Source organism: Kineococcus xinjiangensis (assembly GCF_002934625.1).
Lineage (GTDB): Bacteria > Actinomycetota > Actinomycetes > Actinomycetales > Kineococcaceae > Kineococcus_A > Kineococcus_A xinjiangensis.
The window spans coordinates 1-41890 of the sequence record NZ_PTJD01000021.1 but is presented as its reverse complement, the minus strand read 5'-3'; the positions used below and the strand labels follow the sequence as shown (position 1 = coordinate 41890).

Annotated in this window: 39 protein-coding genes and 1 pseudogene; 26 read left to right on the top strand and 14 right to left on the bottom strand. The window is 73.4% G+C overall.

Features of this window, described 5'->3' with window-relative positions:
- Positions 1-973: 973 nt before the first annotated feature.
- Entirely contained in the window at positions 974-1990 is a 1017-nt protein-coding gene (locus CLV92_RS19865) for a tyrosine-type recombinase/integrase (RefSeq protein WP_211291303.1), read from the top strand.
- Positions 1991-2065: 75 nt separating this feature from the next.
- Here CLV92_RS19865 and CLV92_RS19860 read toward each other — a convergent pair whose 3' ends face one another.
- Positions 2066-2281 carry a hypothetical protein gene (locus tag CLV92_RS19860; protein ID WP_104435695.1) on the bottom strand — a complete coding sequence of 72 codons (216 nt, stop codon included), beginning with the start codon at positions 2279-2281 and terminating at the stop codon, positions 2066-2068.
- A gap of 96 nt (positions 2282-2377) precedes the next feature.
- Positions 2378-3874: a glutamate-cysteine ligase family protein gene (locus CLV92_RS19855; RefSeq protein ID WP_104435694.1), complete on the bottom strand. Its 1497-nt coding sequence runs from the start codon at positions 3872-3874 to the stop codon at positions 2378-2380.
- Positions 3875-4072: 198 nt separating this feature from the next.
- On the opposite strand from CLV92_RS19855, the gene sigK reads away from it, so the two are divergent.
- The 3 genes from sigK to CLV92_RS19840 all read left to right on the top strand — a co-directional run bounded on the left by sigK (position 4073) and on the right by CLV92_RS19840 (position 6850).
- Positions 4073-4657: an ECF RNA polymerase sigma factor SigK gene (gene sigK, locus CLV92_RS19850; protein ID WP_211291302.1), complete on the top strand. Its 585-nt coding sequence runs from the start codon at positions 4073-4075 to the stop codon at positions 4655-4657.
- Positions 4654-5580 carry an anti-sigma factor gene (locus CLV92_RS19845; RefSeq protein WP_104435690.1) on the top strand — a complete coding sequence of 309 codons (927 nt, stop codon included), beginning with the start codon at positions 4654-4656 and terminating at the stop codon, positions 5578-5580. The genes sigK and CLV92_RS19845 overlap by 4 nt, the downstream gene beginning before the upstream one ends.
- Before the next feature lie 82 nt (positions 5581-5662).
- Positions 5663-6850, top strand: coding sequence for a lytic transglycosylase domain-containing protein (locus tag CLV92_RS19840; protein WP_211291301.1), 1188 nt, complete (start codon positions 5663-5665; stop codon positions 6848-6850).
- A 139-nt stretch (positions 6851-6989) separates the two neighbouring features.
- On the opposite strand, the gene CLV92_RS19835 is transcribed toward CLV92_RS19840, so the two are convergent.
- Entirely contained in the window at positions 6990-7772 is a 783-nt protein-coding gene (locus tag CLV92_RS19835; RefSeq protein ID WP_104435688.1) for an ABC transporter ATP-binding protein, read from the bottom strand.
- An 83-nt stretch (positions 7773-7855) separates the two neighbouring features.
- On the opposite strand from CLV92_RS19835, the gene CLV92_RS19830 reads away from it, so the two are divergent.
- The gene (locus CLV92_RS19830; protein WP_104435687.1) at positions 7856-8641 is read left to right on the top strand and encodes a hypothetical protein; all 786 of its coding nucleotides are present in this window, start codon (positions 7856-7858) and stop codon (positions 8639-8641) included.
- Positions 8642-8964: 323 nt separating this feature from the next.
- Here CLV92_RS19830 and CLV92_RS19825 read toward each other — a convergent pair whose 3' ends face one another.
- Together CLV92_RS19825 and glgA are read right to left on the bottom strand one after the other, a co-directional pair.
- Positions 8965-10326: a pyridoxal-dependent decarboxylase gene (locus CLV92_RS19825; protein ID WP_104435702.1), complete on the bottom strand. Its 1362-nt coding sequence runs from the start codon at positions 10324-10326 to the stop codon at positions 8965-8967.
- An 80-nt stretch (positions 10327-10406) separates the two neighbouring features.
- Entirely contained in the window at positions 10407-11606 is a 1200-nt protein-coding gene (gene glgA, locus CLV92_RS19820; protein ID WP_104435685.1) for a glycogen synthase, read from the bottom strand.
- 206 nt (positions 11607-11812) lie between these two features.
- On the opposite strand from glgA, the gene glgC reads away from it, so the two are divergent.
- From glgC to serB, 8 genes are all read left to right on the top strand, one after another.
- Positions 11813-13054, top strand: coding sequence for a glucose-1-phosphate adenylyltransferase (gene glgC, locus CLV92_RS19815; RefSeq protein WP_104435683.1), 1242 nt, complete (start codon positions 11813-11815; stop codon positions 13052-13054).
- 155 nt (positions 13055-13209) lie between these two features.
- Positions 13210-14442, top strand: a complete 1233-nt coding sequence (locus tag CLV92_RS19810; RefSeq protein ID WP_104435681.1) for a CAP domain-containing protein — start codon at positions 13210-13212, stop codon at positions 14440-14442.
- Between the two features lie 169 nt (positions 14443-14611).
- Positions 14612-15340, top strand: a complete 729-nt coding sequence (locus CLV92_RS19805) for a GOLPH3/VPS74 family protein (RefSeq protein ID WP_104435680.1) — start codon at positions 14612-14614, stop codon at positions 15338-15340.
- 63 nt (positions 15341-15403) lie between these two features.
- Positions 15404-16030, top strand: coding sequence for a QcrA and Rieske domain-containing protein (locus CLV92_RS19800; protein WP_104435679.1), 627 nt, complete (start codon positions 15404-15406; stop codon positions 16028-16030).
- The gene (locus CLV92_RS19795) at positions 16027-16617 is read left to right on the top strand and encodes a DUF2231 domain-containing protein (protein WP_104435677.1); all 591 of its coding nucleotides are present in this window, start codon (positions 16027-16029) and stop codon (positions 16615-16617) included. Before CLV92_RS19800 ends, CLV92_RS19795 begins: the two co-directional genes overlap by 4 nt.
- A gap of 120 nt (positions 16618-16737) precedes the next feature.
- Positions 16738-17490 carry an Hsp20/alpha crystallin family protein gene (locus tag CLV92_RS19790; protein WP_104435675.1) on the top strand — a complete coding sequence of 251 codons (753 nt, stop codon included), beginning with the start codon at positions 16738-16740 and terminating at the stop codon, positions 17488-17490.
- Positions 17491-17536: 46 nt separating this feature from the next.
- On the top strand, positions 17537-18349 hold the full coding sequence (locus CLV92_RS19785) for an LLM class F420-dependent oxidoreductase (protein WP_104435673.1): 813 nt from the start codon (positions 17537-17539) through the stop codon (positions 18347-18349).
- 83 nt (positions 18350-18432) lie between these two features.
- A complete protein-coding gene (gene serB / locus CLV92_RS19780; RefSeq protein ID WP_104435672.1) occupies positions 18433-19692 on the top strand; it encodes a phosphoserine phosphatase SerB in 1260 nt (419 codons plus the stop codon).
- Between the two features lie 37 nt (positions 19693-19729).
- On the opposite strand, the gene CLV92_RS19775 is transcribed toward serB, so the two are convergent.
- Positions 19730-20197 carry a PPOX class F420-dependent oxidoreductase gene (locus tag CLV92_RS19775; RefSeq protein WP_104435670.1) on the bottom strand — a complete coding sequence of 156 codons (468 nt, stop codon included), beginning with the start codon at positions 20195-20197 and terminating at the stop codon, positions 19730-19732.
- Positions 20198-20359: 162 nt separating this feature from the next.
- On the opposite strand from CLV92_RS19775, the gene CLV92_RS19770 reads away from it, so the two are divergent.
- Entirely contained in the window at positions 20360-20953 is a 594-nt protein-coding gene (locus tag CLV92_RS19770) for a class I SAM-dependent methyltransferase (RefSeq protein WP_104435668.1), read from the top strand.
- 190 nt (positions 20954-21143) lie between these two features.
- Here CLV92_RS19770 and CLV92_RS19765 read toward each other — a convergent pair whose 3' ends face one another.
- Together CLV92_RS19765 and CLV92_RS19760 are read right to left on the bottom strand one after the other, a co-directional pair.
- Positions 21144-22397 (bottom strand): PP2C family protein-serine/threonine phosphatase, encoded by a 1254-nt coding sequence (locus CLV92_RS19765; protein ID WP_211291299.1) that lies wholly within the window; start codon positions 22395-22397, stop codon positions 21144-21146.
- A gap of 355 nt (positions 22398-22752) precedes the next feature.
- Positions 22753-23253, bottom strand: a complete 501-nt coding sequence (locus tag CLV92_RS19760) for a hypothetical protein (protein ID WP_104435664.1) — start codon at positions 23251-23253, stop codon at positions 22753-22755.
- Between the two features lie 566 nt (positions 23254-23819).
- On the opposite strand from CLV92_RS19760, the gene CLV92_RS19755 reads away from it, so the two are divergent.
- On the top strand, positions 23820-25646 hold the full coding sequence (locus CLV92_RS19755; RefSeq protein ID WP_104435663.1) for a putative bifunctional diguanylate cyclase/phosphodiesterase: 1827 nt from the start codon (positions 23820-23822) through the stop codon (positions 25644-25646).
- A 423-nt stretch (positions 25647-26069) separates the two neighbouring features.
- On the top strand, positions 26070-27905 hold the full coding sequence (locus CLV92_RS19750; RefSeq protein WP_158257356.1) for a putative bifunctional diguanylate cyclase/phosphodiesterase: 1836 nt from the start codon (positions 26070-26072) through the stop codon (positions 27903-27905).
- Between the two features lie 313 nt (positions 27906-28218).
- On the opposite strand, the gene CLV92_RS19745 is transcribed toward CLV92_RS19750, so the two are convergent.
- Positions 28219-28920: a class I SAM-dependent DNA methyltransferase gene (locus CLV92_RS19745; protein WP_211291298.1), complete on the bottom strand. Its 702-nt coding sequence runs from the start codon at positions 28918-28920 to the stop codon at positions 28219-28221.
- A gap of 400 nt (positions 28921-29320) precedes the next feature.
- Here CLV92_RS19745 and CLV92_RS22655 point away from each other — a divergent pair, with 400 nt between their 5' ends.
- Positions 29321-30349 carry a hypothetical protein gene (locus CLV92_RS22655; RefSeq protein ID WP_245886992.1) on the top strand — a complete coding sequence of 343 codons (1029 nt, stop codon included), beginning with the start codon at positions 29321-29323 and terminating at the stop codon, positions 30347-30349.
- 213 nt (positions 30350-30562) lie between these two features.
- The gene (locus tag CLV92_RS22650; protein ID WP_245886990.1) at positions 30563-30979 is read left to right on the top strand and encodes a hypothetical protein; all 417 of its coding nucleotides are present in this window, start codon (positions 30563-30565) and stop codon (positions 30977-30979) included.
- A 210-nt stretch (positions 30980-31189) separates the two neighbouring features.
- Here CLV92_RS22650 and CLV92_RS22990 read toward each other — a convergent pair.
- Positions 31190-31828 (bottom strand): annotated as a pseudogene (locus CLV92_RS22990) (RNA polymerase sigma factor); the annotation flags it as partial.
- Positions 31829-31834: 6 nt separating this feature from the next.
- On the opposite strand from CLV92_RS22990, the gene CLV92_RS21190 reads away from it, so the two are divergent.
- The 5 genes from CLV92_RS21190 to CLV92_RS19715 all read left to right on the top strand — a co-directional run bounded on the left by CLV92_RS21190 (position 31835) and on the right by CLV92_RS19715 (position 36608).
- A complete protein-coding gene (locus tag CLV92_RS21190; protein WP_146099692.1) occupies positions 31835-32953 on the top strand; it encodes a hypothetical protein in 1119 nt (372 codons plus the stop codon).
- Positions 32954-33069: 116 nt separating this feature from the next.
- Complete coding sequence (locus tag CLV92_RS19735) at positions 33070-33345, top strand: hypothetical protein (protein WP_146099691.1); 276 nt, start codon at positions 33070-33072, stop codon at positions 33343-33345.
- A 788-nt stretch (positions 33346-34133) separates the two neighbouring features.
- Positions 34134-34658, top strand: coding sequence for a SigE family RNA polymerase sigma factor (locus tag CLV92_RS19725; protein WP_104435654.1), 525 nt, complete (start codon positions 34134-34136; stop codon positions 34656-34658).
- Positions 34655-35737: a hypothetical protein gene (locus tag CLV92_RS19720; protein ID WP_146099690.1), complete on the top strand. Its 1083-nt coding sequence runs from the start codon at positions 34655-34657 to the stop codon at positions 35735-35737. Before CLV92_RS19725 ends, CLV92_RS19720 begins: the two co-directional genes overlap by 4 nt.
- Positions 35738-35945: 208 nt before the next feature.
- Positions 35946-36608, top strand: a complete 663-nt coding sequence (locus tag CLV92_RS19715; protein ID WP_245886989.1) for a uridine kinase family protein — start codon at positions 35946-35948, stop codon at positions 36606-36608.
- A 93-nt stretch (positions 36609-36701) separates the two neighbouring features.
- Here CLV92_RS19715 and CLV92_RS19710 read toward each other — a convergent pair whose 3' ends face one another.
- Positions 36702-37067: a hypothetical protein gene (locus CLV92_RS19710; RefSeq protein ID WP_104435650.1), complete on the bottom strand. Its 366-nt coding sequence runs from the start codon at positions 37065-37067 to the stop codon at positions 36702-36704.
- A gap of 217 nt (positions 37068-37284) precedes the next feature.
- Positions 37285-37878, bottom strand: coding sequence for a hypothetical protein (locus tag CLV92_RS19705; protein WP_104435649.1), 594 nt, complete (start codon positions 37876-37878; stop codon positions 37285-37287).
- Here CLV92_RS19705 and CLV92_RS21700 point away from each other — a divergent pair.
- From CLV92_RS21700 to CLV92_RS19690, 3 genes are all read left to right on the top strand, one after another.
- Positions 37868-38149: a hypothetical protein gene (locus tag CLV92_RS21700; protein WP_158257355.1), complete on the top strand. Its 282-nt coding sequence runs from the start codon at positions 37868-37870 to the stop codon at positions 38147-38149. The genes CLV92_RS19705 and CLV92_RS21700 overlap by 11 nt on opposite strands.
- A 253-nt stretch (positions 38150-38402) precedes the next feature.
- Entirely contained in the window at positions 38403-38918 is a 516-nt protein-coding gene (locus CLV92_RS19695; protein ID WP_104435647.1) for a SigE family RNA polymerase sigma factor, read from the top strand.
- Positions 38919-39031: 113 nt separating this feature from the next.
- A complete protein-coding gene (locus tag CLV92_RS19690) occupies positions 39032-39808 on the top strand; it encodes a hypothetical protein (RefSeq protein ID WP_146099689.1) in 777 nt (258 codons plus the stop codon).
- Between the two features lie 208 nt (positions 39809-40016).
- Here CLV92_RS19690 and CLV92_RS19685 read toward each other — a convergent pair whose 3' ends face one another.
- Positions 40017-40424 (bottom strand): hypothetical protein, encoded by a 408-nt coding sequence (locus CLV92_RS19685; RefSeq protein ID WP_104435644.1) that lies wholly within the window; start codon positions 40422-40424, stop codon positions 40017-40019.
- A 434-nt stretch (positions 40425-40858) separates the two neighbouring features.
- Positions 40859-41890: IS256 family transposase (locus tag CLV92_RS19680; protein WP_104435642.1), on the bottom strand; the 1032-nt coding region annotated here is incomplete at its 5' end.

Genomic DNA, 41890 nt, shown 5'->3' with positions numbered 1-41890 from the left:
GGCCGATTGACCCCTATCGAGTACGAGACCATCATGACCGCACCGGCCAATCAGGCCGCGTGACCTGATCTGACACCGGATCATGCAGCAGACCCCCGGTGACGGTGGTGGTCTCCTCAAGGGAGAGCTGCGGCAGCGCAGAAGCCATGACGCTAAGACCCGTGGAAGGAGTGAGACTCATCGCTCACTCGCCCACGTTTGCCGTGATCGCTCGTCGGCGATGCGCGGATGACCGCCTGAGCCCGCAGACATGAGCGGAAGATCATCCACGCGATCTCAGGCGTCAGAGGTGACGCGGGACCACCGGCGGCGTCCGGGTGCTCGGACTCGTCAACGACGGCGCACGGGTCGGCTGGGTCAGGGCGGGGGAGGCTTCCGTCAGGATGATCTGACATAATGTCGATTATCGGCGTTACAGAGAAGGGGGCGCTCGACGCCTCCGGCCGCTCACATCGCGGTCCATGACCGTGATCCGCTGTTCGTCGACGAATGCGGCACCAAGCTGTCGTTTCCGTCGACGAACAGCGGATCACACGGCGACCGACGCGCCACCAGTGGCCCGGCGCGACGCGGCGGCGCCCACGGACGCCGGGCCGACCCGCAGGCGTCGCGATCCGCAGGTGCCGACGGGCCGGACATCGACGGGCCTTGGCGCCGGCGGCCCGACGGTCACCGCCCGGCCAGCTCGGCCGCCGCCACCTCCGGCAACCGTCCAGCACCCGGGGCACGTCCCGCCCGGGCCGCCACGGCGGACGCCCGGACCCTCGACGGCGACGATCCCGCGGCGGCGGTGGACGTCGGCGGATGCCACGGCGGCGCCTGGACACGCCGCGCGGCGCCCGAGGGGCCACTTCCGGAAGTACGCATAATGGTGAATATGCTTCTCAACTAGCGCTAACGGAACCACCGTGAACCCGTTGCGGCGCAAGGGGTTTGCTCGACGCCACTCCCCCGCGCCTGCTATCCTGGCGTCGTGGTCCTGCCGGCTCTTCCCACCCTCGGGTACCTCTCCCCCGGTTCCGAGCTCGCGGCGGGCTTCACCGCCTACGTCGAAGCGCGCCTGCCCCGCAAGGACTCCCCCCACACCCTCGCCGCCCAGCGCCGGGACTTCACGGTCATCAGCCGTCACCTGGCCGCCCAGCTCGGCTGCTGCCCCGGCGATCTGCGCCTCGCCGACCTGCACGTGCGTCCCCTGCGGTCGGCGTTCGCCGCGTTCTCCGTCGACCACGCCCGCAGCTCCATCGCCCGGGCCTGGTCCACCTGGAACGGCTTCTGCACCTTCCTCGTCGGCGAGGACGTGCTGCCCGGCAACCCCATGGCCGGGATCGAGCGTCCCCGCGCGGAGCGGCAGGAGCCCAAGCCCCTGCGCGGCCAGGACACCCCGGAGGTGCTGCTTCGAGCCGTCGCGGCCGGCATGCGCCGTGCCCGGGACCCGTGGCCCGAGCGGGACTTCGCGGTGCTCGCCACCCTGCTCGTCAGCGGCATCCGCTCCTCGGAGCTGCTCGCCCTGCGCGTCGGCGACCTCGTCGGCGCCCCCGGGGACCAGCGCCTGCACGTCCTGGGCAAAGGCAACGCCGAACGCAGCGTGCCGGTCGAGCCGGCCCTCACCGCAGTCCTCGACTCGTACCTCGACACCCGCGCTGCCCGTTTCGGCGACGGGCGCCGCCCCGGGCCGTCGCAGTGGCTCTTCGTCGACGGCTCCGGTCGGGCGATGACCCGCAACCAGCTGCAGTACCTGGTGCGTTCCTGCTACCGCTGGGCCGGCGTCCACGACCGCGTCCTGCGGGGATCCCTCGTGCACGCGCTGCGGCACACGTTCGCCACCCGTGTCGTGGCCAGCGGTGCCAGCGCCGTGGAGGTGATGCGGCTCCTCGGGCACCAGAGCCTGAACACGTCCCAGAAGTACATCGACGCCGGGGCGCAGGAACTGCGCAGCGCCGCGGCGGGAAACACGTCCTACGAGGTGCTGCGGCAGGTCGGCGACTGCTGAGCTCACCGGACGCGACCGGGGGCTGTGGCGGTGCACCGCACCGCCACAGCCCCCGGGGACCTCAGGCCCGCTGCGTCACTTCTCGTAGCTGCGCAGGGCGTTGCCCAGGCCGAAGAACGTCGGGGCCCACTGACCCACGAAGATCGACCAGCGGTCCGCGCGGTCGGTTCCCTCGCCCTGCTTGTGCTTGGAGGTGTAGTACGCCAGCCAGGACAGGCCGATGCTGGCGAACGCCGCGGCGTAGGCGTGCTCGGACCGGATGCCGGAGTCGTGCAGCTTCTCGATGACCATCTGGGTTCCCCCGGGAGTCGTGCGAACGGTGTGAACTGATGTCACACCACAGGGAGTGACCCCGCCACCCGAGATGAGCTCCACACGGGCAGCGGGTCAGGGCCTCGGGGCGAGCGGCTCCCACTCGTGGACCGGCTGGTCGCTGCGCCTGCGCTGCAGGTACTCCCGCAGCATCCCCGCCAGCGCCTCGCGACGGTCGCAGCCCGACTCCTGCAGCGCGTGGACCGCCTCCACCTGCCACACCGCGCCGTTGCGGCCGCTGCGGGCCCGTCCGGCGATGACCTCGAGGTACCGGTCGCGGATCTCGCGCGGCACACCCCAGTGCTGCAGGCCCTCGTCGGCCAGCGGCAGCAGCACGTCGAGGACGAGTCGACCCACCGGCACCCGCCCCACCCCGGGCCACGACGCCTGCGCACCCAGCCCGAGGCGGGCGCAGTCCAGGAACGAGCGGTGGGCGTCGGTGAACAGCAGCCGCTCCTCCACCGGGTCCGAGGCCTCCGCCAGGGCCCGCACCACACCGTGGAAGAAGGCCGCGTCGGCCACCACGTCCACCGACGTCGGCCCGGCCGGCAGCACCCGGTTCTCCACGCGCAGGTGCGCCTCCTCCCCGGCGACGTCGTAGACGGGCCGGTTCCAGCGGTAGATCGTGCCCGTGTGCAGGCGCAGCGCAGGCAGCTCCGGTGCGCGCCCGGCGTCCAGCGCCTCGAGCGCGTCGTCCTGCTCCAGCACGGGAAGCAGGGAGGGGAAGTAGCGCACATCCTCCTCGAAGAGGTCGAGGACGTTGCCGATCCAGCCGTCACCGAAGAACACCCGCGGGCGCACGCCCTGGTTGCGCAGCTCCGCGCTGCGGGTGTCGGTGGACTGGGTGAACAGCTCGATGCGGGTCTCCGCCCAGAGGTGGCGGCCGAAGAGGAACGGGGAGTTCGCGGCCAGCGCCACCTGCACCCCGGCCACCGCCTGCGCGGCGTTCCAGCGGCGGGGGAACTCCTCCGGCGCCACCTGCTGGTGCAGCTGCACGCTGGTCCCGGCCGACTCCGGCCCGATCGTCGGCAGGTGCAGCTCCAGCCGCTCCCCGGACACCGGGCCCTCGATGCGCAGCTCCATGTCCTCCCCGCGCGCGGCGGCGATGGCCTCGTCGAGCGCGGCGTAGCGGGCCTTGTCGCTGCGCCAGTCGCCCTCGTAGTGCTCCGGCAGCACGGTGGGCAGGATCCCGACCGGCGCCACGCGCGCCCCCACCGCAACCGCCGCCTCCTCGGCCTTGGCCAGCGCGGCGGCGAGGTCCTCGTGCAGCGCCGGCAGCCCGTCGTCGGCGAGACGGTGCGGCTGGCCGTTGAGCTCGATGTTGAAGGCGCCCAGTTCCGTCTGGAACCGCGGGTCGGCCAGGCGCTCGAGCACCTGCTCGTTCACCATCGCCGGCTGCATGTCCTCGTCGACGAGGTGCAGCTCGACCTCGATGCCGGCGCAGGGCTCCGAGCCGGCGAGGCGGCCCGCGACCACCTGCTTGCGCAGCACCTCCAGCTCCAGGTGCAGCATCTCGCGGAAGCGGCGCCTGTCGGCCCCGCTCACAGTGCGCTTCTCGACGTCCTGACCCACGGTGATCAGTGCAGCACACCGGGCCGGGCGCGGCACCTCCAGCGATCTGCTGGGCCGGACGAGTGACATCGTCCGCACGGCAATCCGCCGCCCCCGCCGGTCCGAACCCTCCACGGCAGCACATCAGGGTGCGGCCGCTGGTCCCCCGATCCGCGGGGGGTGCTGACGCCGGGGGAAGGGGGTGGGAGAGTGACCCTCGTGACACTCTCCCGGCAGCAGCAGGGCGAACCCCCAGGGCCCGCCACCGCAGAGGAACTGCTGCAGGCTGCGGGCCACGGAGACGAGCAGGCCTTCGCCGCCCTCTACGACGCCACCAGCGGCGCCGTCTTCGGCACCGTGCTGCGCGTCCTGCGGGACCGCGCCCAGAGCGAAGAGGTCACCCAGGAGGTCTACCTGGAGGCCTGGCGGACCGCCACCCGCTTCGACGCCGGACGCGGCAGCGCCCGCACCTGGCTCATCACGATGGCCCACCGCCGCGCAGTGGACCGCGTCCGCTCCGCCCAGGCCAGCGCCGACCGCGACGAGCGGGTGGGGCTGCGCGACCAGATCCGCCCGTACGACAGCGTCAGCGAAGCCGTCGAGCTGAGCATGGAGCGCGAGGACGTCCGGCGCGCCCTCACCAGCCTCACCCCCGTGCAGCGGCAGGCGGTCGCGCTCGCCTACTACGGCGGGCGCACCCACACCGAGATCTCCCGGGAGCTCAGCCTGCCGCTGGGCACCGTCAAGACCAGGTTGCGGGACGGGATGATCCGTCTGCGCGACGCGTTGGGAGTGGCCAGATGAGCGCCACTCCCCCGCCCGGCGGCCCCTGGGACGAGACCCGGCGGCCCCACGACGACATGCACGACACGCAGCAGGACCCCAGAGGGGAGGAGGTGGACGACGTGCACACGCTGGTGGGGGCCTACGCCCTCGACGCCCTGGAGCCGCACGAGCGGGTGACGTTCGACGGACACCTCGCCGGCTGCGACGACTGCCGCAGCGCCGTGACCGAGTTCAGCGACACCGCTGCCCTCCTCGGCGAGGCCGTCGCCACTGCCGCACCCGCGACCCTGCGCACCTCCGTCCTCGCCGCCGTCGCCCGCACCCCCCAGGACGACAGGCCCGGTGGCGGCACCGCCACGGCCGCCCACGACGCCCCCGTCTCCCTGGCCGAGCGGCGGGAACGGCGCGACGCCCGCCGTGGCGGCGCACCGCGCTGGCCGCTGGCCCTCGCCGCGGCCTGCGCCGCGGTGGCCGTCGGGATCGGCGGCTGGGCGTGGGACGTGCAGCAGGACGCCACCCAGGCGCAGCAGGTCGCGCTCCGGGCGCAGCAGGACGCCACCCAGGCGCAGCGCGCCGCACAGGACGCCGGCCGGCACGTCGCCGTCGTCAACGAGCTCCTCACGGCCCCCGACAGTCGCGTGCAGACGGTGACCGGGCGGGGCGGCGCGACCGCCACGGTCGTCCACGCCGGCCGGGAGGCCGTGGTCGTGGGGGCGGACATGCCGGCCACCGGCCCGGACCGCGGCTACCAGCTGTGGCTGATCGAGGGCGGGGACATCCGCCCCGCCGGGATGCTCGAGCGCGACGGTGCCGGGCACTACGTGGCCTACGTGCCCGACACCGGAGGCGTCCCCACCCTCGGCGTCACCGAGGAACCCGCCGGCGGTTCCCCGCAGCCGACGTCGGAACCGCTGCTGGCGGCGGACATCTCCTCCGTCTGAGGCCCACCGCCTGATCCCGCCGGGTGGGACGTCACCCACCCGGCGGGTCAAGGTGCCTCCTCCGGGTGCCGAAGCCCCCCACGTGAGGACCTCTGCGCAGCACCGGACGACGACCTCCGCGGTCGCCTCCCTGCTCGCCGCCGGAGTCGTCCTCGTCGCCTTCCTCCACGTCCTCCTCGCCGCCCCCGCCGCCGCCACCGCCGCCGGCGGGCAGGTCGCTCGCCAGGGGGCCGTGGAGACCGCCGCCCAGGCCGCCCGGGCCGCTGCGGCCGCCGGCGAGCGGGTGGACGCGCTCGGCGCCCGCCTCACCGAACTGAACGAGGCCGCGCGGCAGCAGCAGGAGGCCGTCAGCAGCGCCGTCAGCGCCACCATCCGCGCCGAGACGAGCGCCACCACCGCACGCAGCACCGCCGAGAACAGCAGGCGCGCGCAGGGCCGGCGGGTCCGCGCCCTCTACATGGCCGGCGGCGCAGCCATGGCCCCGTCCCTCCAGCTGGAGCTGTGGCGCACCGCCATCAGCGGCGGCGACGTGCTCCTCGCCCAGCGAGGACAGCGTCTGGCCGTCGAGGACCTCCTCGAACGCGACGAGCTCGCCGCCGCCGCCACCGCCACCGCGGACGCAGCAGCCGACCGGGCATCCACCGACGCCGACGAGCACGCCTACGAGGCCATCGCGGGGGTGCGCCGTCTCGCCGACGCGGCGGAGGTCCTCGGAACGGACCTCGCCCGCGCCGAGAACGAGCTCGCGGCGCTGTCCTCCCGGGCGCGCGACCTCGCCGCCGCGGAAGAGGCCGCGCGCCGGCTGGCGGAGCTCAAGGCAGCCGCCGAGGTTGCCACCGCGGAAGCCGCGAAGGGCACCGGCAAGGTCCGGGCGCGCCCCGTGGCCGCCGACTGGGCCTCCCTCTACCGGGACGGTGCCGCCACCTGCCCCGGGATGCGCGTCAGCCTCCTCGCCGCCGTCGGCCAGGTCGAGAGCGGCCACGGCCGCAACAACGGCCCCTCCTCGGCCGGTGCGATCGGGCCCATGCAGTTCATGCCGCCCACGTTCGCCGCCTACGGCGTCGACGGGGACGGCGACGGTGCCCGCGACGCGTGGGCACCGTCCGACGCGGTCCACAGCGCCGCGAACTACCTCTGCGCCAACGGCGGCGGCAAGGGACGGGACGCCGAGGCTCGCGCCCTGTACCGCTACAACCGCGCCGACTGGTACGTCACCATGGTCCAGCGGATCGCCGACGAGATGGACACCACCGGCGTCCTCGTGCGCTGAGCTTCGTCCCTGGTGCGTCCTGCTTGTCGGTCGAGAAAATGTTCGTGTTCGATGACGACCGATAACTGTGTTTACCTAGAAAGCTCAACACTAGGACGGCCGTCGGGGAGGCCTGCAGCGCAGGCCCCCAGGGGCCCGTTCAGAGCGCGCGGGCGTAGAACCGCCCCGCACGCCGGCTGACCGACAGCGGCAGGCCGAACGTGACCGACAGCTGCTCCGACGTCAGCACGTCGGCGACCGGCCCCGCGGCCACCACCCTGCCCTTGCGCAGCAGCAGCGCGTGCGTCACCCCGGCGGGGATCTCCTCGACGTGGTGGGTGACGAGCACGGCGGTCGGCGCAGCGGGATCCTCGATCAGTCCGGTGAGCCTGCGCAGCAGGTCCTCGCGCCCCCCCAGGTCGAGCCCTCCGGCCGGCTCGTCCAGCAGGAGCAGCTCCGGGTCCGTCATCAGCGCACGGGCGATCTGCACGCGCTTGCGCTCCCCGTCGCTCAGCGTGCCGTACGGCCGCGCCGCCAGCTTCCCCACGCCCATCTGCCCCAGCAACTCCGCCGCACGCGCGAGGTCGTCCTCGGCGTAGGACTCGTTCCAGCGGCCAGTCACCCCGTAGGCGGCGGTGACGACCACGTCGCGGACCGGCTCGGAGCCGGGGACCTGCTGTGCGAGCGCGTTGCTCGCCAGGCCGATGCGCGGCCGCAGCTCGAAGACGTCGACCCTGCCGAGCGTCTCGCCGAGGATCCGCACCTCGCCGCGGCTGGGGTGCAGGCGGGCGGCCGCGATGGAGAGCAGGGTGGACTTGCCCGCCCCGTTCGCACCGAGGACGACCCACCGCTCCCCCGCCGCGACCTGCCAGTTCACGGACGCCAGGAGCACGGTGCGCCCCCTCGTCACCGTCACGCCGGCCAGGTCGAGGACGTCGCTCATGCGGCGACCCTAACGACGCCCGCGGGTCGCCTCGCAGGCGGTCGGCGCGTCGGCGCGCCCGGGAGCCGACATAGGGTGGAGCGGTGCTGGACCTGCCCCTCTCCGCGCGCCTCGCCGCGTGGGGGAACGCCGCCCTCACCGGCCGCGCGCCGCTCGCCGCGCTGGTCTCCGCGGTCGAGCGCGACGACGAGCCGCACACCCTGCTCTGGGAGGACGAGGCCCCGGACGTGGCCGGGTCGACGCAGACGCCCGCCACTCCGGCCGAGCTGCTGCGGGCCCTCCCCCGCACCGCCCGTCTCGTCGTCGCGCTGCCCGCCCCCGGTGACCCGGTGGGGCTCCCGGGGCCGCCGGCGGTCAACGCCGCGGCGCTGGAGGCCGGTGAGTGCGTGCTGGTCGAACTCGACGGCGGTGAGCGGCGCTGGGCGCTCGTGCCGGAGGTCGTGGAGTTCGGCTCGACGTGGGAGCCAGGTGCACAGGTGGTGTGGCGGGCCCTGGCCGCGCTCCCGCGCCGGGCCCCGGACCCCGTCGCCCTCACGGAGGCGGAACGCAGCCTGCGAACGGCCCTGGCCGGTGCCACGACGGCGCTGGCCGCCCTCGACGTCGCCCGCTGGCGCGAGGACGCGGCCGACCGGATCGCTGCCCTGCGCGCGGGCGCACTGCGGCCCGACGCCCTCCCCCAGGGGGTCGAGCCGCGTGCCGCTCGCGTCGCCGCGAGTGCGGCCCAGGTGCTCGCGATCGCCGAGCTCGCCTCCGAGGACGACGGCGCCGCCATCACCAGCACCGAGGCGGTCTCTCGTGCCCGCCTGCTCCGCGACGTGGGCGGGACGGCCCGGCGGGCGCTGGTGGTCGCCGTCAATGCGGGCTCGTGAGCCCACCGTCTCGGGACGAGTTGATACCGATAACTGGAAGTACATGCTGTCATGCCGTGGGCGGCGGTCTCCTGCGCGACGGTCCTGCCACGGTCGGCTGAGGCGGCTGCTCCGGTCGCGGGCGGGCCGGCCCCCACCTCCTCGTCCCAGCGGACAGACCCGGAAGCGAGGGCAGCACTCCCCCGCCTCCGTCCGGCACGGAGCGCCGGTGCCGGACGGAGGCGACGGCCCCGGCGCCGATGCGCCCGCTCCCCCAGCGGCCGCAGGGCGACGGAGGAGCGGGCGCATCGGGGGGGCGGAGCGGTGCGGGCCCCGCGGCGCCGTCAGTCCAGGGTGTCGAGGATGGCGGCGATGTCGTCCTCGGAGGTGCGGGGGTTGACCACCGCCAGGCGCAGGCAGGTGCGCCCCTCGTGGGAGCTGGGCACCACGAACGCGAACTGCTCGTCGAGCAGGCGCTGGCTCCAGGCCGAGTAGTCGGGGGTGTCCCAGCCCCGGCGGTAGAAGGCGACCACCGACAGCTCCGGCTCGGCGACCAGCTCCAGGTGCGGGCGGTCGCGGACCATCGCGGTGGCGGCGCGCGCCACCTGGAGGGTGCGTTCGACGGCGGCGGTGTAGGCGGCGGTGCCGTGCGCGGCGAGGGAGAACCAGAACGGCAGGCCGCGCGCACGCCGGGTGAGGCCGATGGCGTAGTCGGCCGGGTCCCACTCCCCGCGGTCGGTGAGGACGTCGAGGTAGCTGGCGTACTGGGTGTGCGCCGCGCGCGCCAGGGCGGGCTCGCGGTAGAGCAGCGCGCAGGAGTCGAAGGGGGCGAAGAGCCACTTGTGGGGGTCGACGATGAAGGAGTCGGCGTGCTCGATGCCGTCGAAGAGGTGGCGCACGCTCGGCGCGGCGAGGCCGGCCCCGCCGTAAGCGCCGTCGACGTGCAGCCAGGTGCGCGGCTGGTCCCCCTCGGCGCGGCAGAAGTCGGCGACGGAGGTGAGGTCGTCGACGACGCCGAGGTTGGTGGAGCCGGCGGTGGCGACGACGGCGGCGAGGTCGGAGCGGTCGTCGCCGAAGGCGCGGCGCAGGGCGGCGCCGGTGAGGCGGCCGCGGTCGGAGGGTTCCAGCGGCACGGAGACGAAGTCGAGGTCGAGGACGTCGCAGGCGCCGGAGACGGAGGAGTGGCTGGTGGCGGCGGCGGCCACCTTCAGGGGGCGGCGGGTTCCCTCGCGGCGGCGGACCTCGTTGCGGGCGGCCATCAGGGCGGAGAGGTTGCCGGTGGTGCCGCCGGGGACGAAGACGCCACCGGCGGAGGCGGGCAGGCCGGCGAGGTCGGCGATCCAGCGCAGCGCCTGGTTCTCGGCGTAGACGGCGCCGGAGCCCTCCATCCAGGAGCCGCCGTAGACGGAGGAGGCGCCGACGATGAGGTCGAAGAGGGTGGAGGCCTCCGTCGCCGCGCAGGGGATGAAGGAGAGGTAGCGGGGGTGGTCGGTGGACAGGCAGGCCTCGGCGAGGACGTCGCAGAACAGGTCGAGCGCCTGCTTGCCGCCGAGGCCGGCGGCGGTGACGGTCTGCCCGACGGCGGTGGCGAGGTCGTCGTAGGCGCGGGGGGCGTCCAGCGGCACGGGGTCCAGCTGCAGGCGCTGGCGGGCGCGGTCGAGGACGGCGAGGGCGAGGTCCTCGGTGGCGGCGTCGAAGCGGTGCATCGATTCGCCGGGGTGGCCGCTGCTGCTGGTGCCGGGTGTGGCGTCGGAGCCGGTGGGGCGGCCGGTCGGGGGTGTCGCGCTCACGCGCGGGCCTCCACGACCGCCCGGTAGAGCGCTTCGGTGCGCTCGGCGATGGCGTCCCAGGAGAACTGCGCCACCGCGCGCTCACGGCCGCGGCGGCCGCGTTCGCGGGCGCGGTCGGGGTCGGCGACGGCCTCGGTGAGGGTGGCGGCGAGGTCGGCGACGAAGCGGTCGGGGTCCACGGGCGCGCCGGTGCCGTCGGGAACCTGCTCGATGGGGACGAGCCAGCCGGTCTCGCCGTCGGCGACGACCTCGGGGATGCCGCCGGTGGCGGTGCCGACGACGGCTGCGCCGCAGGCCATGGCCTCGAGGTTGACGATGCCGAGGGGCTCGTAGACGGAGGGGCAGACGAAGGTGGTGGCCGCGGAGAGGACCTGGACGAGTTCCTCGCGGGAGAGGTGGCGCTGCAGCCACACCACGCCGGAGCGGGTCTGCTGCAGCTCGCGGACGAGGTGCTCGACCTCGGCGGCGATCTCGGGGGTGTCGGGGGCGCCGGCGCACAGGACGAGCTGCACGCCCGGGGGCAGCTGGGCGGCGGCGCGCAGGAGGTGCGGCAGGCCCTTCTGGCGGGTGATGCGCCCGACGAAGACGACGCTGGGTGCCTCGGGGTCGATGCCGAGGGCGGGGAGGAGGGAGCGTTCCTCGGTGGGTGCCCAGTCGTCGGCGTCGATGCCGTTGTGCACGACGTGGACGCGGGCGGGGTCGAGGAAGGGGTAGGAGCGCAGGATGTCGGCGCGCATGCCGGCGGAGACGGCGATGACGGCGTCGGCGGAGGCGTAGGCGGTGCGCTCCACCCAGGAGGAGAGGGCGTAGCCGCCGCCGAGCTGCTCCGCCTTCCAGGGGCGCATGGGCTCGAGGCTGTGGGCGGAGAGGACGTGGGGCACGCCGTGCAGCAGGGAGGCCAGGTGCCCGGCGAAGTTGGCGTACCAGGTGTGGGAGTGGACCAGGTCCGCCCCGGCGCAGTCGGCGGCCATGGGCAGGTCGGCACCGAGGGTGCGCAGTGCCGCGTTGGCCGCGGCGAGGTGCTGCGGTTCCGGGTAGGCGGAGGTGCCGGGCTCGTCGCGGGGGTCGCCGAAGCAGCGCACCTGCACGTCGAGGCGGCCGCCGGCGCGCAGGGCGCGCACGAGCTCCGCGACGTGGACGCCCGCACCGCCGTAGACCTGCGGGGGGTACTCCTTGCTCAGCACGTCGACGCGCACATCGGCTCCTCGCCCGCTCCTCGCACCGCCGGCCGCTCCGCCGGTGCCACGACGGGCGCCACGGTAGCGGCCGGGTCGGCGGGTCCGGCCGGGGGCGGGTGGAGCCGCGGGGGGCGTCGCCTGCGGGAGGTCCGGGTCCGCGACACGCCCGGGCGCTGCGCCGTGGCGGAGTGCCGCGCCGCGACGGCTGCCGATACGGTGCGCACGTGGCTGCTCCGAACGTCCTCGCGATCGTCCTCGCCGGTGGGGAGGGCAAGCGGCTGATGCCGCTGACGGCTGACCGCGCCAAGCCCGCCGTGCCCTTCGGGGGCAACTACCGCCTCATCGACTTCGCCCTGAGCAACCTCGTCAACGCCGGGTACCGCAAGATCGTGGTGCTGACGCAGTACAAGTCCCACAGCCTGGACCGGCACGTCTCGCAGGCGTGGCGGATGTCGAACCTCTTCGGCAGCTACATCGCCAGCGTCCCGGCGCAGCAGCGCCTGGGGAAGCGGTGGTACCTGGGCAGTGCCGACGCGATCCTGCAGTCGCTGAACCTCGTGTACGACGAGCGGCCGGACATCGTGGTGGTGGTCGGCGCGGACCACGTGTACCGGATGGACTTCCGGCAGATGGTGGAGGACCACATCCTCTCGGGCGCCCAGTGCACGGTCGCGGCGATCCGCCAGCCGGTGTCGCTGGCCAACCAGTTCGGGGTCATCGAGACTGACCCGGCGGACCCTCGGCGCATCTCCGCGTTCCTGGAGAAGCCGTCCAACCCGCGGCCGCTGGCGGACTCCCCGGAGGAGGTGCTGGCGTCGATGGGCAACTACGTCTTCAACACCGACGCCCTCATCGACGCCGTGACGCGGGACGCGGAGCGGGTGGACTCCGCCCACGACATGGGCGGGGACATCGTCCCCGACTTCGTCGAGCGGGGTCTGGCGGGCGTGTACGACTTCAAGGACAACGACGTGCCGGGGGCCACGGACCGCGACCGTGCCTACTGGCGCGACGTGGGGACGCTGGACTCGTACTACGAAGCGCACCAGGACCTGATCTCGGTGCTGCCGGTGTTCAACCTCTACAACTACGACTGGCCGATCATCACGGCGCAGAACTTCTTCCCGCCGGCGAAGTTCGTCAACGGCTGGCAGGGCACCTACGGCCACGCGGTGAACTCGATCATCTCCGCGGGTGTGGTGGTCTCGGGTGCGCTGGTGGAGAAGTCCATCGTCTCCCCGGGGGCGCGGCTGGACTCGTGGGCGCACGTGAGCGACTCCGTGCTGCTGGACAACGTCCAGGTGGGGCGCAACGCCGTGGTGCAGCGGGCGATCATCGACAAGAACGTGGTGATCCCCGACGACGCGCGGGTCGGGGTGGACGCGGAGGAGGACCGCGCCCGCGGCTTCACCGTCACCAAGTCGGGGATCACGGTCGTGGGCAAGGGGCAGCGCGTCACGGCCTGACGCCGGTCCGGCCCGCCGCCGGAGGGCTGGTGCCGGAGCGGGCTAGCACGCTGCCCGCGACCGGCCGGCATCACCTCACCCGTTCGGCCTAGCGCAGGGGCATTCGGCGCGCGCGAGCGCTCAAGGCGGCCCTGGGGGCCGCCGAGGTCGACGGCATGGCCAAGACTCGCGCCCGCCGTGCCGCACTGACCGCCGCAGCCGCTGCGCTGCTCAGTCTGCTCGGCGCGGGTGCGGTCTCCCCCGCCCCGGCGGAGGCCGGCACGGGTCAGGCGCAGGTCGCCTCGACGGCTTGGGACGGGGTCAGCGGCATCGACGTCTCCGGAGCGGATCTCGGCGCGCTGCGCCAGGGCACCCTGACGGAGCTGAACACCTACCGCCGCAGCCTCGGGCTGGGCACGCTGGTCCGCAACGGGGGCCTGGACGCGAAGGCGCAGGGCTGGGCGGACACGATGGCCCGCACGGGCCGCTTCGTGCACAACCCGGACCTCGGCTACCCCGCGGGCCTGGGCGGCAACTCCGAGATCATCCTCAAGGCCGGCACGGACAACGGCTCTCCCGCCGTGGCGGTGCGTTCCTGGATCGGCAGCGCCCCGCACCAGCGGGTGATGGTGATCCGGGAGATGACGCTGGCCGGGATCGGCGTGGCCCGCATCGGCCGCGACGTCTACTACGTCGTCAACTTCGGCTACCCGGTGGCTCCGCCCGCCCCGGCGTCGATGGAGTTCCGCCGCGGCACCCGCACCCTCACCGTCGGCGGGGCCATCCTCGACACCTACCGCACCCAGGGCCTCGACCGCAGCGCGATCGGCTGGCCGGCCACGAACGAGTTCGGTGTGCACGGCGGGCGCGGGCAGCACTTCGACGCGGGTTCGATCTACTGGAACGCCGCGGCCGGTGCGCACCCGGTGCGCGGCCTGATCCGCGAGCGCTGGGCGTCGATGAGCTGGGAGGCCGGCTGGCTGGGTTACCCCACCGGGGCGGAGTCCGGCGTCCGCGGGGGCGCGCTGCAGCGTTTCCAGGGTGGGCTGGTGTACTGGTCGCCGGGCACCGGCGCGCAGGCGGTGCGGGGCGCGATCCTGGACGCTTACGGGCGCACCGGTTTCGAGAACGGTCGTCTGGGCTACCCCGTGAGCAGCGAGCAGGGGTTGCGCGGCGGCGCGTTCGCCCACTTCCAGGGCGGCTCCGTGTACTGGAGTTCCGCGCACGGGGCGCACGCCGTCGTCGGCGCGATCCGTGAGGCGTGGGCGCGGCAGGGCTGGGAGGCCGGGCGGCTGGGTTACCCCCGCAGCGGCGAGTATCCCGTCGCGGGCGGGGTGCGGCAGGACTTCGCGGGTGGTTCGGCCACCTACGCCTTCGGCACGGGCGCGGTGGCGGTCACCCACCGCTGAGGCGGCCGTCGATCCCCGGACGCGGGTCCCTGAACGCCCCTGCTGCGGCGTTGCCGCCGCGGGGATCGTGACGTGCTGCGGTCGGCGGAGGGTGGGTGCACCGGAGGGTGGAGTCGCGAGCGCCGGTCGTCGGATCCGGGTCGTGCCGGCGGCGTCGTAGCGTCGGCGCATGGACACGCCCTGTCGATCCGACGCCACGGCGGCGCAGCCGCGCCGCCTCGCCGAGGACCTGCTCCTGCTCCTGCTCGACCCCGCCGGGGGCCGCCCGCTGACCGACTCCACGCGCCTGGACCTGGCCCTGGCGGGGGCGGTGCTGGTGGAGCTGGCCGAGGGTGGGCGCGTCGACGTCGCGGGCGCGGACGCCGGGTGGCTGTATCGCGGCAGCCTGCTGGCGCTGGAGGGGCCAGCGTCGGGTGATGAGGTCCTCGACGGCGCCTGGCGGCTCGTGCGCGGGAAGCCGGGCCTGCGCCCGGCGTCGGCGCTGAACCGGCTGCAGCGGCGGCTGCGGCCGCGGCTGCTGGAGCGGATGGCGGCGCGCGGGGAGGTGGTGGCCCGCACCGAGCTGGTGCTCGGTCTGATCCCCCGCACCCGCTGGGTCCCGGACGCCGCCGTTCGCGCGACGCTGCACGCGCGGTTGTCGGCGGTGCTGGTGGGTGCGGAGCCGGGGAGCGGGCGCAGCGGTGCGCTGCTGTCGCTGCTGCACTCGGTCTCGCTCGTGCCGAAGGTGTTCGCGGCCACGGGGCTGCCCCGGGCGGAGCTGAAGCGGCGAGCCGCGGCGCTGGCCGAGGGGGACTGGGCGTCGGAGGCGGTGCGCCGGGCGGTGCGCGACGTGCAGACGGCGACGACGGCGGCGATGACGGCCTCCGTGGCGGCCGCGGCCACCGCCGCGGCGAGCTGAGCGTTCTGCTCCGGCGGACCGTCGCGACTGTCGGCCGCGGCCTCCGGCGGGGAGGATGGCGTCATGGACGACGACGCGCGAACCGGTCAGGACGCGGCCGCACCGGGCGCGGGGACAGGCAGGGAGTTCCACGCGCACGGCTGCGGCGAGGACGGCGGCAGCGCCGCGGGCCGTCTCAGCCGCCGCTGCGCCCTGACGGCCGGGGGGGTCCTCGCGCTGGCCGCGTGCGGCGGCGGGGAGAGCGCACCCACCGGCACCGGCAGCCCGAGCGCCACCTCCGGCGGCTCCGAGCCGGCACCGGATTCCGGTTCGACCGCCGAGCCGGAGCCGGAGCCGGAGGCGGAGGGTTCGGGTGAGGGCGCGGAGCCGGAGCCCGGGGCCGCCGCGCCCGACGGGGAGGGCCTGGTGCGGCTGTCGGAGGTGCCGGTCGGCTCGGCGGTGCCGGCGCAGGCCGCGGACGGGCGCGGCATCGTCATCGCCCAGCCGCGCCCCGGGGTGGTGGTCGCCTACGACGCGGAGTGCACACACAAGGGCTGCTCGGTGCTGGTCGTGGAGGACGAGTTCGTCTGCCCCTGCCACGACTCCCGCTTCGCGGTGGCCACCGGTGAGGTGCTGGCGGGGCCGGCGCCCACTCCCCTGGTGCGCGTGCCGGTGCGGGTGGAGGGCGGAGTGGTCGTGGAGGGGGCGTGACGCCCGCCCTGCCCGGCTCGGGCCTGGTGCCGGGGTTCGCGGCCGGTCTGCCCACCCACACCCTGGTGCTGCACGCGGTGGTGGTGCTGCTGCCGCTGACGGCGCTGCTGCTGGTGGTGTGCGCCTTCTCCGACGCGGCGCGGCGGCGGGCGGGCCTGCTGCTGCCGGTGGCGGGGCTGGGCAGCCTGCTGCTGGTGCCGGTGGCCACGAGTTCCGGGGAGGCCCTCATGGCGCGGCTGCCGGCCGATCCCGGCATCGCCGCCCACGCCGCAGCCGGGGAGGCGATCCTGCCTTGGGCGGTGGGGCTGGCGCTGATGTGCGTGGCGGTGTGGTGGATCGCTGCGCGCGCGCGGCACCCGCTCGGACAGGTCGGGGGGGACGGCGCCGGGGCGGGGGCGCCGGGACCGGCGGCCCCGGTGTGGCGGTCGCTGCCGGCGCGCTCGGCGGCGTCGGTGCTGCTGGCGGTGCTGGCGACGGGCGCGGCGGTGGGGACGACGGTGCGGGTGGTGCACGCCGGCCACCTGGGGGCGCAGTCCACGTGGGGCTATGTCGTCGACATGCCGGCCCCGGCGGGCGAGGGCGGCTGAGGGGCCGACACGCCCGGAAGGCTGGTCTGCTGGTTTGCCGGCCGCGGGGCGGGGTACGCACAGGGCGGGCCGTCATGACGCGGCGGCCCCGGCAGTTGCACAGCCGACCCAGGACGGCCCATGGACGACTACGGCCCGGAGGCGACGCCCGCTGCACCCGAGCGGCAGCGGGGCGCCGAGCACGACGCCGCGAGCGGCGACGCCCGGACGGCGAGCCCGGTCACTGGTGACACGGAGCGGGCGCAGCGTCGTGAGCAGATCCTCTTCGAGCGGGAGCGGGTCGCCGCCCGTCGCCGTGCCCAGCGCGCCGCCGGCGCTGGGGTGCGTCCCGGTCCTCCCACCCTCTCCCCCGCGCGTCCGTCGGGGGAGGAGTTCGAGGCCGGGTGGTGGAGCGTGGAGCGCAGCACGGCAGCGGACGCCGGAGCGGGCGCGGCGGGGGCGACGGCTTCGGCGCAGGTGCCGCCGGCGCAGCGCCCGGCGGAGGACGGCCCGGCTCCGACGGTGACGGTGCCCGTGGCGGTGCCGATGACTGTGCCCGCCGACGTCTGGCGCGGCCCGGAGGGTTACTCCCTCGACCTGGACCTGCCCGGTGTCGACCCGGCCAGCGTGGGCGTGGCGTTCGCCGGGGGCGTGCTGACGATCAGCGCGGAGCGGCGCGGGCAGCTGGTGCAGGGCAGGGCCGCGGTGCTGCTGGAGCGCCCCGTGGGGACGGTGACACGTCAGGTGCAGTTGCCGGAGGACGTCGACACGGCCGCCGCCCACATCGGCTACCGCGACGGGGTGCTGTCGGTGTCGCTGCCCGTGACGGGGGCGGGCGCGCGGGTGATCGACCTGTCCCAGGGCGCCGGCCACGACGGGCACCGGCTGCCCTGAGCGCGGCGGACGGGCCGGGGCGCGGGTCTCGGCCCAGGATGGGTTCATGAGCAGCGAGAGCGCCCCCGCCGGCCGTCCCGTGCGCATCGGCGTGCAGGTCCAGCCGCAGCACGCCGAGTACGCGCAGATCCGCCGCACGGTCGCCGCCGCGGAGGAGGCCGGTGTCGACGTCGTCTTCAACTGGGACCACTTCTTCCCCCTCTACGGCGACGCCGACGGCCGGCACTTCGAGTGCTGGACGATGCTGGCGGCGTGGGCGGAGGCCACCAGCCGCGTGGAGATTGGCGCGCTGGTCACGTGCAACAGCTACCGCAACCCGGAGCTGCTGGCGGACATGGCGCGCACGGTGGACCACATCTCCGCCCGCGACGGGCAGCCGGGCCGGCTGATCCTCGGCATCGGCTCGGGCTGGTTCGAGCGCGACTACGCCGAGTACGGCTACGACTTCGGCACCGCCGGTGGGCGGCTGGACGACCTGGCGGCGGCGCTGCCGCGGATCGAGTCCCGCTGGGCGTCGCTCAACCCCGCCCCCACCCGGCGGGTGCCGGTCCTCATCGGTGGCGGGGGCGAGCGCAAGACGCTGCGGATCGTCGCGGCCCACGCCGACATCTGGCACGGCTTCGGCGATCCGGACACCATCGCGCACAAGCACGCGGTGCTGGACCGCTGGTGCGCCGAGACGGGACGCGACCCCGGTGAGATCGAGCGCTCCGCCGGCGCCGAGGGCGAGCCGGGTGACGTCGGGGAGCGGCTGCACGCCGCGGGCACCCGGCTGTTCACGTTCGGGCTGAACGGCCCCGACTACGACCTGGCCCCGGTGCGCGACTGGCTGGCCTGGCGCGACGAGAAGAACGCCTGAGCCGCCAGGCCGCACCGCACGCCGTCGCCCCGCCCGCCGCCGGGCGGGGCGGGTGGGGTGGGGCGGCGGTAGCCTCGCTGCCCGTGCCCAGCGACACTGCGCCCGTCCAGCCCGTCCAGCCCGTCCAGCCCGGCCGCCCCACCACGGTGCTGCTCACCCTCACCGGCACCGACCGTCCCGGGCTGACCGCGGCGGTCTTCTCCTCCCTGACCGCCCTGGGCGTGGAGGTCCTCGACGTCGAGCAGCTCGTGGTGCGCGGGCACCTGACTCTGGCGGTGCTCGTGACGGAGGGGTCGCACCCGGGTGCCGTGGAGGAGGCCGTCTCCCCCGCCGCCGCCGCCGCGGGCCTCGCCCTGACGTGCAGCCGCGGCAGCGGCGACAACGCCCCCCGCCGGCCAGGGCGCCTGCACGTGAGCCTGCTCGGCTCCCCGCTGCGCGCCGACGCGGTCGCGGCCATCACCGCCCGCCTGGCCGAGCACGGCGCCAACGTCGACCGCATCCGGCGGCTGTCGCGGCGCCCGGTGACCACCCTGGAGCTCGACGTCTCCTTCGACGCTGGCCCCGGTGGCTCCGAGCAGCTGCGCCGGGCGCTGACGGTGGAGGCCGGCGTCCACGGGGTGGACGTGGCCGTCTCCCCCGGCGGCCTGGCCCGCCTGGGGCGGCGCCTGGTCGTGATGGACGTCGACTCCACGCTCATCCGCCAGGAGGTCATCGAGCTGCTCGCCGCGCACGCCGGGCGGGAGGCGGAGGTCGCGGAGGTCACCGAACGGGCGATGCGCGGTGAGATCGACTTCGCGCAGTCGCTGGTGCAGCGGGTGGGGTGCCTGGCGGGGCTGAGCGTGGACGTCCTCGACGACGTGCGCGCGGCGGTGGAGCTGACGCCGGGTGCGCGCACCCTGTGCCGCACGATGCGCCGGCTGGGCTTCACCCTCGGCGTGGTCAGCGGCGGCTTCTACGAGGTCGTGGCCCCGCTGGCGGCGTCGCTGGAGATCGCGCACGTGCGCGCCAACCGCCTGCAGGTGGTCGGCGGGCGCCTGACCGGGCGGGTGCTCGGCCCGGTGGTCGACCGCGCCGCCAAGGCCGTCGCGCTGCGCGACTTCGCCGCCCTGGAGGGGCTGCCGATGGCGCGCACGGTGGCGATCGGGGACGGCGCCAACGACCTGGACATGCTGGCCGCGGCGGGACTGGGGGTGGCGTTCAACGCCAAGCCCGTCGTGCGCGAGCAGGCCGACGCGTCGGTGAACGTGCCCTACCTCGATGCGGTGCTGCACCTGCTGGGCATCAGCCGCGAGGAGGTGGAGGAGGCCGACGCGGAGGAGGCCGCGGCGGCCGCCCTGCCCTGAACCGCGCCTCCTGCCTCTCGTCCGCGCGGGGCCGCGCTCAGTCCTCGGCGAGGCGGGCGGGGAAACCGCCCGTGGCCACCGGGCCCCAGCGGCGCGGGGTGATGCGCAGCAGCGACTTGCCCTGGGCGGCCATCGCGCGGCGGTACTCCTCCCAGTCCGGGTGCTCGCGGCCGAAGGCGCGGAAGTAGTCGACCAGCGGCTCCAGCGCCTCGGGCATGTCGAGGACCTCCGCGTCGCCGTCGACCTGCACCCAGGGCCCGTCCCAGTCGTCGGAGAGCACGACGAGACTGACGTCGGGGTCGCGGCGGGCGTTGCGGGTCTTGGCGCGCTCGGGGTAGGTGGAGATGACGAAGCGGCCCTCGCCGTCGACGCCGCAGGCCACGGGCGAGGACTGCAGCCCGCCGTCGGCGCGGCGGGTGGTGAGGATGACGTGGTGGCGGGGGCGGCAGAACTCCAGCAGCTCCTGCAGGCTCACGCTGCGGCTGGTCGCGACGGGGCGGCTCATTCCCCCACGCTACGCGCGGGAGGTGCCCCCACCCCACGCCGGACACCAGGCGCGGGAGGTGCCCCCACCCCACGCCGGACACCAGGCGCGGGAGGTGCCCCCACCCCACGCCGGGCGCACGGCGGACACGTCGACGTCGGTGGTCTGCGGCAGGCTGCGCGCATGAGCGAGGAGACCCGCCGGTACTGGGACGAGCAGGCCGCCACCTTCGACGACGAAGCCGACCACGGTCTGCGCGACCCGGCCGTCCGGGAGGCGTGGGCGGGGCTGCTGCTGCCCCTGCTGCCGGGCGCCCCCGCCCGCGTCGTGGACCTCGGCTGCGGCACGGGCAGCCTGGCGCTGCTGCTCGGCGAGGCCGGTCACGACGTCCACGGCGTCGACCTGTCCCCGCGCATGGTCGAGGCGGCGCGCGCCAAGGTCGCGGCCGCGGGGCTGGCTGCGCGTTTCGACGTGGCCGACGCCGCGGCACCGCCGGTGGAGCCGGGAACGGTCGACGTGGTCCTGGCCCGGCACGTGCTCTGGGCGTTCGAGGACCCCGCCGCGGTCCTGGCCGCCTGGATCGCGCTGCTGAAGCCGGGTGGGGTGCTGCTGCTGGTGGAGGGGCGCTGGGCGACCGGCGCCGGCATCACGGCTCGTGACTGCGAGGCGCTGGTGCGCCGGTACCGCGAGGACGCGCGCGTACGGATGCTGCCGGATCCGTCGCTGTGGGGCGGGGACATCACCGACGAGCGGTACCTGCTCGTCAGCTCCCGCTAGCGGGTGGGCACTGCGGCAGGACGGACATGCCGTGGGGGGGAACCGGTCGGGGAGGTACGGGCGTCTTCGGGATCGACGAGGCGGTCCTCCTCGGCGCCGTGGACGGCACTGCACCGCCGAGGGGTGCGTGGTTTGCCTCGGAGTGGCGCCTGCGGCGCGGGCATCCCGGGGCGAGCCGTCGCGGTCGGGTTCAGTGGCGGGAAGGGCCGGTGGGATGGCCGGCCGCGTCGGTCCCGGCGGTGTCCGCGCCGGTGTGAGAGGTGCGGGTGTTGTCCTGCTGGCCGTGCCAGTCGAGGACGAACAGCGCCGCGTCGTCGGCGAGTTCGCTGCCCGAGGCCGCGATGACGCGGTCGGCGAGTGCGCGGGTCGCCTCGCGCGGATGCAGTTCCCTCGTCGCGGCGATCTCCTCGCACAGGTCCAGGGAGGACGCGTTGCGCTCGAGCATGCCGTCGGTGACGATGACCAGTCGGTCGCCTGCCCGCAGCGCGAGATCCGTGCTGCGGTAGGTCGAGTCCGCGAACATGCCGAAGGGCACGTCGGCGGGCAGGTCGAGCATCGTGACCGCCCCGTCGCGGGCCAGGTAGGGACCGGTGTGGCCGGCGTTGACGATGGACAGGACCCCGGTCGACAGGGTCAGGCGTCCGACCATGCCGGTCGCGAAGGCGCTCTCGTGCACGGTCTCCGCGTACTCGACCAACGCGGCGTTCGCGGCCTCGGCCTGCTCCAGCAGCGTCGTCGCCTGCCGTCGGGTGTTGCGCAGACTGCCCACGCAGACCGTGGCGGTCAGGGCGCTGTTCAGGCCGTGGCCCATGGCGTCGGTCATCGACAGGAAGAGGGTGTCCCGTCCCACGCTGTAGTCGTAGGTGTCCCCGCCGATGCTGGAGGCCGGCTCCAGCCACGCCGACAGCGTGAACGCCCCGCCCTCGCAGGTGAACGCCGACGGCAGCAGTCTGCGCTGGATCTCGGCGGACATGGTGAACGGGGTGCTGCGCTGGCCCCACTCGAAGAGGTCGGTGTGGCGGCGGTTGGCGATCAGCACGAAGCTCAGCAGGTGCGCGGTGCGGGAGATCTCGTCGAGCAGCGCTGGCCCCGGTTCGACGGGGAGGACCATCTCCAGCAGGCCGAGGGCCTCACCTCGTTCGGTGACCGGAGCGAGGACCGTCCACTCACCGGCGGCGGCTCCCGTGGGCGACGCCGCGTCCGGGCCCAGCACCAGTGTCGACTGGGTGCGCAGCGCCTGCTCCGCAGGACCGCCGTCGAAGGGCAGGACCGTCGCCGACTCCTTCTCGTCGCGGCGCTCTCCCCGTCCGGGATCCAGGGAGCCGGCGCTCGTGCGCGCCAGGCGCACCAGCGCGCGGCCCGACAGGTCCGCGATGAGGAACGACGCCGACGACGCGCCGTGTGCGTGGGCGAGTTCGCGGGTCACCGCCTCGACCGCGTTCACGGGCGACGTGCCCTCCACCGCCTCGAGCAGGGCCCGCAACGTGGCCTCGCCACCGCCCGGCGCCCCCGCCTCATCGGGTGAGGGCCCCGGGGGCAACGACCGCGCCGGCGTGGTCGAGGTGAACGCCGAACCGGGAACCGGACCCACCGGGCCCCGTTCAGCGTCCATGCTGCGCCCCGACGCCGACTCGCCCGTGACGACGACGCCCCCGCCGGCTGAGCAGGTCGACGCCTGCCATCACCGCAGCCCCCTTCGCGCTCGACTCCCGATCCACTCCTCGGTCACCACCGAAGACGTCGAGGACGCCCTGGTCGCATCCTGTCGATGCTAGCGACACTGAACCCCGGACCCCCAGTCACGCGCCTCCCCCTCGCGCCGGGCGGGCTCGCCCGGCGCGGTCACGGGCGCCGGTCCCGCAGCCGGGGACCGACTCCTGCTCTCCTGCGCGTCGGGCCCGCGTGCCGGACCTCCCACTGCAGCGGCTCGGCACTACGAGGGGCTCGAGTTCGGCGATGACGGCGGCGATGTAGTCGCGGCGGAACACCACCATCGACTGGGGGAACGGCGGCAGCAGCAGCGTGCCGTGGTTCGTCGGGTCCTCCGCCTCGTCCAGCGCCGCCAGCCACTCCCGGGCGGCGACGGCATCGTCGCGGCGCAGTCGGAGGCGCATGCTCGCGGTCGCGGAGGCAGGTGTCCAGCGGGGCAGGACGGGGGATCCGTCGGAGACGGCGACCCGAACATCTGCTCCCGCGGGTTCCCCCGAGAGGTCCAGCTCGGTGCGGGTGTGCATCACAGCGTTGGCGACGAGTTCGCAGACCACCAGGGTCGCGTGGTCGACCAGATCGGCACGCCCCATCGCGCTCAGCGAGCCGGTCACCTTCTGCCGTGCCTGGCGCGCACTGTCAGGCGACGTTGAAAGACGAACCGCTGCCCACCCCCTCGTGGTCAACGCCGGTGCACTGGAACCGCTCCACCGGCCGAGCGCCTGGACGGCTCCATCCTCATTCCACCACGGAGCACCGTCTGGATGACTGCCCCGGCGGGCCCAAGAGGCGGACGCCCGGCGCCGGCGCCGGCGCCGGGCGTCTGCGACGTGGGGAATCGAAGCCGCCCGGGCTCCGGGCCAGGACTTGGCCGGGCTTTCCTTCCAGTGCCACGCTGGGCGTCGTGAACTCCGGTCCCGAGCTTCCCGGTCATCCGCAGGGACAGCGCCCGGTGGAAGCCGCTTCCGAGGCGGGTGGCGCTGCGGGGCCTCAGAAGGCTGGTGCCTCCGGGGTGCCCGAGGATGCCCTCCCGCAGAGGATTCGAGACCGAGACGCGCGAAGCGCCGCGCGCGCTACGCCCGCACCACCCGTCCCGGGGGCCGGCACGCTGGAGTCACAGGGTGAGCGGCGCACCTCGGGTGAGGTCGCGGCTGACGAGGTGGTCGCGGCAGGGCATCGGCTCGAGCTGGCCGAGGTGATGGCCGGCCTCGCCGAAGAGCTGCTGACGGGGTTCAACGTGGAGCAGGTGCTGCGGCGGCTGTGTGAGCGCCTACCGAGGGTGCTGCCCGTCGACGGGGCCGCGGTCTCCCTGTTGCACGAGGACCGGCTGCTCTACGCCGAGGCTACGACTGTCGAGTTCGCGATGGCCGAACGTGCCCAGGCCGACCTGGGTGAGGGACCCTGCTTCGAGGCCGTGCTCAGCGCCGAGGCGGTTCAGGTGCCCGACCTGCGCGTAGAGACCCGCTGGCGCCGCTTCACCTCCGCGGCCCTGGCCGCTGGGGTCGCCGCGGTCACCTCGCTGCCGATGGCGGCGCGGGGACGGATCTGGGGTGCGGTGGAGCTGTACTCCCGCGCCCCGCTGCTGTTGAACGCCGAGGATCTGGCCGCTGCCCGGCTGCTGACGCACGTGGCCACCAACTACATCCTGCATGCCCGCGACCGGGAGAGCCGCCAGGCCGCGGAGGACGCGCTGCGGGTGCAGACCATGCACGACCCGCTGACGGGACTGCCCAACCGGGTGCTGCTGCTGGACCGCCTCAGCCTGGCGCTGGCCGCGGCCAGCCGGAGCTCGAAGGCCCTGGCGGTGCTCTTCGTGGACCTGGACCGCTTCAAGCAGGTCAACGACACCTTCGGCCACGCCGCCGGGGACCGCCTCCTCATCGGCGTCGCCGACGCCTTGCAGTCGGTGCTGCGCCCCGGCGACACCCTGGCGCGGCTGGCGGGTGACGAGTTCGTCGTCCTGGCCGGCGACCAGCACCCCACGCGCCGCCCCAGCGGCACCGCGACCGGGCTGGCCCGGCGGCTCCTCGCCGCCTTGGACCGCCCGATCCGCATCGACGGCCACCCCGTGTGCATCGCCGCCAGCATCGGCATCGCCTACGCCGAGCCCGGCGACACCCCCGAGTCGCTGCTCCACGCCGCTGACACCGCCATGTACGAGGCCAAGGAGGGGGGCAGTCGCGGTGGGGAGCGCATCGCCGTCGCCGACCGCCGCCGCCCGACGGGCGCCCCGAGTCTGCTGCAATGGGAGTCAGAACTCAGCACCGCACTGGAGGGCGGGCAGCTGCGCCTGCACTACCAGCCCGTCCTCGACCTGCGCTCCGGCGCCGTGGCCGGAGCGGAGGCTCTCATCCGCTGGCAGCACCCCGTCCGCGGACTGTTGACCCCTGCCGCCTTCCTGCCCGCCGCCGAGGTCACCGGACAGATCACCGCGCTGGGCCGGTGGGTCACCAACGCCGCCTGCCGGAGCCTGCACGCGGCCGACACGGCGCTACCGGCCGCCGGTTTCCGCCTGGCGGTCAACGCCTCACCCCGTGAGCTGCACCACCCGGAGTTCGTGACGTCCTTGCGTCAGGCCATGAGTGCCGCGGACGTCGACCCGCACCGATTGTGCGTGGAGGTCACCGAAGCCAGCTTGATCTCCGACCTGGGCGAGATCTCCGCGGTGCTCCAGCAGATCCGGGACCTGGGAGTGCGCGTCGCCGTCGACGATTTCGGCACCGGCTTCTCCTCACTGGCCTACCTGCACCGTCTGCCGGTGGACACCCTCAAGATCGACCAGTCGTTCGTGAAGACGATGACCACCACCTCCGCAGGGGACGTCATCGTCGCCCACGTCATCGGCCTCGCCCACAGCCTGGGCCTGTCCGTCACCGCAGAGGGCATCGAAACCAGCCACCAACAACAACGGCTGCACGACCTCGGATGCGACCACGGCCAGGGCTACGCCCTCGGCCGGCCCCGACCCACCCTCACCGTCGCCTGACCCGACAGGCCGGGCGCTGCCCTGAACCACTGACCGTCGGCACCGGGCCCGCCGCCGGGGCTGCCGTGTCAGAGGAGGCACCCAGGGCCGATGGCGCCACCCGTAGTGACTTTGCGTGGCGACAGCCGTACAGTACGTAGTACCGGGAGCTTGCCGTGCACTGGAACTTCGACGCAGTGCCGTTCGCGGATGACGTCTCTGAGACGCCGCTTGGAGCGGATCTCCGAACGAGCATCACCTCCCACCCTCATGACGCTGCCGCCGCGTGCTCCTCTGCCGGTGGCGCTGCCCGGTGAGCCTCCGCCGCCGCCTCGCGCGCCGCAGGTGGACCGGCGCAGGCGCCGTGGCGATGCTCGGGCGGCGCCGCAGACGGGACCCGTGATGGGCGAAGAGTCGAGCACGACGATGAACAAGGAACAGGCCTTGACGACGGCTGTAGGGCGTCTCGCCGACGCCGCCATCCGAGACTTCAGCAGCGGAGGGATCCTGCGCGAGCTGCGCGAGGCCGCGGCGGTCGCCCTGGGCGGAACCGGTACCGCGGTCGCGGTGATGGCCGTGCGGGAATCCGCGGGCAGCGCCTGCGCCCGCGTCGCACACTCCGACGAGCAGGTCACCGACCTGGAGAGGCTGCAGGAGGAGCTGCAGCAGGGCCCCTGCCGTGACGCGGTCGACTGGGACGCGATGGTCACCGTCACGGACATCGCCGCCCAGCAGCAGCGCTGGCCGCAGTTCGCTGCGGAGGCCTCGGCGCTGGGCCTCCGTGCCGTGGCCGCGGTGCCGCTGCGTGCCCGCGGCCGAGTCTGGGGCGTCCTCGACTTGTACCGAACCCGTGCGCGCGCCTGGCCGGAGCGGGAACTCGCCGTCGCGCGGCTGCTCGCCGACGTGGCAGCCTCCTACCTGGTGATGGCCTCCGACCGTGACGCCGCGTACCTCGCCCACCTGGAGATCGAACACCGCTCCATGCACGACCAGCTCACCGGGCTGCCCAACCGCAGTGTGCTCCACGACCGCATCGAGCACGCCCTGGCCACCGCAACCCGCCGCGACAGGGTCCTCGCGGTGGCCTTCCTCGACCTGGACCGCTTCAAGGAGGTCAACGACACCTTCGGTCACGCCGCCGGAGACGACGTCCTCATCGAGATCACCCGCCGGATCAACGCCACGCTCCGTGCCGGAGACACCCTCGCCCGCCTCGCCGGGGACGAGTTCGTCCTGCTGTGCGAGGACCTGCCCGCGAAGGCGCCGGAACTGGACCGGACGGTCGCCGCCATCACCGCGCGACTGCGGGCGGCCCTGAGTCAACCGGTCCGGGTGGCCGGCGAGGATCTCGTGGTCTCAGCCAGCATCGGCATCGCCGTCTCCCACGCCGGGCCCAGCGCGCAGGAACTGCTCCAAGACGCTGATGTCGCCATGTACGCGGCGAAGGAGCGGGGCCGCAACACCGTCGTCGTCCGCGACCACACCCGGGGCGCGACAGTGGGTTTCGGCCGCCGCCTGCAACGTGACCTCGGCAAGGCCCTGGAGAGCGGGCAGTTGCTGCTGCACTACCAGCCGATCCTCGACGCGACCGACGAGCGCATCGAGGCCGTGGAGGCCCTGCTCCGCTGGCAGCACCCCGAACACGGCCTCCTCACTGCCCAGCAGTTCATCCACCACGCGGGCTGCAACGGCTTCCTCTCACGGCTGGCGGCCTGGGTCGTCGAGACCGCGTGCGCCCAGTTGGCCACCTGGCGCCGCGAGCTGGGCGAATCCGCGCCACGTGTGATCTTCTGCAACGTCGGCCCGCGAGAGTTGGCCGACCCGGCCCTGCGCGAGGCGATCACCATCAGCCTCAGCACGCACGAGCTGAAGACGGCCGACATAGGCCTGGAGGTCCTCGAGGATGCTTTCGCCGACCCGGCCCTGGCCTCCGTCCTCGGCGACTACTCGTGCGCAGGGCATCCCCTCGCCGTCGACGACTTCGGCACCGGGTACTCCTCCCTGTCCCGCATCATCGGCCTCCCCGTGTCCTACGCCAAGATCGATCAGTCCTTCGTCGCAGGCCTCCCCGACGACGCCCGCTGCCGCAGCCTGTTGAACGCCGTCCTCACTGTCGCCGGCAGTCTCGACCTGCGGGTCATCGCAGAAGGCGTGGAAACCGAAGCACAGAAGGTCTACCTCACCGGCGCGGGCTGTCACCTGCTCCAGGGTTACCACCTCGCCCGCCCCCAAACCGTCGATGACGTCACCCGCCTCGTCACCCACTACAACCGCTCCTGACACCACAGCGAGAGATGCGACCGACGGTCCCAACAGGACCCGCACTGGCCGGCATCGGGATCCGCAGAAGGTGACGTCGCCGGTGCGCGTGTCGAGCACCCAGATGTCGCGCAGAACGCCGTCCGGCACGAGGAGGTCCGGGCCGAGGTCCATCTCCACCTCTCCCCCGCCACACCCCGGGGTGGTCCCGACGGGACGTCCGTCTGGCGCGGACTTCGTCGACGCGACAGAGGAACGAGGCGGAGGGGACGGCCCGCCGCAGCGCGAGCCGATGGACGTCGTGAGACGGACGTCCTCAGGTCGTCCGGCGCTGTCAAGAACCGGTCGACGAGGAGCCGGTCACCTCCTTGCGGAGTTCCCACAGCCCGTACTGCACGACGTAGGAGTACTCCTCGTGCCGCCACGCCGGGACGAACCGGTACGACCACGGCGCCAGCCCCGCGGACGTGACCGCGCTCAACTGCGCGGTGGCGTCGTAGCAGTGCATGTCGACCCCGGGCAGGCCGGCGTCGGAGAACGCACGCCGGGAACGGCCCGGTTCCCGGCTGGCGCGGTCCTCGACGACTCCCACCAGCAGGCGCGCCCCGGGTGCGCAGACGTCGGCGAGATTGCGCAGCGTCGAGGCGAGGTCGCGGCAGAACTCCAGGCACCCCACGGCGATGACGACATCGAAGCGTCCCCAGCTCTCCGGCAGCGGGTCGTGGAAGTCGTGCTGCTCGTACCGGCCCCCGGGTCGTTCCCGGCCGGCGACCGCGAGCATCCGCGGCGACAGGTCGATGCCCGTGACGGAGACGCTCGGCGCGAGGTTCCTCGTCAGCTGTCCCGGGCCGCATCCGACGTCCAGCACCCGGCACTCCGGCGTCACGGTGCGCAGCAGGAAGTCCGCGACGAGGGGGCCGTAGTGCTCCAGGGACCGCCAGCCCGACACGTAGTGCGGGGCGAAGTCGTCGTAGTACAGCGCGATGGCCTCGTCCTCCTCGGACCCCGCTCCGCCGGTTCGCAAGTCGTCGTGCACGGGTCTGCCGCTCCAGGTGTCGTGACGACGTCTCAGGTCCGCCGGTGGAGGGACCACACTATGGGACTGCCGCGGCCCCCGGCGGCGCTGCGCGGGGCCGGCACGCGAGCCGGTGGAGACCGGCGACGTGGAGGCACGGCCCTTCGACATCGGGGACGAACGGGTCCGGTCGTGCCTCTACAGAGTCGGGGCCGTCGTCGCGCACGAGGAACAGGGCGCGAGGCGCTCACCGCGCAGGCCGTCCACGCGGGGAATCACCGCGTCGGCCAGCCGGACTGCGGCGAGGAGGCTGACGTTTGCTGCATGCTCGACGGGACGACGATGCAGGGACGAGCGGGAGCTGGCGGAGTCGCTGGAGCGGGCCTTCAGCGAGCTCAGCGGCCCGCCGGCCGCGGTGCGGTTGCTGCAGCGCACCAGCAACTGGCTCAGCGCGATGGACGCGGCCGGCTTCATCGAGATCAGCCCACCGCACCCGGACGACCCCGACGCGCGACCGCGGGCGCGCATCGACTGGCTGGAGGCCCTGGCCGCGACCGGGTACGGCGGTGCACTGGCCTGCCGCAGCCTGCAGGTGCACCTGGATCCCGAGGACGACCCGTACGGCGTCGAGACGGGCGTCGGCGACCGCAGCCGGCGTGCGGACGCCGCCGGCGAGCCGTGGCGGCAGGAGCACCTCGCGCTGCACCCGGCGGCTGAGGAGGAGGCGGCCATCGCCCGCGCCGCCCACGCCAACCCCTACCCGGTGGCGCAGCTGCCGCTGAACGAGCACCTGCGCCGGGCGCTGGGCGCACTGCGCCCCGGCCGGCGCATGACCCCCAGGCTCACGCGCCGCTCCCGTCGCCAGGACGGAGGAGCCAACAGCATCAGCCGGACCATGCACCAGCACACCCGCGCGGAGGTGGAGGACTGGCTCGGCTTCGCCCTGCCGTCCCTGACGCCGCTGGAGAAGGCGGGGCGGCGCCTGCTGTGCCTGACGTCCAGGATGTTCTGGACCAGCGACGCGGATCCGCTCCCCGCGCGCGGCAGTTCCCTGCCCAACGGTGAACCGATGGAACTGGAGATCTACCTGCTCTGGGCGCCTGCGGAGGCGGACCTGACACGAGTCGCCCTGCACGACGCCGAGGAGGAGGGCTGGGTCGTCGGCTCGGTGGGCTACTCCCCCTTCACGCGCGCCCCCCAGGAGGAACGTGGGCGCCGGGCCACCTCGCTGACCGAGCCGGCCGGCGCCTACACCGGCATCACCGTCAACGGCAGCCGCCTCGGCGTGCAGCACAGCCTGCCCGGGCACACCCGCATCGGCTGGACCAGGCGGGGCCCCGCCGCACCCACGGAGCCGGGCGGGGGCGTCTGGTACCGCATGGCCCTGCACGTCCCCCGCGAGCCCGTCGCCGCCGTCGAGCTCATCCTGGCCAGCCGCGACATCCCCTGACCGAGCCGGCGCGCCGACCCCGCACGGCTGAGCCCTCTGGGCCACCGGAAGCCCACCGCGGCAGCTCGCGGGCGCACTGACGTCGCGAGATGACCGTGAGGGCAGGGCTCGTACGGGCCGCCGTCCGGTCACGACCCAGCTTGAGCGGCGGCAGACGCGGGCGTTCGCCCGTGATCGGGTGCGACGAGTCATCGTCGGCTGCACGATGACCCCATGTCGCAGGTGACCGTCCTCCGTGCGATCCCGTCGCGAGCGAGCACGTGGCTCATGGGCGTCGGCGCGGCGTGCACGATCATCGTTGCGGCGGCGATGTGGTACCGCGAGTCGCTTTCGCTCGGAGGTCCACTCATCATCAGTCTGGGCATGATCGTGCAGGGACTGCTCCGGCGACGGGCCCACGTGGCGCTCAGCCCCGAAGGCTTGGTCATCTACGACGGCACCCCCTGGAAGCGGCGTCTGCCCTGGCGAAGCGTCGAGCACGTACGCCTTGACCCATCGGGTGGCCCCCGCCTGCTCCACGTGACCTGTGCCCGGGGTCGCGTGATCACCCTGCCGGAGCTGTCTGCGGACGACAGCCAACGCGTGATGCGCGCTCATTCGAACCGCGCGCGCGGCGCCGCGGATCGCTGAGGTCCCCGGCCCGTCCAGGCACCGCCTCGCGGGAAGGTGGATGCGACGCCGGCGACCCCTCATCGCGCCGGCTCGGCGTCGACGTCGGATGGTCGTGCGCCGTGGCCCTCCGTGATGAGCGGGGATGTGCTGGTGGGTGTCGGGGACCTGGAGTCGGCTGCGGAACCAGGTGGGACGTCGTCCATGGCGATGAGAGCGCCGCGCAAGGATCGACTTGGCGCTGCCCACCCGGCAGCCGAGGACAGCGGCGACCTCAGCCACCGGCAGGTCCAGCCAGTACCGCAGCAGCAGGGCATGGCGCTGCCGCGCCGGGAGCTGCCCCAGTGCGGCGTGCAGAGCCAGGCGACGCTGCTCGGTGAGCACCTGCGTCTCCGGAGACGGCACCTCCCGCGGGACCTCACCAGGGGTGCGCCGCTCCAGCAGCAGCCGGCGCAGGCGGGAGGTGGAGAGGTTGATGACACTGCGGCGGACGTAGGCCAACGCTGCCGCCGGGTCCTGCAGCCGGTGCATCCGCTGGTGCAGACGCACCAGCGCCTCCTGGGCGATGTCCTCGGGGTCATCGGCGCCACAGAGCTGGGCCAGACGGACCAGAGACACGAAGTGGACGACGAAGAGGCCCCGGTAGTCCTCCTCCACCTCGGCCGCCTCCACGTCGAGCAGCGGAGCCTGGCTCAGCACCGACCCCGCTGCTCCCACGTCGCCTCCCACACCCTGAAGACGCACACCACGACCAAAGGGTGCATCCCCGACTGCACCGATCCTGATCGGCCCCGAAACGACGGCCACGATCACGCCCGCAGTGCGTCGAAGTCGGACGTTCGGTCGGTGGTGTCGGGGATGGGTCAGCATGGCCTGGTGCCGACTGTGCAGCAGGTGCCGTACGTGGTGGTGGAGGAGCTGAGCGGTCCGGTGGTCGCGCAGCAGGTGTGCGCCGTGCTGCTGCAGACGGTCCGTCCCCGCATCCAGCGGTTGCACGTGGAGGTGCACTCCGACCACCGCGACGACTTCGACGTGCTGGCCATGGAGGCGCAGATCCGGTTGCGCATGGCCGGCGGTGCCGGGGTGCGGCACAGCAACGACACCGTCAGGGAGCTGGCGGATCCGGAGGCCCACTGGCTGGCGCTGCTGGTCTATGCCGGCTGGTGCCGCTACCTCGCCGCCTTCGACGAGGTCGGCATGCGCATCCTCACCGTCCGCGATGCCGGCAGCGGCATCAGCGCCAGCCTGACTCCCGGCGAAGCCCGCTCGGTGCAGCAGCAGATCGCGCCGCTGACCCTGACACCGCCGCAGGAGAGTGACCTGGCGGTGCTGGACGAGCGTCACCGCCGCCACCGGCAGCAGCGGGAGGAGAAGCTCCGCCGCGTGCAGGAGGTAGCCGCCGCCGCCGCGCGGGCGCACCCGGGCACGGACCCGCAGCTTGAGGTGCTCACGGGAAGGGGGGCGGCCTCGGACCCGCGGGAGGCGGCCGCGGCGTCGCTGGAGGGCTGGACGGTCACGGTCCGCGCCGAGGTGGTTCCTGAGGATCCGGCCGAAGCGGCTCCTGCGGTCGCGGTGGGCTTGGGGCGCATCACCCCCCTGGACGGGGCCACGGCCCTGGAGGAGCGTGGTGACCTGCCCGGTCACTTCTGCCTCAGCGTCGAGGTCCAGCCTGCTGAGGAGCACGGCCATGCCAGGGGGTGGCTGCAGCCGGGAGCGGCCGTGCTCAGCGATGGAGACCTTCTGGTGGTCGCCGACGCCGCCGACGGGCCCGCGATCGACTTCGGCTGGCCACCCCTGCCCCCGGGGCAGGAGTTCGCCGGTGGTGCCTGCCGGGCGGACTTCCCGGGCTGGCTGATCACCGTCGTGCACGCCGCCGCGGGCACGGTGCACCTGAGCGCTCCACTCAACTGGAAGCGGCGCAGCAGCCACGCCGATCGACCCTCCGACGGCACCTGCCACCTCACGATCACCCTGGCTCCCACTGCCAGGAGCTGACCTCCTCCAGCAGCGAAGCCCGGCTGCGACCGCGCCCGCACGGCGGCGGCGCGAGCGCAAGATCATCCGCGGAAGCGGGCGGCCGGTCGCACGACGGTGCGGCTACGGTCCCCAGGGTGAGTGGTGACGCTGACCAGCAGCTGGCCGTTGATCGACGCCGTCCGTTCCGGCTCTCTGTGGATGTCCTCGCCACGCCTGGACAGGTGGAGCGGCTGCAGACGGTGATCGGTGAGGCGTTGTGCGCCGCTCCCGACGATCACAACGGCCCCTGTCGCATCGCCTGGTCTCTCGAGTGCGCAGACAGCGACCACGCCGATGCAGACGGCTCCGGTGCCCTCACTCCCGACGACGTAGCGCACATGCGCGAGGAGCTGGGACCGGTCCACGTCTGACCGCAGGCGGAGGTCGATCGCAGTCTCGGCCTGTAGTCATCACGACGTGACCGCTGTCAGCAGAGCACGTCACCGCCGCCCATGATCGCGCACGACCGGCGTCAGAGTGGGGTGTTCCAGGCCCGGGCGGTGCGGGGAACCGCGGCACCAACGTCGACGTCTCAGCTCCATGAGACGACGTCTGGCAAGCATGGCCACGCTCGCCCTGGGCCTGGTCGTGGCGATCGGGTCAGCTCCTCGCTCTGAGACGTCGTGCTCTGACTTCGCCGTCAGCCTGGTCTCCGACCGAGGTGGCAAGCCCTCACCGGTCGAAGCGGCTGAGCACCTCGTGCGTCATCGAAGCGTGGTGAGCGGACTGACCGGGGCATGGGAGGAGATCGAGCGATCGGACGCCGCTGCGTCCGTGCGCCAGGGCCGGACCGTCCTGCACGTCGTGCAGGGACCGGAGGGGACCTGGCAGGTCGACAGCGGTACGTGCGCCCCCGTCCGCTGATCCACGCGCTCCTTGGTGCCTGATGGCGTCCGTCGCCGACCTTGATCTCGCCCCACCTGCGTCACGGTCGGATGGGACTGCCCCGAGCACGACACCGCTCTTGATCGCGCCCCACTCGCGCAAAAGTGGATGTCCGTCACCGGTCATGATCGCGCGGCGGTCGCGTCAGGTGCACGCGAAGCTGATGATCAGTATGAAGTCAGCTCCGGGCCGTCCCCGATAGTGGGCGGAGACGGCGATCAGCCTTCTGCGGGGCACGGCCGGTTGAAGCAGGTGAGGCGGCGAGGAGGACCGGGTGGATGCGGACGAGGACTTCCAGCTCTTCGTGGCTGCGAGGGAGCGATCGCTGCTGCGCACGGCATGGCTGCTGACCGGGGACTGGGCCACGGCGGAGGACCTGGTGCAGACCGCACTGGTGCGGGTCTGGCCGCAGTGGCAGCGCATCGGCGGCACGCAAGGCCTCGAGGGTCGCGAAGGTGCCGACGCCTACGTGCGCCGCACCATGGTCAACAAGGCCCTGGACTGGCGCCGGCGGCGCTGGCGCGGGGATGTGCCCACTGCCGAGCTGCCCGACGCGCCGGTCCCGGGCGGCCCGGCCCGGGAGACGCACCTGGTGCTGGTCTCCGCGCTGCGGACGTTGCCGCCGCGGCAGCGTGCCGTCATCGTCCTGCGCTACTTCGAGGACCTCACCGAAGCGGACACCGCCGCGGTCCTGGACTGCAGCGTCGGCACCGTGAAGACCCACGCGTCGCGGGCGCTGGCCGCTCTGCGCCGCCATCCCCAGCTCGGCGACCTGCGACTCCAGGGGAGTGCGACATGAGCGGTGACCTCAGGCAGCTCCTGGAGGAGGCGGTTCCGGAGCCCTCACGTCGTCTCGACCCCGCCGCCGTCCTGCGCACGGCACGCCGGCGCCGGCGCACCCGCAGGACAGTCGCGGCGGTCGCAGCGACTGTGCTCGCCGCCGCCGGCGTCGGGATTTCCCTGCTGATGGACCGGGAGGCGGATCGGGCACAACCGGCGCTGCCGGTGCAGGTGCCGGCGCAAGTGCCGCTGGAGCTGTCGGTGCTGCAGCGGCGGGTGCCCGTGGACCACGTCGGCTTCTTCAGCTACGACCCGCCGGTGCGCACCATCGACGAGGATCCTCTCGACTCCGCCCAGCGCCGGCTCGTCCACCCCGGTCAGGCCAGCCTGGTCCTGACCACCCCGGACGGCACCGAGTACTACCTCGCTGAGAGCACCGACGGCAGCCTCTGTCTGACCTCGCTCGTCGAGCACGGCGGCTCGATGGGTGCCTGCCTGCCGCGCTCCACCCTGCTCACCACCGGGTTCGTGATGCGCCACGAGGACCCCACCGGCCGCGAGATGGAGCCCCGCGGAGTGGTCGTCCTCGTCCCCGACGGCTACGAGCAGGTCACCGGCTCCGGCGCGAGCGTTGCCGTTCGCGACAACGCCGCCCTGGTCTCCGCAGAAGACGGCCGCGAGCCGCAACGACTCACCCTCACCGGGCCCGACGTCCCCACCGTCGTCCTGCAGGCGCCCTACTGCCCCTCGCCGTTCAACGACGCGTGCAGCACGCACGTGGAGCCCAGCGCGCGGGTGGCGGAGTGGCGACCGGCCGCGCCACCCGGCCCGCAGGACACCTCCCTACCGCTGCTGGTGACCGAGAGAGACTGTGCCGGCGGACAATCCTCGGAGGGTCGCGTTCAAGAACCCGTCGTGGAGTACCGGCCCGACGCCGTGGTCATCACCATCCGCGTCGACCCCCTCGGCGGTGCCCAGACCTGCCCCGGCAACCCGGCGACGCCCTACCTGCTCCAGCTGTCAGAGCCCATCGGCGGCCGGGCACTACTGGACGGTGGGCAGGTGCCTGCCGCGACCATCGCGCCGCCCGCGCCATGACGAGTCCGACCTGAAGGCAGGCCCCCGCGACCGATCGACCCGGACGCCGTACCTGCCCAGACCTATCCAGACTGTCTGCTCATCGGCAGATCAACGCGTCGGGCGGCGGCCGTGATCGCGTCCGAGGGGCGTCACAACGATTTGTTTTGCGTGTCGGAGCAGTCGCGTGGCTTGGGGCACTCTGGTGGGGAAGGCTGGGGTCGTGTCCATGACCTTGCCTGTAGAGGAGCCTGCCGCCGGCCCGTGGAAGGCGGCGCCGGAAGGGGAACTGGTCCAGCTGCTGCTGCAGGCGGCTGGGACGCCGACGGGGCGGCCCAGGGTCGTGGCCGTGGACGGTCGCGGCGCGTCGGGGAAGTCGACGCTGGCTGAGCGCCTGTGTCAGCGGGTGGGCCGCTCGACGGTCGTCCACACCGACGACATCGCCTGGCACGAGCCCTACTTCGCATGGGGTCACCTGCTGGCCGAGCACGTCCTGCGGCCTCTGCACCGCGGGGAGGCGGTGTCCTTCCGCCCACCCGCATGGGAGCAGCACGGCCGGCAGGGATCGATCGACGTCCCTGCCGGACGGGACCTCGTCGTCATCGAAGGCGTCGGGGCCAGTCAGCGAGAGCTCGCCGAGCTGATCGACGCGACGGTGTGGGTGCAGTCCGACTTCGCCGCCGCTGAGGAGCGGGGCATCGCCCGCGACATCACCCAGGGCGTCAACGGCGATGCCGAGGAGACCATCGCGTTCTGGCACGAGTGGATGGCTGAAGAGCTGCGCTTCCTCGAGCGGCAGCGGCCGTGGGAACGGGCCTGCGTGGTCATCGCCGGGACCCCACCCATCCTGCTCGACGAGGATCACGTCGCCCTCGCCCCGGGCCCCCTGTGACCCGCACGACCATGGGCGTGGTCGCGGGTCCCCACCGCTCAAGATCGTGCCCCCGGCGCGGCTACATGAGCGTGCGCGTCGACGCCGGTGTGATCAACTCCCCGGCGGCATGCCCGGCCGCTCGCGCAGCGAGGGGCGCGAGGGGTCGGGGGCGCCGAAGTAGACCTCGACGTCGGGCAGCTGGCCCTGCAGCTCCAGGGCCAGCTGCAGCCCTTCCTGCTCCCAGTCCTCCTCGCTCTGCTCGGCGCGCCACTGGAAGTCGGTCCCCGGCAGGCGGGCGTAGACGGCGTTCCAAGCCCGCAGCCGGGCGAGCAGGTCGGAGCAGGCGCCCAGGTCGAGCAGCACGGCAGGGTTCAGTCCGCCGCCGGGCCCGCCTGGGGAGTGGTCCCAGACGTAGGCGTCCTCGTCGTACTCGGGCGCAACAGCGATCACCGTGGGGCGGTACGGCTCAGGCGGCACGCCTGGATCCTGGCAGCAGCACCAGAGGGTGTGCCCGGAGATCGCCAGAGTCGCGCGTCCACCGGCTGGTCATGATGGCGCACTGAGCGCGGCAAATGCGGACGTTACCGGTGGGTGCTCGCGGTGAGTCCTACGTGTACGACGTTCGCACATCGACATGGTCGGACGTCGCCGGCCGCCATGACCGCGCCCGCACGGCGGCGATTGCGGATGTTCGTCAGGGGGCAGGGAGGGTGAGGGCGGCCCTTGCGAGGTCCTCACGGGTGAGGGTGGGCTCTCTCTCAAGGCTCGGCTGCACCAGGGAGACGGCGACGCCGTCGGGGCGCACCGTGAAGACGGAGGTCAACGCGGAACGCGATGTCTCGTCGAAGGGACGCTCGGAAGTCACCACGGGGTGCCCGTCGATCATCAGGACACGGCAGGTGCCCCCACCCAGGGGCTGCTCCAGGGCAGAGGAGGCAGGCCAGTGCGAGCACGGGTCCAGGTCCAGCCGGGTCAGCTCCGGGCCCTGCGCCCAGGTGAAGGAGCCGTGGAGCCCCACCGAGTCCGCGAAGGAGAACTGCCCGTCGGGTCTGGGGCGCATCCACAGCTCCTCGTTGTAGCCGAGACCGGCGATCCTGGCGCGTACCCGGTCATCCCAGGCGCCCAATCGCTGCCCCTGCTCGGTGGCCGGATCCCCGTTCGTCGTCTGCCCCGGATCCTCCGGGTCGTAGCTCGGCGCGTCCAGGCCGTCAGGGCCGACCGTCCAGCCCTCGCCCTGGGTGGGGCCGGGCCAGGTGACCGTCGTGCCGTCCTGGTAGGTGATCGTCATCTCCTGCGCCGGGGCGCTGGACTCGGTCGGGTACGGCTTCGAGGTCGGCGCAGTCGGGGACGGGTCGGGAGCCGGGGCCGCGGTCGAGGGCGCGAGGCTCTCGAACAGGGGTGTGGCCGCCGCGGCCGGCGCACCGGGAGGCTCCGGAGCGCTGCCCGTGGCGCACCCCGTCGCCAGCACCGGTACGGCCACCACCAGCATCGCGGAGTGCCTGATCGTCCTACCGCTGCGCCTCATGGAAGTGACACGCGCGGAACCGATCACCGGTTGACCGGCCGACATGAAAGCTCAGAGCAACATCCTCAACTCGCAGAGGCAGACGTCGACGAGTGGTCATGCTCGCCTCGCGCAGCGCGACAAGGGGTGACGTTCGGGGGCAAGGCAGTGTCCGTGGCGGGCTGTGAGCGGTCGCTCTGATGGGACGAGGCGGGCGCAGGCGCTCACACCGACACTGGACCGGGCGGAATCCACTGGCAACCTTTCCGGGTCCTGGAGCGTCAGGGCAGTGTGGAGAGCAGCAGGGCATGAGTCGTGAGGACTTCAGCACGTGGGCCGAGGTGGCCTCTCCACAGCTGTACCGGATCGCACGGCTGCTGGTGCTCGATGCACATGCGGCTGAGGACCTGCTGCAAGACGCGTTGGAGAAGGTCTTCGCGCACTGGTCGCGCGTCGATGAGCCCGATGCCTACGCCCGCCGGGTGCTGGCCAATGCCGCGAACTCTCGTTGGCGCCGGCACGGGCGACGCCGGGAGACCTCCTGGGAGGAGCGGCAGGACGCAGGCACTTCTCACCCGCAGGTGAGCCCTCACGCCGGGGTGGAGGAGCGACTGGACCTGATCGGTGACCTCGCCAGCCTGCCGGTACGTCAGCGCGCCGTCCTGGCCCTGCGCTACCTCGAGGACCGCAGCGAGCAGGAGGTGGCCGACCTGCTCGACATCAGCGTCGGCACCGTCAAGAGCCAGACCTCGCGAGCCTTGACCCGGCTGCGGCATCTCGCCCCCGCCCCCGCCCCCGCTCCCGCGGAAGGAACCCGCAGCTGATGCGCCAAGACCGCCGCGACACCGCAGCCGGCATCGAGGTCGACCTTCGGGCCGATGTTCGGGCCGGAGTGGAGGAGCGTTTGCGTCGCGCCCTACCCGAGGTGGTCGCTCCGGTGCCGGCCCTGGGTGGCGTCCTCAAGCGCGCTGTCCGCGCCGGTCAGCGGCGCATCCGGCGCCGCCGCATCGGTGCGGCTGCTGCAGCGACCTCCTTCGTGGGTCTCGCGGTGTTGCTCACCGTCACGTTGCCCGGTGCAGGTGGTGCGCTCAGCACCCAGCAGCTCTCCCCGGTCGCCACCCCCTCCACCGTCCCCACCACGGCGCCTGTCACGCCACCGGCCCCGGCCTACTCGACGCCTCCGGCGGCCTCGCCGGAAGAGCTCGCCCAGCGCGCATCGGAGCTGGCCGTGCAGTTCAACCAGGCGCTGGCCACCGCCGTGCCCGGCTGGGCGCCCGCTTACGGCGAACCGCTCCTGGACACCTCAGGGAGTCACATCGGGTGGCTCTTCACCGCCACCGATCCCTCCACCCCCCTGACGCGGCTGAGCGTCTCCCTCACCTCCAGTGGTGCAGGGGCATCACCCGACGACGATGCTTGCCGGGCCCGAGCCGAGACCTCCTGCACCCAGCGCACCCTCGCTGACGGCACCGTCGTGATCAGCGGCTTGGGTGACCTGGGCACCGAGGACGCCGACGGCGTCCCCGTCACCAGCACTCCGCCCTTCGCTGTGGCGGCGATGCCCGGCCGGCTCATCGACGCCCGCAGCGTGATCCTCGGCTCCGATGACACCCCCGGCATCGGCAGCGTCCTGCCTCCCGGCTCCCCCCTCACCACCTCCGCCCTCGAGGCGCTGGTCACCTCACCGGAGCTGACCGACATGCCCCTGCCCTGACCCGCCTCACCCGCGACTCCACCACGACGATGCTCGGCGCATCCGGCGTCCTGAGGCTCCGCCAATGGCCTACCCGGCTGATCAGGACGCTCACCAACGCCCATGATCGCGCACTGAGCGCGTCATGAGCGTGCGGATGCTCTGGGACGACGAAGGCCCCGAGCCGACTGTGTAGTTGGCTGCGGGGCCTCGATCGTGGCGGGCGGCGTCAGAGGTTGAGGTCCGTGCCGCGGCCCTTGCTGTCTAGGTAGGCCAGGGCCCGCTCCATGACTGCGCCGGAGAAGGGGTGATCGGCGATCGCGGCCTGCTGGTAGCGCATGGCCTGCGCCTTCAACCAGGCTCCAGTGATCTCCTGGTTCGTGCCGAGCTGGTCCGTGCCGCGCGACATGGCGATGGTGCCGGCCAGGAGGGGCACGGGGCCGTCGGGGTGGCGGGGGTCGAAGTCAGCCGGGCGAGTCCAGCCGGTGGCGTGCTCGATGAGCTGCCAGTCCGACTCCTTCAGCCGGGCGAGCGTGTCGTCACCGCCGTCTGCGCTGCTCGCGCTGGCGCGAGAGGTGGAGGACGTCGCACTGACCCCCCACGCAGCGTTCGTGGTGCTGGCGCCGGAGATGTTCATGCAGGCTCCTGCCGGCCGTAGGCGGATCGATCACGCGCGGTCCCGCCTTCTATCGGCACTCACCCATCGGCACTTGAGCCACTGCGCTTGATCCTCCGAACGGGTGACACGCCCACTCTGTGATTGCACGGTCATCGATCTAGTGGGAGATCGCCGGCCGCCATGATCGCGCTCCATCAGCGCCATGAGCGGGCGTCTAGGCAACCGTCCAAGCTGTATGGGGAGAGTTGGTGGCTCATGGTGGTGACATGCAGGAGCACGAGCCGATAGGTGTCGACTTCGGGGCGGTGACAGGCCTGCCTCTGCCTCCTGGGCTGGAGTCGCTGCTCCTCTCCCTGGCACCCCAGCGGGCGGCGCGTCATGGACGGGCACCGAGGCGTCGGTCAAGTCCAGGGGTGTGGTGTACGGCGGTTTCTCGCGTGATCTTGTGATGGTCAGGCGGTGATGGCCTGCAAGGTGGTGTCGGTGTTCACCTCCGTGGCGGTGTCGCTGCTGATGTCGGGGGCGTCGCCGGTGTGGAGGGTGAGGCGGCAGCGGGAGAGGACGTCGAGGCCGAGGTAGCGGCGGCCTTCGGTCCACTCGTCGTGCTGTTCGGCCAAGACCGCGCCGACGAGGCGGATGAGGGCGTGACGGTCGGGGAAGATGCCGACCACGTCGGTGCGGCGGCGGATCTCCCGGTTGAGCCGTTCTTGGGGGTTGTTCGACCAGATCTGACGCCAGACCTCCTTCGGGAACGCGGTGAACGCGAGGAGGTCGGCGCGGGCGGCGTCGAGGTGTTCGGCGACGACGGGGAGCTTCTCCGCCACGGCGTCCAAGACCCGGTCGAACTGGGCGTGGACGGATGTCGCGTCAGGCTGGTCGTAGACGCTGTGCAGCAGAGGCTTGACCCAAGGCCAGCTGCTCTTGGGGGTGACGGCCATGAGGTTGGCGGCGTAGTGCGTCCGGCACCGCTGCCAACTAGCCCCAGGCAGCGTCGCTCCGATGGCCGCGACCAAGCCGCGGTGGGCATCAGAGGTGACGAGCCGGACACCGGTCAGACCGCGGGCGGTCAGGTCGCGGAAGAAGGCCAGCCAGCCGGCTCCGTCCTCGGCGGAGGAGACCTGCAAGCCCAGGATCTCGCGGTGGCCATCAGCGTTGACCCCGACGGCAAGCAGGGCGTGGACGTTGATGACGCGCCCGTCCCCGCGGACCTTCATGGTCAGGGCGTCGGCGGCGATGAAGGTGTAGGGCCCGGCGTCCAGCGGGCGGGTGCGAAACGCCTTCACCTGGGCGTCGAGGTCCTTGGCCATCTCGCTGACCTGCGACTTGCTCAGCCTGGTGATGCCCAGGCTCTCGACGAGCTTCTCCATCCGTCGGGTAGAGACCCCGAGGAGGTAGCAGGTGGCGACCACGCTGGTCAGTGCCCGCTCGGACCGCTTGCGCCGCTCCAGCAACCAGTCGGGGAAGTAGCTCCCCGACCGCAGCTT

Bases quoted from the DNA above. Each gene is read 5' to 3' on its own strand.
- CLV92_RS19860 (WP_104435695.1), bottom strand. From the start codon at position 2,281: ATGGTCATCGAGAAGCTGCACGACTCCGGCATCCGGTCCGAGCACGCC.
- CLV92_RS19845 (WP_104435690.1), top strand. From the start codon at position 4,654: ATGAGCGCCACTCCCCCGCCCGGCGGCCCCTGGGACGAGACCCGGCGG.
- CLV92_RS19835 (WP_104435688.1), bottom strand. From the start codon at position 7,772: ATGAGCGACGTCCTCGACCTGGCCGGCGTGACGGTGACGAGGGGGCGC.
- CLV92_RS19825 (WP_104435702.1), bottom strand. From the start codon at position 10,326: ATGCACCGCTTCGACGCCGCCACCGAGGACCTCGCCCTCGCCGTCCTC.
- CLV92_RS19810 (WP_104435681.1), top strand. From the start codon at position 13,210: ATGGCCAAGACTCGCGCCCGCCGTGCCGCACTGACCGCCGCAGCCGCT.
- CLV92_RS19805 (WP_104435680.1), top strand. From the start codon at position 14,612: ATGGACACGCCCTGTCGATCCGACGCCACGGCGGCGCAGCCGCGCCGC.
- CLV92_RS19800 (WP_104435679.1), top strand. From the start codon at position 15,404: ATGGACGACGACGCGCGAACCGGTCAGGACGCGGCCGCACCGGGCGCG.
- CLV92_RS19790 (WP_104435675.1), top strand. From the start codon at position 16,738: ATGGACGACTACGGCCCGGAGGCGACGCCCGCTGCACCCGAGCGGCAG.
- CLV92_RS19785 (WP_104435673.1), top strand. From the start codon at position 17,537: ATGAGCAGCGAGAGCGCCCCCGCCGGCCGTCCCGTGCGCATCGGCGTG.
- CLV92_RS19775 (WP_104435670.1), bottom strand. From the start codon at position 20,197: ATGAGCCGCCCCGTCGCGACCAGCCGCAGCGTGAGCCTGCAGGAGCTG.
- CLV92_RS19770 (WP_104435668.1), top strand. From the start codon at position 20,360: ATGAGCGAGGAGACCCGCCGGTACTGGGACGAGCAGGCCGCCACCTTC.
- CLV92_RS19760 (WP_104435664.1), bottom strand. From the start codon at position 23,253: ATGGGGCGTGCCGATCTGGTCGACCACGCGACCCTGGTGGTCTGCGAA.
- CLV92_RS22650 (WP_245886990.1), top strand. From the start codon at position 30,563: ATGTCGCAGGTGACCGTCCTCCGTGCGATCCCGTCGCGAGCGAGCACG.
- CLV92_RS19720 (WP_146099690.1), top strand. From the start codon at position 34,655: ATGAGCGGTGACCTCAGGCAGCTCCTGGAGGAGGCGGTTCCGGAGCCC.
- CLV92_RS19715 (WP_245886989.1), top strand. From the start codon at position 35,946: ATGACCTTGCCTGTAGAGGAGCCTGCCGCCGGCCCGTGGAAGGCGGCG.
- CLV92_RS19705 (WP_104435649.1), bottom strand. From the start codon at position 37,878: ATGACGATCACCTACCAGGACGGCACGACGGTCACCTGGCCCGGCCCC.
- CLV92_RS19695 (WP_104435647.1), top strand. From the start codon at position 38,403: ATGAGTCGTGAGGACTTCAGCACGTGGGCCGAGGTGGCCTCTCCACAG.
- CLV92_RS19685 (WP_104435644.1), bottom strand. From the start codon at position 40,424: ATGAACATCTCCGGCGCCAGCACCACGAACGCTGCGTGGGGGGTCAGT.